The organism is Arcicella lustrica (assembly GCF_034930985.1).
Classification (GTDB): domain Bacteria; phylum Bacteroidota; class Bacteroidia; order Cytophagales; family Spirosomataceae; genus Arcicella; species Arcicella lustrica.
Window position 1 is genome coordinate 1 of sequence record NZ_JAYGIM010000018.1, and the last position, 57,671, is coordinate 57,671.

Annotated in this window: 36 protein-coding genes (1 of these 36 running past the window's edge); 26 read left to right on the top strand and 10 right to left on the bottom strand. The window is 35.1% G+C overall.

Annotation, left to right across the window (positions count from 1 at the left end; genetic code table 11):
* Positions 1 to 252: 252 nt before the first annotated feature.
* From VB798_RS21210 to VB798_RS21240, 7 genes are all read right to left on the bottom strand, one after another.
* A complete protein-coding gene (locus VB798_RS21210; RefSeq protein WP_323689243.1) occupies positions 253 to 3,018 on the bottom strand; it encodes a hypothetical protein in 2,766 nt (921 codons plus the stop codon).
* Positions 3,019 to 3,556: 538 nt separating this feature from the next.
* A complete protein-coding gene (locus VB798_RS21215) occupies positions 3,557 to 5,791 on the bottom strand; it encodes a hypothetical protein (RefSeq protein WP_323689244.1) in 2,235 nt (744 codons plus the stop codon).
* A gap of 740 nt (positions 5,792 to 6,531) precedes the next feature.
* A complete protein-coding gene (locus VB798_RS21220) occupies positions 6,532 to 8,718 on the bottom strand; it encodes a hypothetical protein (protein WP_323689245.1) in 2,187 nt (728 codons plus the stop codon).
* 305 nt (positions 8,719 to 9,023) lie between these two features.
* On the bottom strand, positions 9,024 to 11,543 hold the full coding sequence (locus VB798_RS21225) for a SpvB/TcaC N-terminal domain-containing protein (RefSeq protein ID WP_323689246.1): 2,520 nt from the start codon (positions 11,541 to 11,543) through the stop codon (positions 9,024 to 9,026).
* An 807-nt stretch (positions 11,544 to 12,350) separates the two neighbouring features.
* On the bottom strand, positions 12,351 to 12,797 hold the full coding sequence (locus VB798_RS21230; RefSeq protein WP_323689247.1) for a hypothetical protein: 447 nt from the start codon (positions 12,795 to 12,797) through the stop codon (positions 12,351 to 12,353).
* 97 nt (positions 12,798 to 12,894) lie between these two features.
* Positions 12,895 to 16,200, bottom strand: a complete 3,306-nt coding sequence (locus tag VB798_RS21235; protein WP_323689248.1) for a DUF6443 domain-containing protein — start codon at positions 16,198 to 16,200, stop codon at positions 12,895 to 12,897.
* A gap of 137 nt (positions 16,201 to 16,337) precedes the next feature.
* Positions 16,338 to 20,525 carry a BACON domain-containing protein gene (locus VB798_RS21240; protein ID WP_323689249.1) on the bottom strand — a complete coding sequence of 1,396 codons (4,188 nt, stop codon included), beginning with the start codon at positions 20,523 to 20,525 and terminating at the stop codon, positions 16,338 to 16,340.
* A 371-nt stretch (positions 20,526 to 20,896) separates the two neighbouring features.
* Between VB798_RS21240 and VB798_RS21245 the strand changes: the two genes are divergently transcribed.
* The gene (locus VB798_RS21245) at positions 20,897 to 21,037 is read left to right on the top strand and encodes a hypothetical protein (protein WP_323689250.1); all 141 of its coding nucleotides are present in this window, start codon (positions 20,897 to 20,899) and stop codon (positions 21,035 to 21,037) included.
* Positions 21,038 to 21,205: 168 nt separating this feature from the next.
* Positions 21,206 to 21,499 carry a hypothetical protein gene (locus tag VB798_RS21250; RefSeq protein WP_323689251.1) on the top strand — a complete coding sequence of 98 codons (294 nt, stop codon included), beginning with the start codon at positions 21,206 to 21,208 and terminating at the stop codon, positions 21,497 to 21,499.
* On the opposite strand, the gene VB798_RS21255 is transcribed toward VB798_RS21250, so the two are convergent.
* Entirely contained in the window at positions 21,496 to 22,167 is a 672-nt protein-coding gene (locus VB798_RS21255; RefSeq protein ID WP_323689252.1) for a response regulator transcription factor, read from the bottom strand. The genes VB798_RS21250 and VB798_RS21255 overlap by 4 nt on opposite strands.
* Positions 22,168 to 22,356: 189 nt before the next feature.
* Between VB798_RS21255 and VB798_RS21260 the strand changes: the two genes are divergently transcribed.
* Positions 22,357 to 22,623, top strand: a complete 267-nt coding sequence (locus VB798_RS21260) for a glycoside hydrolase family 2 TIM barrel-domain containing protein (RefSeq protein WP_323689253.1) — start codon at positions 22,357 to 22,359, stop codon at positions 22,621 to 22,623.
* A gap of 198 nt (positions 22,624 to 22,821) precedes the next feature.
* On the top strand, positions 22,822 to 24,114 hold the full coding sequence (locus VB798_RS21265) for a DUF4861 family protein (RefSeq protein ID WP_323689254.1): 1,293 nt from the start codon (positions 22,822 to 22,824) through the stop codon (positions 24,112 to 24,114).
* Between the two features lie 188 nt (positions 24,115 to 24,302).
* Here VB798_RS21265 and VB798_RS21270 read toward each other — a convergent pair whose 3' ends face one another.
* Entirely contained in the window at positions 24,303 to 24,641 is a 339-nt protein-coding gene (locus tag VB798_RS21270; protein ID WP_323689255.1) for a zinc ribbon domain-containing protein YjdM, read from the bottom strand.
* A gap of 411 nt (positions 24,642 to 25,052) precedes the next feature.
* On the opposite strand from VB798_RS21270, the gene VB798_RS21275 reads away from it, so the two are divergent.
* The 8 genes from VB798_RS21275 (at position 25,053) to VB798_RS21305 (ending at position 34,241) form a co-directional block, all read left to right on the top strand.
* The gene (locus VB798_RS21275) at positions 25,053 to 26,711 is read left to right on the top strand and encodes a carboxylesterase/lipase family protein (protein ID WP_323689256.1); all 1,659 of its coding nucleotides are present in this window, start codon (positions 25,053 to 25,055) and stop codon (positions 26,709 to 26,711) included.
* Between the two features lie 239 nt (positions 26,712 to 26,950).
* The gene (locus VB798_RS21280; RefSeq protein ID WP_323689257.1) at positions 26,951 to 27,121 is read left to right on the top strand and encodes a PrpF domain-containing protein; all 171 of its coding nucleotides are present in this window, start codon (positions 26,951 to 26,953) and stop codon (positions 27,119 to 27,121) included.
* 53 nt (positions 27,122 to 27,174) lie between these two features.
* Positions 27,175 to 27,354, top strand: coding sequence for a hypothetical protein (locus VB798_RS24390; protein WP_407654181.1), 180 nt, complete (start codon positions 27,175 to 27,177; stop codon positions 27,352 to 27,354).
* Positions 27,355 to 27,459: 105 nt separating this feature from the next.
* The gene (locus VB798_RS21285) at positions 27,460 to 29,055 is read left to right on the top strand and encodes a Na+/H+ antiporter (protein ID WP_323689258.1); all 1,596 of its coding nucleotides are present in this window, start codon (positions 27,460 to 27,462) and stop codon (positions 29,053 to 29,055) included.
* 226 nt (positions 29,056 to 29,281) lie between these two features.
* The gene (locus tag VB798_RS21290; protein WP_323689259.1) at positions 29,282 to 30,100 is read left to right on the top strand and encodes an oxidoreductase; all 819 of its coding nucleotides are present in this window, start codon (positions 29,282 to 29,284) and stop codon (positions 30,098 to 30,100) included.
* Between the two features lie 85 nt (positions 30,101 to 30,185).
* On the top strand, positions 30,186 to 31,199 hold the full coding sequence (locus VB798_RS21295; protein WP_323689260.1) for a zinc-binding alcohol dehydrogenase family protein: 1,014 nt from the start codon (positions 30,186 to 30,188) through the stop codon (positions 31,197 to 31,199).
* A 12-nt stretch (positions 31,200 to 31,211) separates the two neighbouring features.
* Positions 31,212 to 32,108 carry a helix-turn-helix domain-containing protein gene (locus VB798_RS21300; RefSeq protein WP_323689261.1) on the top strand — a complete coding sequence of 299 codons (897 nt, stop codon included), beginning with the start codon at positions 31,212 to 31,214 and terminating at the stop codon, positions 32,106 to 32,108.
* A gap of 219 nt (positions 32,109 to 32,327) precedes the next feature.
* Positions 32,328 to 34,241 (top strand): YgiQ family radical SAM protein, encoded by a 1,914-nt coding sequence (locus VB798_RS21305; RefSeq protein WP_323689262.1) that lies wholly within the window; start codon positions 32,328 to 32,330, stop codon positions 34,239 to 34,241.
* Positions 34,242 to 34,540: 299 nt separating this feature from the next.
* On the opposite strand, the gene VB798_RS21310 is transcribed toward VB798_RS21305, so the two are convergent.
* Entirely contained in the window at positions 34,541 to 35,716 is a 1,176-nt protein-coding gene (locus tag VB798_RS21310) for an ATP-binding protein (protein WP_323689263.1), read from the bottom strand.
* A 284-nt stretch (positions 35,717 to 36,000) separates the two neighbouring features.
* Here VB798_RS21310 and VB798_RS21315 point away from each other — a divergent pair, with 284 nt between their 5' ends.
* The 14 genes from VB798_RS21315 to VB798_RS21380 all read left to right on the top strand — a co-directional run.
* Positions 36,001 to 36,144, top strand: coding sequence for a hypothetical protein (locus tag VB798_RS21315; RefSeq protein ID WP_323689264.1), 144 nt, complete (start codon positions 36,001 to 36,003; stop codon positions 36,142 to 36,144).
* Positions 36,145 to 36,388: 244 nt separating this feature from the next.
* Positions 36,389 to 36,760 (top strand): hypothetical protein, encoded by a 372-nt coding sequence (locus VB798_RS21320; protein ID WP_323689265.1) that lies wholly within the window; start codon positions 36,389 to 36,391, stop codon positions 36,758 to 36,760.
* A gap of 160 nt (positions 36,761 to 36,920) precedes the next feature.
* Positions 36,921 to 38,006: an efflux RND transporter periplasmic adaptor subunit gene (locus VB798_RS21325; protein WP_323689266.1), complete on the top strand. Its 1,086-nt coding sequence runs from the start codon at positions 36,921 to 36,923 to the stop codon at positions 38,004 to 38,006.
* Between the two features lie 26 nt (positions 38,007 to 38,032).
* Positions 38,033 to 41,224 (top strand): efflux RND transporter permease subunit, encoded by a 3,192-nt coding sequence (locus VB798_RS21330; RefSeq protein WP_323689267.1) that lies wholly within the window; start codon positions 38,033 to 38,035, stop codon positions 41,222 to 41,224.
* A complete protein-coding gene (locus tag VB798_RS21335) occupies positions 41,224 to 42,669 on the top strand; it encodes a TolC family protein (protein WP_323689268.1) in 1,446 nt (481 codons plus the stop codon). Before VB798_RS21330 ends, VB798_RS21335 begins: the two co-directional genes overlap by 1 nt.
* A gap of 651 nt (positions 42,670 to 43,320) precedes the next feature.
* The gene (locus VB798_RS21340; protein ID WP_323689269.1) at positions 43,321 to 44,268 is read left to right on the top strand and encodes a ParA family protein; all 948 of its coding nucleotides are present in this window, start codon (positions 43,321 to 43,323) and stop codon (positions 44,266 to 44,268) included.
* A gap of 4 nt (positions 44,269 to 44,272) precedes the next feature.
* Positions 44,273 to 45,163, top strand: coding sequence for a hypothetical protein (locus VB798_RS21345; protein WP_323689270.1), 891 nt, complete (start codon positions 44,273 to 44,275; stop codon positions 45,161 to 45,163).
* A 735-nt stretch (positions 45,164 to 45,898) separates the two neighbouring features.
* Positions 45,899 to 47,284: a replication initiation protein gene (locus tag VB798_RS21350; protein ID WP_323689271.1), complete on the top strand. Its 1,386-nt coding sequence runs from the start codon at positions 45,899 to 45,901 to the stop codon at positions 47,282 to 47,284.
* 220 nt (positions 47,285 to 47,504) lie between these two features.
* A complete protein-coding gene (locus tag VB798_RS21355) occupies positions 47,505 to 49,130 on the top strand; it encodes a sulfatase family protein (RefSeq protein WP_323689272.1) in 1,626 nt (541 codons plus the stop codon).
* Positions 49,131 to 49,355: 225 nt separating this feature from the next.
* Positions 49,356 to 49,925, top strand: coding sequence for an RNA polymerase sigma factor (locus VB798_RS21360; RefSeq protein ID WP_323689273.1), 570 nt, complete (start codon positions 49,356 to 49,358; stop codon positions 49,923 to 49,925).
* Between the two features lie 80 nt (positions 49,926 to 50,005).
* Positions 50,006 to 51,085, top strand: coding sequence for a FecR family protein (locus VB798_RS21365; RefSeq protein WP_323689274.1), 1,080 nt, complete (start codon positions 50,006 to 50,008; stop codon positions 51,083 to 51,085).
* A gap of 333 nt (positions 51,086 to 51,418) precedes the next feature.
* Entirely contained in the window at positions 51,419 to 54,634 is a 3,216-nt protein-coding gene (locus VB798_RS21370; RefSeq protein WP_323689275.1) for a TonB-dependent receptor domain-containing protein, read from the top strand.
* An 82-nt stretch (positions 54,635 to 54,716) separates the two neighbouring features.
* A complete protein-coding gene (locus tag VB798_RS21375) occupies positions 54,717 to 55,007 on the top strand; it encodes a Dabb family protein (RefSeq protein WP_323689276.1) in 291 nt (96 codons plus the stop codon).
* A 299-nt stretch (positions 55,008 to 55,306) separates the two neighbouring features.
* Positions 55,307 to 57,671, top strand: the 5' portion of a protein-coding gene (locus VB798_RS21380) for a glycosyl hydrolase (protein ID WP_323689333.1). It continues 878 nt past the right edge of the window; the window shows 2,365 of its 3,243 coding nt (coding positions 1–2,365); it begins with the start codon at positions 55,307 to 55,309; the stop codon falls past the right edge of the window.

A 57,671-nucleotide genomic window follows, 5' to 3' on the forward strand; every position in this document is an offset into this window, starting at 1 on the left:
GTTATAAGAGACTTCTACTACTTGGTTATTATCTTCTTGATAATGTTTTATACTTGTGAAATCTGCTTGCCCCCTCACTAAAACAGGTCCATTATTGAATGATAATTTTGCACTGTTATTTTTATTAAATGAACAAAATATAAATTTAAGAGGAAATGTTATAATATTTAAAATAGAGAAATAGTGTCAATTAAAATAAGTGAAAATCTATTCAATAATTAGAGATTTTGAATCACTCGTTTATAGTTGGTATCAATATACCAATTCATTAGTATTACTTAAATAATTTACAGTCTGTATCAATGCTGGATAAAAAAACCTTGTTTTGTACTCATAGTTTATTCCAATACAACCTGACATACCTTGTAAAAAAATTGGCGTTGGACGAGCATCTGCTCCATATAATACATCTAAAGAATAAGAAAGATAGGTATTTTTAACTTCATGGACTTTTATATATGTTCCATCTACTAATTTAAAATCCTGTTGATTTAGTAAATTTCCATTTCCAAAATATGGGATACTCGAAATGGTAGGAGGTCTATAAAAACCATAGTTCATTACCTCATCACTTTGGTTGTCATAAGTATAGACTGTTTTCCCAGATTCTCCATTTTCTCCGTAAGTTACAGTAACTTTATCGTATCCTACAATACTTCCGCTGGCAGAAGCATTAAGAGGTATAATAGGACTTGATGCTCTGTAAATATCAAAGGCATTACTACATGTTCCATTGACTTCACACGAGCTTGGCTCACAATATGTATATTGAGGCATTGTCATCAATCTTCCTGTTGATTTTTCTACACTGCTTCCATTTATTTGTTCTGTTGTACGGTACGAAAACTTTTTTACTATATTTTGCTTTCCGTCATAATCAGTAAGTTTTGAAATTCTCAACCCACCAGCATAACTCTTTGCTCCTGGCTGTGCTTCTTCAGACTCATACCACGATAATCTTATATCTAAATTATTTAATGTGTGGTAGGTACCATCTGAAGCGGTAGCTTTTACAGTGTATAGTCCAACAGGAAATGAAATACTTCCACTCTTATATATAATAGTTGGTACGGCAAATTGAGAGGAACAATTTCTATCTGTACAAGGTGTTGTATTGTTTGTTTGGCTACATGGTGGGGTATTAAGTACATAAACGGTTAAATATTTTTGATTAGTAGTTTTATTTACTAACTCTAAATATATCTCTTGTCCACTTATATTACTACAAGGCATTGTTGCATTTTTTAATAAAAGGCCGACAGTAGCAGTTATTGAAATTGAACTATTCCCATTTGCATTATTATTAGTAATAGCTTTGCTCAAATCTATATCATATAGCTGCTGAATTCCTTTCTGTTGAACATTATAACTAAAAGTCCTGTTCTTTTCAATGCTTTTGGGTTGAGTTGACGCAAATGAATGATCCTTTAATTTTGAATTTGCTACATCATAATCATGTGCCTCATAGTCAAATTGTGTATAACCACCTGTTGAATAATTTATTTTTTGTAAAGAAAAAAGATTTACAAAATAGGGGTCAGTATCTCTTTCAGTACCTGTTAAATTACCATAAAAATCCTTTACCACCTTTTCAAAATTATTACTTCCAGACGTGGAAATCGAGCTGTGAGTTGGGATTAATGTCATATTACTAAATTTCCCATTAAAATAGCCCCAATGATCAATTGCATAGGATGTTTTGACTGGAGTATCATTTGCGGCACTCTCAAAATATGTAAAAGAATAAGGTCTTAAAACAACTCCTTGAACCGGCTTCTCATCAACAGATAATAGTTTTAGCCTTTTTAAATTTGAAGAAGTACATCCACCTGCACTAATTGCATCACCACGACTACCTGTAAAATAATCATAGTTAAAAAGGTAAGTCTTCAACAAAGATGATGAGCTACTATTATTGTTATATATTTCTAAACTTTCAAGCTTTTTATCATCCACAATGTCGTCTCTATTACCAAAATTGAATTTTAAATACCCATTTGAAAATGTAATTTTATCAAGAGATACTACTTGTGTATATCTTATTGACATTTCAGAACTATTATTACCACCAGTACAAGGTAAAACAAAGCCACTTGTGGGTGATATACTTGTAACAAGTTTCTTTTCATAGAATGAGGCTTGCGAGCAGCTATTGCCGTTGGTCATATAGTTGTAAGAGAAACTTATTAATTGCCCCGTAACAGATGTAATAGATTTTAGATACCAAGATGACACATGTTTACCATAATTACCATTACTCCCATCGTCAGCAGGCCAATATGTTTCTTTTTCGTCAAAAAGATATTTTGTACCATCGGGAGTTGTAATTTCCCAAGCAACACTTCCTCCAAGCGCATAAAGAATGTTACTACTATTCAGCTTTTTGATTCGTAAGCTACTTTTTTCTCCCAAAATAACTTCCCCAGCATTAGTCAAGATAAATTTACCGCTCCCACCAGGAAAATTAAATGAATAAGAATCAGGTTGATAATCTCTACTTGGACGATCAGCATCATTACAATCCAAAGCAACAGACGTTGCACCATAATTAAAATAATAATTTGACCCAGACGGTAAATTAGCTGTTTTATAACCTATTTGTATTAGTGGAGAGGGCGTACTATTAAGTGGTAAAGAATTATTAGACCATTTGCTAAGGTAACCATTTGACAAAAAGTCATCTTCGCCATTGATTGTTCTCGCAATAACTCCTCCTGCATTTAATGCCCACCCTAAACCTATCTGACTAGCCTCTTGTGCTACTCTGATACCAGAAGGGTGATACTTCAGAGAAATAGGAACTTGCAAAGAACCATCTTTAATGGTATATAATGGTAAATCAATATTTGCAGTACCTGTATAATAGCTTACAGGTATATCTCCAAATTTAGTAATACTGGAAGCATTAGGAGATGGAGGAATAATGTCTGGTTTATAAGAAGGTTTACTTTGTGAATAGCCACTTACACAACAGCTAATTAACAATAACTTGAAGCTATATTTTATTATTCTATTCATAAATCTCTATCATTTTGAAGAATTATTTTATCGATATCAACTTTTATTTTAAAACGTATTTACTCCAACCACTTTTATTTTATACCCTACAATTTGTGACGTTAATGGACATCCTCAATTTCAAATGACATTTCGAGTTTTCTCTTCTGACGCTCCATCTTACTACTTACACAACAGATTTGTAAATTTTGAAACGCATACGAAGTTTCCTCTATCCAACGCTTTATAAAATACCATCGCATTTGCCAATCATAATATTTACGAACCCACGACTTTGCAAAACTTTTGTTCAGTTAAAAACTGAACCTATTTTAGTTACAAGTGACGCTTCGCTTAACACTTGAACCAGCAGGGGTGTATATAAGTTTTGTTATGCAAAACAATTCAGCTCAGCTACAATAAATAACCATAGTAAAAATATTTTCTTTATTTTTTTACTTATTTTTATTTGTTCTTATTATGCATACGTTAAGATTAATAGACAAGAGGATAGATGTATAATTAAGAGCTTCCATATTTTATTAAAAAGATTTGTTAACTACTGGTCATATATTACTTTTTTTTCACTTACTTTTTTTAAAAATCCGGAATACACATTTAAACCTTTTGCTCTTACGTAAGTTTCACCTGAACTACGTGTAAATACAGGTTCTATATTCATTACTGGAGTTTTATATTTATCATCTAAAATATATTGATTAGTTGTTTCAGATATTAATTTAGTGCCAGAATAGTACTTTATATTTTTGGGTAAACTGCGTGCAAATTCCCGAGTAGAATAGGCTCCAACCGAATTATTGCTTAAACCATAGGATACCCCTAAGAAATCTGGAAAATCAAGATGTGAAGTGAATGTATAATATGTTTTACTGTCATTACTCAATGACTCTATTACATTTTTATAATACACTGGTGTTGATGCCATTGAATAAAAAGGTTCTGATTTATAAATACTGTAATAAACTGTATTATTAGGAGGGCAATTTGCTTGAGCTATCCCAAATGTCAAAATTTTAGTTACTATCGATTCAAAAAAGCTTGTCCCCGCACCCGTAAAATTGGAGCAAGATACTTGTACTGGTATTTTATAGGCGTAAGGAATCATTACTTCACTCACAACTCCACTTGACAACGATGAGTTGTCAAAATCTCTATACGTATAAGATTTAGTAACTATACTACCCGTAGTTTCGTCTGTTATTGACTTAATACGTAAACCACCTATTGTTCTGAGGTGTGTATTAACATTGTCACTAGCTGTATAGAGGTTCTCACGTACATAGCTAAAATCGTTAAGTTCATAAACAAACGTAGAACTTCCACCCGTTGGATAGATTATTTTCTTTAATGCTCCTATTTTTGTAGGCTCTAAACTGGGTTCTCTATTAGCTGTATTTGGATTAAATGATGTATTACTTGAGGCATTATAGTAATTCCAAAAATCAGTTTTTCTAGTCAAACCATTTATATCTGGGATAGTCCCATAATATTCAAATGTGTGTGCTTTCTCTAAAATATTAGCACTATTAACTTCTTTTAGAGTATCTAAAAAAGCTTTTCTGTTTTCTTGGTTTTGTATCAGTTTGAAACTCTTTACAAGTTCAGGGGATAACGTTTTAGTATATAAATCAACACTTTTTAATAGCTTATAAGTAGTTTTTCCTCCATATATTAAGTAATTTGATATAATCTCTTCCTTTTCTATATAGTTGAATTTTACCTTAAAATTTGTTCCATTAATTTCTGTGATTACATTTTCTGTACTCCTGCTACCGGGGAAATAACTTGAGAACGGAGTCGAATTTGAATTCTCATCCATGTACATTATATCTGTAAAGTTATTACCTCCTTGCCCAGCCATATACGATTCCCAACAACTCAAGGTTAAACGGACTTTAGTAATATTCTTTAGAGCAGGCTCTATAAAATCATTGGCATAACTAAAAGTTACTTTTTCTTTTTTAGGACTTTCTATTTCATATAAGTACCAAGAATTTATTATTTCCTCTTCATAACCCGCTTTTCTCGTCAGCGAATATTCTACATTTAAAGCTTTTCCATCATTATTATTAATAAAACCAAACTTATATTTAGTACCATCTTCACTGGTGATTTGCCAATGTGTAATAACTTTAGTTTTACCATTATAAGTGTAGTAACCATAAAAATAACTTGTGCTTAAGTATTCTATTTTCAGTTTTCGCTCAGATACTATATGAATTTGCCCGTCTGCTCCAAAAAAGAATTTCCCACTAATATCACCAAATGAAAAATGAAAAATGTCAGGTTCTCCATCCCATTTTTCACCAATATCTCCAAAGGCTATACATTGACTATTTGTATTGGCATTACAGTTCCAAATACCTGTTTCTGCACTCATTGCATAAGCTAATTTAGATCCAGAGACTAAGTACCCTCCCCCTGGACTGCCCACCCATTCATCTTCAATACCACCTTTAATAACTCTCGTAATGACTCCTCCTGTTTGTAAAGACCAGCCTCTTCCTACTGGCGAAATTTCTTCTGATGGTCTAAAGCCAGAGTAATTATAGGTTAAACTAACAGGTACACTTATGCCACCTTCTAAAAGTGAATATAAAGGAATATTTATTGTGGGTAAACCAGAACTAAAGTTTAGAGGGATGTTGCCAAATTTTCCTATACTTGCCGCATTAGGTGAAGGAGGGATAAGATTGGGAATATAATTTCTTTCTTGGGCTAATATATTAATACAGCTTATTAAAAATGTAAATGCAAAAACTATCTTTTTCATATAGAATAAAATTTTGTTGCTAAATAAAAACTCCTCCAATGAAATACATTAATGGATAATGTTATACGGATTTAAAAATTTATATATCTACTTTTTAGACTATTGCACAAAAGGAGATGTTGCAAACCTTTTGTTCAGTTAAAAATTGAAGCTATTTTAGGTACAAGTGACAAAATGACCGAGAATGTCATAGAATAGCATCCAATAATTTTAGGCTAAAAATCAAACCTGATTGGGTTGTACAGTCAAGAAAGGACTTAAATCCATCAAAACAAGAAATTTGTAGTTTTACAAGACTTTCGTCCTTGATATATACAACAAACTCTCCTTAATTCTTTGCAGATGTATGAGAGCTATTTAAAGCAAGACATAATAAATCAATATATTGACTGTTTTCTTTAAGAGAATAAAAAATCATCGTACCCCTATTTAACTTCGTATGGAAGACTCCGCAGTTATAATGGTAATAAATAGATTCCACACTAAAATAGAGTTCTTTAACAAGAACCATTTTGTTGGAAATTGCTTATATAACAGCAAACTTGATGTTGTTTACGTAACCCCACTTTGTTCATTATCACTTCTTAAAACTCCTTAGATAATCATTAATTATACCTTTATTATCCAGAAATTTTCCCTTAAAAGGAACAACCTAACTCTTCCTTATATCCAAATTCAAATGACCAATTCTCTTATTTTTTCGTTAAAATGCACACAATACTAGATAGTAGCACTATTTTTTAGTATAAAATAACCTTTTTCTCTTTAAGATTAGACCATAATGAAAGATATTCATACTCTGATTTATCTATCTCACTCTGAGTTTCTATAGAGCTATCATTAACTATCATTGCTTTAAAACCTCTGAGAAATGATAGTTGCTTTAATTCATATTCATATAACTCTTCTTTTACTTTATTGGAATTTTTATCAAAGTAAATGGACTGTTTAAGCTTCCCTCTAAACTTTTCTTTACTCGTTAACAAAACAAATGGTGGAGATTGAAAGCTACCCAGTCCATTGTCTCCATAATCTCTTAAACTTGTAAAAGTATGTTGAATCCGACCAATATTTTCACCATTGTCTATAATTTCAGTAACATATTTATATCCAATAACTGGTCCTTGTGTAGAACCTAATACATCCATACTATTTGAATTACCAACTAATATCGAATAATCATAAGCTCCCCAAATACCATTACATCCTTTTGATACCTTCATAGTATAGTAATTAGCGAAAAAGGTCGATATTGTACCACTAGACCTATCTGATTCTGTTGGATTACTATATTCAAATTTACGTTTAGAAGCAACTGTTACATCATCCAACATATCTGTTATTGATTTAATCCTAACACCACCACCATTAAGATTTTTCACAGGACTATTTACGTTCCCTCTTGTATATCCATATTGATTTATTTCATATTCAAATTTGGTAGAACCTCCTGTAGGATAGCTCATTAGGGTTAGTAGTCCGTATTTTACTTTTTCTGCATCAGGGTTTCGATTAGCCCATTCATACCGTTCTGGATTAGCTATTGGTAATTGTGGCATTAAAAAGTCGGAGGTATTACCATTTGCATACCCCCAATAATCTTGTTGTACACTATTTCGTGCAGGTAAAGAATGTGGTAAATAATACTCAAAGCCATAAAATAATTCATCTCCCGAATCAACAACTCCCTCTTTAATTGAACTTAGGAAAAACCTATCTTCCATTACACTATTAGTATAATGAAAAACAAATGATTTAATAGTTTGATTTATACTATTAGTAACATTAACCGTTGATAATCTATTTCCACCGGTGTCAGGTCTTAATTCGTAAATAAATTGCACATTACCATTTGTAAAATTTATACTTGAGATATATGGAACAGTAGTTGTAATACTCGTTTTACAAACTGAACGACTAGCACCACTCGTTGCTGTACAATTTGGGACAACATCATAGATATAGTTAAAAGACTCATATACACCTTGAAAATATGTATAGGCTTTTTTTACATAATTAAATGTTATTTGGTTTCCTTCGTGGCTTTGAATTTTAGTAATATACCATGCACTCACACTAGCATCAAGTGTGGCTGGCATACCATTATTGCAAAGTTTATTGGGTTTAATAGTTTCTTTTTCTTCAAAATAATATTTAGTCCCATTCTCATCTGTTAACAAAAAATTCTTATCACTTGTTGAACTACCATTAACCATTTCTACTTTTAGATTACTATGTTCAGTCAGAAAAGCTGTACCATCTTGACGAAAAAGTAGAAGACCACTATTCCCTAAAAAGTTATAGTAAAATTCATCTGGTTGCATATCGTATATACCATTTGAAATTCCTATCTCAAAGCTAGCCTTTTCGGCACTAGTCATTTGGTTGTTTTTATATTTAGTCCACAATGTCTGCATTTGTGTACTTCTGAAACCATACGGTTTTTCATCAGGAATTCCTTTTGTTGATCGAGTGATTACTCCACCAGCATTTAATACCCAACTCATCCCTACGCTGGAAGCAATCTCATCTACTTTTACACCAGAAGCGTGATAGGACAAATTAACATCTACTGTGAGTGCTTTATCTTTTATCGTGTACAAGGGTACACCAATAGAAGGCAATCCTGAGTAATAATTTACAGGTACATTCCCATACTTACCTAATGAAGCAGATTCTGGTGAGGGGGGTAAAATAGAAGAGATGGCAGAAATTTGTCCTGTTGTTGCTGGGTTACTAGGAGATACTACTTCTACGCTATTTGTTTTAATTTGTCCATTAGATAATTTAAAACATAGCATAAAAACGATGAGTAATAATAATTCATAGGACTTCCTATTTACAATCATTCTAGCATTTAAACTATTCTCCTTTCCCAAGAAATAATTTTCTTGGTTTTCTTCAACAAACTTGTATAGAGCTTTCATCTTTTTTATTTTATCGTTATATTTTACAAGTACAGATTATACTATTAAATTGCTTTACAACTCCTATAGGTTGACACTCTTTTCCCAAACGTTAGATGCTAGAAAATAATGTATCCTTTTCTCTTTTATCCACAATTTCTAACGAAACACTACGACGTTGCAAAGCTTTTGTTCAGTTAAAAACTGAATCTATTTTAGGTACAAGTGACGCTTTGCTTAGCACTTGAACCAGCAGGGGACGTTCTTCTATATTTGAGGTCGTAGGAACGATACTCTACGACCAGACGGAAAAAGTATGGATAATATTACTTATCGTATATTGTAGTCTTTTGTTGATCTAAATGTAACCAGCCTGCTTTCACAGTATATATTTGAGATTGTAACTCATAGCATGCGGGATTTGCCATATTTTCTTCTCCAAGTAATGGTTTACTAACTTGTAAACCTCTATTCGTCCTATCATAGGAAGCATCTCCAAAAGTATATATATATTCAGTCTTTTTTACAATTTTGAAAACATTACTTTCATAAGCATAGTCTTCTGACTTAGTCAGAACTCCTCTTTTCCAATCCATACTTGTCATTGGAGCAAAGGGATAAGCATTTACACCTAGATCTGCATACGGATTAGCTGTCGTGTAATGGTTGATAGTCTTACCTAAACTATTAGTCCCAGAACTTTTGGTTACTACAATTCTACCATATCCAATGTGACTACCTTGTGTTATACCCATTGGCACTTGACTAAATGAAGTTCTAGCAAGATTTTTACACCCTGCTACACCATTACTAGCTTGTCCTGTTTGCCCAACTATATAATCATATTTAGGAACCGTTACTAAAACTCCTGTAGAATTACCACTATCATCATTATAGTTATAATTTGTAACTTCGCTTACACAATTATCGCAACTTTTACTTGTAACACTTTTAATTCTAAGACCACCAATAGCTTTATTATAATTATTTGATTGTAGAGCTGTTTGTTCTGGTCCTAATACCAAACAACTAAATCCACTAACTATGCTATTTGTAGCCGTAGGTCTGAAACTTAATGTAAGCGTGTAAGTCCCAGGAGGCAATGCTTGATCTGCAAGCGTAAAACTTCCTTGACTATTAGTAGTAAAACCTTCAAGAGGAATATTAACTGGCCCTGATAAATATAATTCTACTCCACAACTTCCATCTCTTACAGTATTATCACACTGAATCCCTCCAGTACTTATCTTTATATCACAAATACTTTGAGATTTTGTCAATGTAAAAGTCCTAGTTACTTCAATTCTGCCATTATCAATATAATTTTTCCCTGTTATTGAGCCAAGAATAACTTTATCACCAAAACTTTCCCAAGGCCAATCAGCAGTATAAGAAGTATTTGTTTCGTACTCAAATGAAGATGTTCCACCAGTAGGATATTTTATTTTATTGAGTACAGTTAACTTTTGAAACTCTCCACTCTTGTCAGGAGATCGATAACTTCCTGATAAATTTAAAGATGCTCCTCCTGGAGGAGTGAAAAGAAACTTGGGTATTAATGTTGTATTCGTATTTTGACCATTGTAATAACCCCAATAATCTTGTGCATAAGAGAATCTATCTGGATAAATTCCTTCATAATAACTAAACTCATGTGGTGTTAAACAATTATTATCTTTATCACATTCCGTGATACTTACTAATTTTAATCTCTTACCAGTCTGGCTACCATCACCACACTGTGACAGTGAAGTCTCACTTGACTCAAAATATGATTGAACTAATTTAAATGTTTTTACAGGTGTACTTGTATTATTTTTTTCATAGATTTTTATATTATCAAGAGGATAATCACCCTTAAAATCCTTTCTTTCTACTGTTGAATAATTAAAACTGATTGAACCATTCAAAAACGTAATACCTTTTAGTCGGGAACCTATGGTCTCGGTTTCACTAAAGTTAAGTGAACTAGTTAATGGCGAGCATCCACTTCCTGAGGTATAATATCGATAATAGCTAGTTTCCCCACTTCTTTGACAACTAGTATTTTCATAAGTCTCATAATTAAACTTAATAACCTCACCATTAGCAGATACAATTTCAAGTAGATACCAAGCAGAAACATAAGAAGATATCGCAGTTCTCCCATTAGTAGGCATAGAAGCTGTTTTGTCGGTTGCTTTAGTTAAACCATCAACAGAAGTTCCAAAATAATATTTATTACCTATAGCATCGGTTATTTTCCAACTGTTTTCAGATAACCATTCTATTTTCAAGCCTCCTTCATTATTTAAGGTATAACCAAGAATATTTCCTGAAGCATTTTTTTGTACAAGAAATTTACCTGATAGTCCACCAGCATTAAAAACATAAGTATCTGGATGTAAATCAATCGTTCCTTGTCTTTGTTTAACAAAATAATCACAAATTTCAGTATCACCTCCCCCTGGATTTACATTATTATTCAAATAGCCAGCAGTTGGCAAATTATCAGGCAATCCTTTTATTGTTCGAGTGATTACTCCTCCAGCGTTAAGGCTCCAACCCAAACCCACATTCGAGGATACTTCTTCTACTTTTAAACCATTTGAATGATAAGATAAGGAAACAGCATGACTTACCTGCCCACTAATATTGTAAATAGGAAGACTGATATTAGGAAGACCAGTATATAGCCCAACAGGAATATCTCCATATTTACCCAGTGAAGCAGCATTGGGAGAAGGAGGGATAATGTTAGGCAAATATGGCATACCAGAATCATCTCTTTGTCCCAATCCATTATGAATTACTAAAAAAAACATAAATAGTCCTTTTAAGATGTAGTTCAATTTTCTTTTTTTCATTATTTTACCTTTATTGGATATTACTATTTTTTAACCGAGATTAGTTGATACCTAAAATAAACAAACGTGTAAACTCCTTCCTCATCCCCAATTTCAAATGACAGCCCCTTTACATTTTCGAGGTTTTTCTTTCAGATACTCCATGCTAACTACTACTTACACCACAGATTTGTAAATTTTGAAACGCATACGCAATTTCCTCTATCCAACGCTTTATAAAATACCATCGAATTTTGACAATCATAATATTTACGAACGCACGACGTTACAAAACTTTTGTTCAGTTAAAAACTGATTCTATTTTAGGTACAAGTGACGCTTTGCTCAATACTTGCACCAGCAGGGGTCTTAGGAACGCTTTGCTTAATCTACGACCAGGCTGAGACTGAGCTAGTCTATCTAACCTATTTTATTCATTTTTTTAAATTTACGTTTTATTATATTAACTTAACAGTTCACTATAATGTACAACTCCTTTCAATCTACTTTCAACAAGGATAAGAGGCGGTACATTTAAACTTTACTTATCTAAAGTTTAAATACATAAAATGTAAACTGATTTATCGAACTATATCATAAACAAGTATCCAAATGATTATTTACTTTCTTATCGGATTAATTTCTTATTACACATCTCTTAATTGCTTTATCTCCTTATTTAAAAATGGAAGTCAAAAATATTGGACATCTCCGAGTAATGATATTCTAATGCGTTTGTTACTTGGAGAAAAGCATGTTTCTAAAATTAATAATTTACAAGGAGGAATTATGAGTCTTATAAGTGCAATTATATGTACTATTCTGTTTTTAAGGGGTTTGGGATAATAATTTATTCATTCTTGGTTGTATAAACCAAATACCAATTGGAAAAAGCCAAAGTAAAAACACATACCCTACATAATCTGTGAAATGTGAAGAGTTCTTGCTATCTATTGCCAATAACTTTGCACAGTAAGTCAGAATTTGGAAAAATGAAAAAAGAAAATAACAGCTCAAACCTAAAATAATTAGAATATTATTTTGTATTAATTCCTTTTTTGTAAGTAGAGCAATACTAATTAACATCATAAAAAGAAAAGAAAAAATTGAGTTAAATGTAAACAATTTAACACCATTTACTATATGTTTTCTTTGCAAGAAACCCCCTATTGCACTATACCATCCTAGTAAAATAAAACTAAGAAATAATGTAGCCCATACGCCAAATCCAACTTTACCATTTTCAATTTCGTTGTCAAAAGATGGTATTATCATAAGAAATAATGTTACGCTGAACAGAATAGAAGTTGGTGTCTTTAAAAAAAATTTCATTAGCATTTTATTAGTGAATTTTAAATATTTTATCTGAAAGTTAAAGTCCTGCTAAACTTTTTATTTTATTGAAGTTAATTTGAACATCAAATTTAACCAAAACAGCAATACTAAAAACTTTTGTTAAAGATTTTTCAATAGGTGCCCCACCCTTGTTGTATGAAGTCAAAGGAGATGTTTTTCGTTCTGTTGAAACAGAACCTATTTGATTACCAGCAATTCCATTAGTAACAGAACGAACTGTAGAATTTTCAATAACTTTTATCCCCATAAAAGATACAGTCCCTGAATGCTCTAATTTAGTAGTAGTTGTTTGTGTTTTTAACGTCATATTTCCAACTTTTACATCTGTGGTTCCATTAGTTGTCTCAAGCTTTTTGCTTACTTCTCCAGTTACAAAACCCGCTTCTATACTTGCCCCTTTTGATATTGCATTTGACCCTTCCTTAAGCTCCCCGTTTGTATTAAGGCTTCCCAATTCTTTAGAATAAGCATTTACTTCAACACCATACTTCCCAACTTTTACTCCAGCTTGTGCACCATAAGTGACATTTATAGAAGCTATTGGCTCACCAGTGGTAGCTTCTCTTGCGAAATTTGAAACACTTCCCACAAGTCCATTCCAAGCACTTTGAGCTTGCTCAAGCACAGCATAAGCTGGATTTCCCCCACAACAAGGTTGTCTACCATCTGGGTCAGTTAGTTTTATTGGGTTATTAAATACATATCCATAAGGAGTTGTTGATTCTTGACCACCATCTTCATGTGCTGGGTCAACTCCCATCCATCTTCCTAATTCAGGTTGATACATTCTCGCCCCATAATCTAACCAGTTGGTGCCATCTTGTAGCTCTTTACCATTGTAAAGATATTTATTCTTACTAAAGTCTGTACTTACCGCTACGCCAAAGGCTGTGTAATCACTTATCTGTACCTGTGTAGCATCCTTGTCATCTACTACTACCGCTCTTACATTCCCTAAATGGTCTTTTAAACTGTAAAAGTAATTATACTTGCCTACACTACTACCCGGTACATAATTAGGGTTTTCCATAATATAACCCTCTGAGGTTGCCATTCGGTATAATTTACCGCCTACATATTCACCTGCTCCTAAGTATGCCTTCCAAGTCGTTCCGTTATGCTGGGCTAATTTCGCTCCACTACCATCATATAAATAACTTTGGTTGGTATTTCCCGTCACTTGTCTTACTAAGTTAAGTACATTGTAGTTAATCCCAATACCCTTGTCAGCATCATTGGTTAAATTACCATTGTTATCATACACAAAATCATTCCCCCCATTAGGACTCTTATACCCCAATGTACCCGATTTACTATCACTAACCGATAAGAGTTGGTTACTGTAATTGTTATAACTATAAGTTAATCCATCGGCTTCTACACCTGATAAATTACGGTTTAAGGTATTGATATTACCATTTTCATCATAAGTCAGTACTTCACTGTGTTGTCCTGTCGAGCTTTTTAAACGGTTTAATCCATCATAAGTAAAGCTACTCGCTACTCCATTCCACGTCAGCTTACCGATATTACCATTGTATTGGCTAGCATCCGTATAATTCAAACTAAAATCAAAATTCTTGGTTCCTGTAGCATTATTAGTCTTATCAGGTTTCTGATAACCCACTATACTTGTTGCCCAACTTCTAATATTGTAACCATAGGTCAGGACCTCTGCAAACTCTTTGGTGCTTTGGTTCGTCAATGAAGCTGCAGGAAGTCTGCCTAGCTTTTTAGTCGTCAATCTCCCAATGGCATCATAAGACTGACACTGTAATAATCGTGGGGCTTCTGTATAAGTTACCACGCCACTTCCATTAAGCTCACTTAGTGTTTGACAAGTACTGATTAAACGCCCTACATGATCATAGCTATAAGCTTCTAATGTTTTAAGCGTTAGTGATGAGGATACTTTCTGTTCGGTTATACTCTCTTCTACTCTCCCTGTATAATGTAACTTCAAATAACTTGTTGCAGAAACTACACTACTACCATCAAAAGATTCTTTATAAGTCCTTACTGCTCTGGAACGACTATCAAAATAAACAGCCATTTTTAAAATAGTTGTCGAGATAGTTCCATCCGCATTTAAGATACGAGTCTCCGTGCCAGTTAATTGTCCTTTTTCAATATCTGTTGCAATATTATTGTAAGGGTTTGCTAAGGATGGTAAGGATGCAGGACGAGTTCCATCATAATAGTTTTTAACTAACCATTGGTTATTAACACCTGTCTCATTTACTCGGTTAAGATTGTCATAGAGAAAATAAGAGACGGTTCCTTTAGCATCGGTTTGAGTTGCTAATAAATCTGTTGCGGTATAAGTCATACTCACCCAACCAGCATCAGGTACTTTTTTCTTCACCAATCTGCCTTGATCATCATAGCAATAGATAAATCCTAACTGATTGAATGCTATTGCTAAATTATTCGCTGAGGTACCATTACTAAAGAGTTTGCTTAACTTGGGTGGAATAACTCCTCTGAGTTGTCCAAAATCATCATATACATAATAAGTGTCTAAGGCATTGCTACCATCATAGTTACGCTTCAATACCACTTTCCCTGAACGGTCTTTATACTCTCTGCTTCTACCGCCATTAGTACCATTGGTATTATTTTCATCCAATGTCTCGGTAACCAGTAAAGTACTTGCTGCATAAAAGCTATTTTGTGCAAAGCCTCCAGCACTAACAGGTGTACTACTTGCTCCAAAGCTATTCCCTGCTCCATCTATGTTGCTTACCGTAAAAAGCATTACATCATTAGCAACATTGGCAAAGGTCTTTACTTTAACAGTTCCATCATCAAAGGCGGTTGGGGATGAATTAAAACCCCAACCACTGCCTGCTCCAGCTTGTTTGACAACTCTATTCAGAGGAGAGTTCTCATAAACACTCTCTGAAAAAGAACGAATATCTCCTCCATAAAATGAGGTAGCATTATTACTAAAGCTTGCATCTAAATCTCCTGTACCAGATGATTTGGGATAAGGTAAATAACTTTTGGAAGGTCTCCCATAAGCATCATATTCAATCGCTGTAATAATATCCTGACCTGCTGCTCCTTGGGCAGGTAAAACAGTTTGGATGGGACGACCAAGACCATCAAAATAAGTAATCTTATGTTGGACTTTACTAGGATTATTATATTCTGTTGAAACTACAGCACCAGATTGCTGAAAACTACTTTCTCGTACAAAGTTTCTGTCCTTGGCATTTGCTGTCGATTGCGATTCTGCTTGAAAGAAAAATCCTAAAAAACTAATAATAAACAGCGTTAAACGCTTGAATGTAAGATAAAAATATTGTTGATAGAACATGAGCTTGGATGCTTTTAGAGTATTTATCAGAGAATTTGTAGCGACCATCAAGTATTTATTTCAATTAACAGATTTGCCAAATGACTAACAGAAATAAATACTTGACGATTGGGCTTAAATGAATAGTTGAGCCTTGTTTATTGCTTGATGACTTTTGTCACTAACTGTTTATTATTCAGTTGCAATTGAATAATATAAGTCCCAGAAGCCTGTTGTTCTAAATCAAGATCGATGTTGTTAGCTCCTGCATCTGCATCTTTATCATAAATGCGAACAATACGACCCTGTGTATCTATCACTGATAAGCGTACCGATTGGGCTTCTCGTACATAAAAACTTGCCTTTACTTTCCCATCCGTTGGGTTTGGAGAAACTACCAATACATCATCTTTTACCTCTTCTTGCTTTTCAAAAACATCGTTGCTAACTGCTACTCTTGCAGTCGCATTTTCTGTCACTTCAAAATATACTCTATCCCCACTTACTACGGTACTAAAATCCGGATAAAACTGACAGTAATCTTGACAGGTTGTTGTCTGACTCCACTTCTGTACGCCATTCACATAAAGTTTCAAGACTTTTGAGTTGGCACTTGGCCACCAAAGGTCTATTCGATAACCTGAGCTAACTACTGGTAAATTAATATCATTCTGATTCGTTGGATAAATAATGCTTCCTGAAACGCCATTATAACCTTGTATCCAACCTGCATTACCATAGAAGGGAGGAGAGCCTCCATCAAGGCTGTTCTTAGGACCAGCTACGTTTGTGTAAGCATTATTAGATAAATATCTAAACTGATTCGCAGGAATAGTACCGGTCAAACAATAATTCTGTGGGGTATTTCCACAACTTGAGCCTGCTGCCTGAGTGACCGTAACAGTTTGACTAAGTCCACCACCACTTACTGTTATCGTTCCGGTTCTACTACCACCACTGTTAGCTGTTGCTGTTAAGGTAAGTGTTCCATTGTTACTACCAGAAGCAGGACTTACCGTTAACCAACCTGTTGCATTACTACTCGCTGTCCAAGATACATTGGAACTTACACTCACTGTGGTACTTGTACTACTAGCACTAGCACTCCAAGTACTCTGTGATAAACTTAAAGTGTTAGTCGTATTTTTATAAAAGTAAAATACAGGATTACCATCAGCATCATTAAACGTACTACTTGACCAACCTGTTGGTACATAACCACTAGGTAGAGGGTTCGCTAAACCAGACCAATCTGAGTCGTTAACATTGATACAAGCATAATACTGATCTACATTACTATTCTTGGTAAAACCACTCCATGTCCAATAATTCTTCCCTCTAGGCACGTATCTTGTCACTGAACCACTTACTGATTTTGTACATAATATATAATAGTTATCAAAATGCTTAATAACTACTTCACCACCTCCTTGGTTGCCAACTACTACTTCATCGGCAGGACAAGTACTTGCTGTCGTTCCAGCTTGGCTTACCGATACTGTTTGACTTATTCCACCTCCTGTTACCGTTATTGTTCCTGTTCTTGCACTTGTTGCTGTATTAGCTGTTGCTGTTAAAGTAAGTGTTCCATTGTTACTACCAGAAGTAGGACTTACACTTAACCAGGTCGTTGCATTGCTACTCGCTATCCAAGATACATTGGAACTTACACTCACTGTGGTACTTGTACTACTAGCACTAGCACTCCAAGTACTAGGAGAAACTGTTAAGTTTGGTGGAACAGTTGTACTACAGGTAGCTTGGGTAAATACCCACAACCTATGATTTGCAAAATCTTCACTAGTAGATCCATAAAGTTGTAAATATTGACCTGTCCCATAACCTTGTAAATCCCATGTTATATTTGTTGGCGTAGATATTCTATAGGAATCACTACTAGATACTAAATTCCAAAGATTATTACCACTAGTACCAGACGTTACCAGTGTCCCTTCATTGTAATTATCAACTTTTAAATACTGCTGATTAGACTGTGATACAAACTGATATGAACTACCTGAGGATACTGCTTTCCATATCTGGGTATTCTGATTATTGGCTACTTGTTGTTGGATTGTCCCATCTCCCATCAACTGCATGTAATTATTGGTCTGTTTACTCTTAATCGTATAACAATTACCATTACTTACTACATTTGATCCTCCAGAAACACCTGCTTGCGTGACCGCTATTGTTTGAGTAATTCCACTACCTGTTACTGTTATCGTCCCTGTTCTAGCACTCGTTCCTGTATTAGCCTGTGCTGAAATCGTTAATGTGCTATTGTTACTGCCTGAACCTGGACTAACTGTTAACCACCCTGTTGCATTACTACTCGCCGTCCAAGATACATTGGAACTTACATTAACTGTAGTACTGCCACTAGCAGCAACTACACTCCAAGTAGATAATGATAAATTTAAATTGTTAGTTGGGTTTTTATAAAAGTAAAATACAGGATTACCATCAGCATCATTAAAAGTACTACTCAGCCAACCCGTTGGTACATAACCACTAGGTAATGGGTTCGCTAAACCCCACCAATCTGAGTCGTTAACATTAATACAAGAATAATACTGATCTACATTGCTATTCTTGGTAAAACCACTCCATGTCCAATAATTCTTCCCTCTAGGTACATATCTTGTCACCGAACCACTTACTGATTTTGTACATAATATATAATAATTGTCAAAATGCTTAATAACTACCTCGCCACCTCCTTGGTTGCCAACTACTACTTCATCGGCAGGGCAACCTCCTGTGGTTGCTCCAGCCTGAGTAACCGATACCGTTTGTGAACTACCACCAACCGTTACAGTCACAATACCTGTTCTAGCGGTAGTTCCAGTATTCTGACTTGCTGTAATTGTAAAAGAGCCATTCCCGGTTCCTGATGCAGGGCTTATTGTTAACCAACTTGTTGCATTACTACTCGCTGTCCAACTTGAATTACTAGTAACACTTATTCCAGTATTACCTCCATTAGAAATAGCAGACCAAGTAGTTGATGAAATACTAAAGGTTGCAGGAGCTCCATTCTGTGTAACATTTATCTCTCTAGTGATACCACCACCAGTTATTACTACTTTACCTGTTCTATTACTTGTCGCTGTATTAGCACTTGCCTTTAACGTGACAGTTCCATTGTTTGTCCCATTGGATGTAGTATTGTCGTTGACTGATAACCATGAACTTTGACTAGTCGCTGTCCAATTTATATTTGAGCTAACAGTAACTGTTGTACTATTGGCATTAGAGTTAGGAGCCCAGGTTTCTGGACTAATTGTAAGATTAGATGAACTACTCGCTTGGCTAACAATAATATTAGAGATGATTCCTGTGTTACTTTGAACCTTTATCGTACCTGTTCTAGTTGTTGTTCCAGTATTAGATAAGGCATTTATTATAAAGCTACCATTGCCAGTCGTACCTGTTACATTACTTGTACTCAACCATGAAGAGGCATCACTACTTATACTTACAATCCAGACTCCATCGTTAGAACTCACTGCTACTCCTAAAGACGATGCTGAAGAATTTGGACTCCATGTAGATTTATCCAAATTTAAATATTTATCAGTCCCGCAACTTTGACACGCTGGAACAGTTACCGAATATGAAGAAGAAATAGGGTTTTCTACTGTCTGACCAGTATAATGGTAAGAATATTCTTTTAATTGACCTACGTGATCACTAACCTTTTTTAATCGATTAAAATTATCATAATCATAGGCACTTGATTTAAGGTTTATATCTGTAACCGTACTAAGACCAACCAAAGGTTTATAATCATAATTTGTTGTTTGATTAGCATTGTTAGTGTGAGAAGCTACTAAATTAGCTTTCCCGCTATTTGTGTAATAAGTAAATGTATTCGTTAAGCCATCTTTAGCTTTATATTTTTTTAAGTTCCCAAAAGCATCATATTCCAAAAAATCTACTAATGTTTGAACGGTACCAGTCCCTATCTTTTTCTCAATTTTAGATGGAAGGTACAAGCCTCCAAAATTATTGTAGGTCGTTGTCGTTGTAAATAACTCTTTGGTAGTATTTAATGTACTATTACTATAATAGTCAAGACTAACTTTTTCTTCTACTACTTTAGAAACCATATTGAGTCCTGTCATAGTAACATAAATACCATTAGAAGGATAATCAAAGACATACTTATAGCTCGTTGATGTCCAACTACCATCACTATTCTGTGTGCGTGTCTTCCTTACCTGAAAATACTGATTCTCATATTCCGTAATTGTTGTTTGCTCAAACTGAGCATAAAGTTGCTGTTTAGAAAGGAGTGTTAAGAAAAAACTTAACATCAAGTAGAAATACTTCAATTTCATGGAGATTATAATTTTGTAGCGTTTGTAGCAAGAAAATTTTCACTACAAAGCTAGCTTTATAAACCAAGGAAGTAAATAACTAAAATGTATTATTTATATACTACATTTATAGTATAACCCTAACACATATACGTAAAAATTAGTAATATAATGATTCATCTTGGACAAAGGAAATCTGTATAAGCTTATTGTTAATCCCTAATTACTCTTGTCAAACTATCATAATTTTTTCCCTTTTACTTATAATATTAAACTTTCCTTCATATTAAAATGGTCATTTCAAATGCAGATTTATTTGATATAGATTACTATTATTGCTAAACATTTTATTTCAAAAAATATTAATACCTATTCATCGAATAGATTAAGTGATGGCAAGAAATACCGCATATTTAAGGGTTTCAACCATTGACCAAGACCTTGAAAAGAGCAAAGCTCAAATTTTACTTTTAGCCAATGATAAAAATTTAGGCAAAGTTGAATTCGTTGATGAGAAGATGTCGGAAGAGTAAATTGGAGGAAAAGAAATATAGGAGAAATTATTACGTGAGTTTTCTCGTTTGGGAAGAACTATACTTGATTATATAGAAATTATTGCCATCGCACTCAAAAAGGAATTAAAATGTACTCTGTTAAAGGTGGATGGCAATTCAATTGGATTATAAATCCAAAGCAAAATAATGGCGATGGTTTTTGCTTTGGTAACAGAAATTGAAAGAGACTTAATTTCCAAAATAACAAAGGAAACTCTCCAAACGAAAAAGCTAGTGGAGTTAAACTTAGAAGCCCCCAAGTACTGGAAAAGTAAACTTGATAAGTATAAAGTTGAAATAGAAGCTTTGCTCAAAAATGGTTCAACTAAAAAGCTCATAGCTAAACGCTATAATACGTCTGAATCTAATTTATTTAATTGGTTGGAAAAATCTATTAAACAAATTAGATTCAGACATAAGTATCCTACTAGTAAAACCTAAACATTCCTAAATCGTATATAATCATGCGCAAAGGATGTAAGTCTTCTCTTATTCTTTATCCCCAACTTTAATGATATATTACTCTTATGCTTTCGGACTGTGAAAACACTAATATGAAGTTTATTTGCTATTTCATTTTCTGACTTAGCTTCTAACAATAAAGTCCAAATATCTATCTCTCTATCTGAAAGTAAATTTATTTCTTCATCATTGACTGACATATTGCCCAAAAAAGAATCTGTGAGATGATCGTTGGAGCGATTTGACAATATTAATCCTTTTCTCATAAATATAAGTTGCAAATACAGTAAGAACTCTTTTTTACTTACACCATGATAAATTATATTAATAATTGATAACAATGATTTACCAAGACAATTACGAACAACTTGAGAGTCTTTAGCATAAAGTATTACTCTTGTAGATAAATCATTCTTTTGCAAAAAATCTATTAGATTTTTTGCAATGCTAGCTAAAGTAATAGGGTCTGTAAGTAAAAAATCTGGCTTGTATTTTAATAAATCACTTAAAAGGTCTTGCCCATTACTTGAAAAATGAGATACTTCAAAAAATACATTTGATTCATATTTAAAAGATGCTATAAACTCTGCCGTGAGTTTATCTTCAAGGGCTATTATTAAAGTAGGAGAAGAATTAACATTATTCATAATTTAAATAGAAATATAAGGCTTTAGCGAGAAATATAATATACATAAGACAAATATATAGAAATATCGTTTTGTGCATGCTGAAACAAATAAAAATATTTTACTAAATACTACTATACAAAGAAAAACAGTAAAATCAGAAGCATTTGTTCTACTAGCATCTCCCTCTGATCAATACCTTTCTCTCCAATGAGCGATTTGACCGATGCCAAATTAATCAAAGAAATGAATATGAATGCCGTGAGATGTTTGCATTATCTGCCTGATGCGAACTTTCTTCGCCTCTGCGGTTCACTGGGACTTTATATTATCGACGAGCTGACAGGCTGGCAAAAAGCCTATAAGGCCAAAGCAGGTGGGCCATTAGTCAAAGAAATGGTGATGCGTGATACCAATCATCCATCCATCATTTTTTGGAGTAACGGCAACGAAGGTGGGCATACTTGGTCAGTTTAGCGACATGACATTTTCAGTTTTCACAGTTAATATTTAAGTGAATTTTAAACAATCAATATCCAATAAACCGGAAAAAAATATTGGATAATACTATCTTCCTAGAATTCTATTTAAAAGCAATTACGTCAATTATATTGAAAATGAAAGGAATGGATTTATTTTTACGAATTCAACTCTTAAAATTTAAATTTATTCAATATGAACAAACTCTTTGTATTAACATTTGCCTCTATTATTAGCTTAAATGCTTTGGCTCAGAAAAGTCTGTCTGGCAATAGCATTACTTTAATCAATCAAAGTAATACTGATTTAGTAGAAAAGCCTGTAAGTATTTCAACAAAACGCTTTCAATCGAAAATTGACAAACATCTTTTTCCTCAGATTATTGATAAAAAAGGGAAAGAAATTCCTTCACAATTAAATGATTTAGATGGAGATGGTCAGTTTGATGAGCTATTTTTTGTAGCAGATATTCCTCAAAAATCAAGCGTGCGATTAGCCCTAAAATGGACAAGAAATCAGCCTAATTATCCTATCAAAACAAGTGTACGTTTTGGAAAAAGGAGTTCAAAAAATACGCCTGTTGAACCAAAAACTAGCGATACATTTTATGCCAATCAATTACCAAAAATTATTGGTTATCAGCCTTACCAAACCGATGGGCCATCTTGGGAAAACGATAAAGTAGCTTTCCGTCATTATTTTGATGGTAGAAATGCGAAGGATTTATTCGGAAAAAGAACCTCTGCTATTTCTCCAGAAAATGTTGGAATTTCTGAAACAGGTGCTGTTCAGGATAATTATCATGTTTTGAAAGATTGGGGGCGTGATATTTTGCCAGCAGGTAATGCCGAAGGACTTTCAGTTGGTCTTGGGGGTGTGGGTTTATTAATCAATAATCAACTTTACAGAGTTGGTGTAACGGCAAATGATACTGTTCATAATGTAGAAGCTACTGATTTTAAAATTGTTAGCGAAGGTGCTGTAAAGTCGCAGATTAGTTTAGATTATCATCATTGGAAACCAACAACTGATAGGACTTACCAATTATCTGAAAAACCAACCATTTGGCCAGGCATGTATGCTTATCAGAATACTGTAAAATTTTCAGGATTGAAAGGAGACGAAACGCTGGTAATTGGACTGTCGAAAGTAGCGACGAATCATCCAGTAACAGAAATTAAACAAGGAAAATTTGTTGCCCTTTATACGCATGATGCGCAAAGTTATAACAAAGAATTTATCATTGGTTTAGCCATTATTGTCCCTGCCGAAGTTTATCAAGGTTATGGAGAATCACCTAAAACTGGCTCATTTGCGTTGAGTTATTATACCAAATTAGCCTTAAAAAATAACAGCGATTTACGTTATTATGCCGTGGGTGCTTGGGAATTGGCCGATGAGTGTTTCAAAACTGAAAAGTGTTTTGAAGATTATCTAAAAAAACTGATGGCTCAATTGAATACTGAAGTTTCCATTAAAGTACAGTAAGCGTTATGAATTGAATCAGAAAAATGATTTACTCATTAGATTCTCTTATCAGTTTATACTTCAAAACGTGTTTTTGGTCACGCTATTAAAAACAAGCCATCCCGAATTTTCCTTTTAAAACTTACGATTTAAAGAGAAAATTCGGGATGGCTTGTGTCTTAGTAATTTTGCAAACAGCTAAAAGCTAACTACGCTTTTCTAACAAATTCTGATTTTAGTGCCATTGCTCCAAAACCGTCAATTTTGCAATCAATATTATGATCGCCGTCTGTTAGGCGAATATTTTTTACTTTCGTTCCTGCTTTAATGGCTTTCGGAGCGCCTTTTACGGGTAAATCTTTAATGACAACCACCGTATCGCCATCTTTCAATTCATTTCCATTTGAATCTAATATTTTAGACCCTGCTTCTACAGCTTCTACTTCATCAGGATTCCATTCATAGAAACATTCAGGACAGACTAAGAGCGAATCACTTGGATAGGTGTACTCACATTTACATTTGGGACAAGGAGCAAATTCAGACATGGTATTAATTAAGAATTAGGATTTTGATGTGCTAGGATAATCTAACAATCGCCAAAATTAAACATATTTCATGAATAAACCCGAAACTAAACCCATAACTCATCATTAGTATTGCATGAAGGATTGTAAAATTATTGATTTCGGATGTTGGCTTTATAAAACGAATTTTTAGAAGTATTTTATCTAATTTCTGAAATCAGAAATCCCAAATCCGCAATAGCTTTAAAACTTTCACACACTATTTAGTTCTCAATTCATACTTGAAATATGCTGTGGGTTTTTACACCAGATAAAAATATTAATATTTTTTCTTTAATTGAGAAAAAATAGCCTTATTTATCAGTGAGTCAAACGTCAAAATTTGGCAAAATATTTTTCTAAATTTTTAACCTTTCAAATATTAAAAAAACTATGAAACCAACAAGACGTAATTTTATTCAATCGTTGGGTGTCGGAGTAGCAGGCCTAGGAATTTCGCAACAAGCTGTGGCGAATACTGCTAATGTACCGAAGTCTGCAAAACCTGTGGCTGATGAACAAATTTTATTCGTAGGCGACAACATCGCTATTGCTAATACTGAGCATGGAAAAGTACGAGGTTTTATTCTTCGTGGCATTCATCAGTTTTTAGGCATTCCTTATGGAGCTGATACTTCGGGTAAAAATCGTTTTATGCCCCCACAAAAACCAACGCCTTGGGCAGATGTTCGTCCAGCACTTTGGTGGGGAAATACTGCTCCGCAGATTATGGAAAAACGATATGCCAATACTTATGCTTCTTTTGTTGACCATTGGAATTATGACGATGTTTCTGAAGATTGTTTAAAATTAAACGTTTGGACTACTGCTTTAGACACGCAGAAACGTCCAGTGATTGTTTGGTTGCATGGGGGAGGATTTACGAATGGTAATGCGATTGAACAAGATGGTTATCATGGTGAAAATATCGCTCGACTAGGCAATGTGGTTTTTTGTTCTATCAATCACCGACTTGGACCATTCGGCTATAGCCATTTGAAAGCCGCAGGCGGACATCCCGCTTCAGGAAATGTTGGAAGTTTAGACATGGTTGCTGCTTTAGAATGGGTAAAAAATAACATCGCTAATTTCGGTGGTGACCCAAGTAATGTTACCATTATTGGTCAGTCGGGCGGTGGAGCAAAAGTTACTTGTCTGATGAATATGCCATCAGCAAAAGGTTTATTTCATAAAGCCGTGGCTTTGAGCGGGAGTTCTTTGATTGGTGCAAATAAAGAATATGCCGAAAAGTTAGGCCTGAAAATCATGGAAGAAGCTGGCTTAAAACAGGGCGAGATTGAAAAATTACAACAAATTCCGTGGAGAGAATACATTGACATTACGACCAGAGCAGTCGATAAAATGGCAGATGAAGCCAAACGACTTAACATACAAAGAGGTGGATATTCGCCCGTTTCCGACGGAGAATACTTAAATGATCAAGCATTTTTCAGTGATTCAAATCATTTTTCAAGTAATATTCCATTAATGATTTGCTCAACTTTCAACGAGCAGAGCCCAAGTAGAACAGAAGCCTCTTTAGAAAACATCACATTGGCAGAGGTAAAAACAAAAATAGCACCTCGCTTTGGAGCAAAATCAGGTGAAATTGTTGATGCTTTTGCAAAAAACTTTCCGAAGGCTCGTCCAATCGAAATTTGGTCATTAATTCTTTCAAACCGAAAAAATGCTGTAGCCACAGCCGATGCAAAAGTATCGCAACAAAAAGCGCCTGTTTATTTGGCTTGGTTTGGCTGGCAACCACCACTTTTCGATGGCAGAATGCGTGCATTCCACTGCGACGATATTTGCTTTTGGTTTTATAATACAGACTTGATGCTTACCCATACAGGTGGCGGAAAACGTCCGAGAGCATTGTCGGAAAAAATGGCAAAATCCTTTCTCAATTTTGTCAAAACAGGAAATCCAAATGGTGGCGGATTACCCCCTTGGAAAGCTTATAGCACACAAAATGGCGAAACCATGATTTTGGATGATACTCCTGCACTGGTAAACAACCCCGACGGAGAAGCAAGAAAAGCTTTAGCGTAGGCTACGCATTAAATTTAAAATTGAAGATTAACCCTGTAAGGTTTTAAAAACCTTACAGGATTGCGATTAGGGATGGAACTCATACAAGAACTTTCAACATTTTCTGCCGCAACAATTTGCGAAGCAATGGGCAATAAAGGCTATTTACCTTCAAGCATCAACTTCGGGCATCAAGCCCATCGCTTCCAACATGAAAATCTGTGGTCCAGCTTACACCATTCAAACCATGCCTCGTGATAATGTTTTGTTACATCGAGGGTGATGCTCGCCAAATTGATGGTTTGGGAGGAGCTACTTCGCTAAGCAGTAAAGTCGCCATTGTGAGTATTTCTGAAAATCCACTGGCTGATTTAGATTACTTTTTTGTACAAGTTGTGGTTGGGAAAGGTAAAACTTCTATCACACAATAGCGGCTGTTTCGGTTGCTACCGCTTGTATTATTCCGAATACAGTAACAGATGGAATTGCTCAATTCGCACCAACAAATATTACTCCTCAAAACTTATCCATTGAGCATCCTTCAGGAGAATTTACTGTGAGTTTAGATTTTGAGCGACATGAAGATGAAGTAACAATTAAAAAATCAGGGATTATCCGAACGGCAAGGTTGTTGAGTAAAGGAGAAGTATTTATTCAAGAATAATCATTAAATTAGGTAAGTAAGGGCTATTTTTGATAAATATTTATATCTTCGGAATTACGTTCCTATCAAAACTCTTAGACTTATACGTTTTTAAAACCTTCTTTCATGCAAAGTTTATTCATTGAATATGTAACGCTTATTTTAATCATTTTGGCTTTGGTCATGATTGCCAACAAGTTAAAAATTGCCTATCCTATCGTTTTAGTATTGGGAGGTTTGGCACTTAGCTTGTTTCCAATCTTTTCTAGCATTACGATTGAGCCCGATTTAGTCTTTTTTATTTTCCTGCCTCCATTACTTTATGAAGCCGCTTGGCAAACTTCATGGAAGGAGTTTTGGAAATGGCGAAGAGCAATCACAAGTTTTGCTTTTCCTGTTGTGATTATTACTTCTTGCGTCATTGCATTCGTTTCTCAGGCACTGATTCCCGGTTTTACTTTAGCCCTTGGCTTTTTGTTAGGAGGAATTATTTCTCCACCAGATGCTATTTCAGCCACCACCATCATGCGTCAGTTGAAAGTACCCAAGGCACTTTTGAGCATTGGCGAAGGCGAAAGTTTATTGAATGATGCATCTTCTCTTATTGTATTTCGCTTTGCCTTAGCAGCAGTGATTACTGGTCAATTTCATTGGCAAGATGCCACCAGTAATTTCTTTTTGGTTATTATAATGGGTACATTGATAGGACTAGCAGTCGGATATATTTTCTACGCCATTCATAAATGGTTGCCCACTACACCAAGTATAGAAGTTGTTTTGACTTTCCTCACGCCTTATTTCATGTATTATGCCGCTGAACATTTTCATTTTTCGGGCGTACTGGCAGTAGTAAGTGGGGGGCTTTTATTATCTAGTAAACGCCAAAGTATGCTTACTTACCTAAGTAGGCTTCAAAGTACTAATGTTTGGGTAAGTTTAGTGTTTGTCATGAATGGTTTGGTTTTTATGCTGATTGGGCTTCAATTGCCTTCGGTGGTGGCACAGCTTGGCGAAACCAGTTTAGAAACAGCCATTGGCTATGGTTTAATCATTTCATTGGTACTCATTATTAGTAGAATTGCTTGTTCGATGGGAGCATCGGTCTTTACCCGTTTTATCAGCCGATACATTACAGTAGCCGACGCTAACCCCGGATGGAAATTACCCCTAATACATGGTTGGGCAGGTATGCGTGGTGTGGTATCCTTGGCTTCTGCCCTTTCGGTTCCATTGCTCATTCAAGAAGGGCAGCCTTTCCCGAATCGTAACCTCATTCTTTTTATCACTTTTATCGTCATTTTGGTTACGTTAGTTTTTCAAGGACTTACGCTACCTTGGCTTATTAAAAAGGTGAAATTAGTGGATAATGCCATTCCTGAAAAAGAACAGGAAGTAAGTATCCAACATAAAATGGCAAAAAACTCGCTACAATATTTAGAAGAAAAATATGGTATGAATTGCCTTCAAAATGACCATATTAATAATTTGTACCAACGACTAACTATTGAACTAAGTTTTTTAAGCCAAGCCATTGAAACAAAGGATACTTTTGAAGGATTTAATGTAAAAAAGAATCAGGTTATTTACCTTGAATTGTTGGAAGAACAAAGAACGCTATTGAATGAAATAAATCATCTGGATGAATTTGATGAAGAATTAATCAGAAAATACCATACCCTGATTGATATTGAGGAGTATAAGATTAGAGAGCGGAAAATATAGCAATACATTTATTCTTTGAATATATCACTGAGGCTGTCCAGAAAAGTCAGCCTCTTATTCGTGTTTAGGCCCCTTGAGGGCTTGGGGTGTGTTCTGGAAGGAGTGTTTTCAAACAATTTTAGGGTTAAAACCACTCAACGTCATTATGTATCATAAGTACCGATTTTTGTATAAGCCTGAGCGGAAAGGCGTCACTTAACTTTGTCACATCAAAAAAAACAAAAATATGACAAAGACGATTTTAATTACAGGCGCTTCTCGTGGATTCGGGAAAATATGGGCAAAAGCCTTTTTACAAAATGGTGATAAAGTAATTGCTACAGCCAGAAATCTACAAGATTTAACAGATTTATCTGAAGATTTTGGGAATCAAATTCTTCCTTTACAATTAGATGTTACCAATCGTGAGCAGGTTTTTGAAGTAGTAGCAAAAGCTCATGCGCATTTCGGACAAATTGATGTATTGATTAATAATGCAGGTTATGGTTTATTCGGAGCGGTAGAAGAGGCTTCAGAACAAGAAGCCAGACAACAAATGGAAGTAAATTTCTTTGGTTTACTTTGGGTAACGCAAGCTGTTTTACCTTATATGCGAGCGCAAAAAAGTGGGCATATCATCCAAGTAAGTAGCGTTTTGGGCATCTTTACACTTCCAACTTTAGGACTTTACAATGCTTCAAAATTTGCTGTTGAAGGTTTAACAGAAACTTTAGCCAGTGAAGTAAGTGCATTTGGCATCAAGGTTACTTTGATTGAACCTAATGGTTATGAAACCGATTGGGCAGGTGCTTCATCAGCACAATCTGAACGAATAGAGGCTTATGATGAGATGAAAACTGCTTTCCAAAGTACTTATAATCCTGATAACTATGGCGTTCCGAGTGCTACTGTTGATGCTGTTTTGGCATTAGTTAATAGTCCTGAACCTCCATTACGTCTTTTCTTGGGTAAAATTGGTTATCCTGTTGCCAAAGCAGTTTATGAGCAACGTTTAGCGACTTGGGATGCTTGGAAAGAAATAAGTAGCAAAGCTCATGGCAAGTAGCTGAACATATCTTTGTGAAAATTCGTTTGAAATCTAAAACGCTGATAGCTATTAAAAGCTATCAGCGTACAAAAAACAGATAACCATGAAAGCAGTTGGATTTAAAAGCTCCCTTCCTATCGTAGAAGAAAATAGTTTTATTGACTTTGAAACAGATAAACCTGTTCCTGTTCAACATCAATTATTGGTGAAAATCAGAGCAATATCGGTGAATCCAGTAGATTTTAAAATCAGACAGAGTGCAGCCAAAGACAGCGTTTTGGAGCATCCAAAAATCATTGGTTGGGATGCCGTGGGTACAGTGGAAGCCATAGGTGAAAATGTTTCTTTATTTAAAGTAGGTGACGAAGTTTACTATGCTGGCGACCTCACCAAACAAGGCTCGAATGCTGAATATCAAGTAATCGACGAAAGAATTGTAGGCAAAAAACCAACTACTTTGAGCGACGAAGCTTCGGCTGTGATTCCATTGACAGCCTTAACTGCATGGGAAATATTATTTGATAGAATGCGATTGAGTCTTGAAAAAGATAAAGGCAAAAGCATTTTAATCATTGGTGGTGCTGGTGGCGTGGGTTCTATTGCCATTCAATTAGCCAAAAAACTGCTTGGCTTAACAGTGATTGCAACGGCTTCTCGTCCTGAAAGTATTGCTTGGTGTAAAGAAATGGGTGCAGACGTAGTCGTCAATCATCAAGATTTAGTCAATGAAGTACGCAATGAAGGTTTTCAATTTGTTGATTTTATCCTTGATTTTGTAGATACCAATTTTTATTGGGATAGCATGGCGGAACTCATCAAACCGCAAGGACATATTGCTTCCATTACAGGCAGTACAGTACCCCTTTTATTGAATAAATTAAAGACAAAAAGTGTTAGTTTTTCTTGGGAATTGATGTACACTCGTTCGATGTTCCAAACAGAAGACATGATTCAGCAACATCATATTTTGAATCAAGTAGCTGATTTATTGGATGAAGGCGTATTAGTCGGTACTTTAAAAGAAACACTTCATGGATTATCAGCAGATGTCTTGAAAAAAGCCCATACGCAATTAGAGTCAGGAAAAACGATTGGTAAATTGGCCATCAAATTTTAACCATCAAAAGGCATGAACCATTATAAAACAATTTCGGAATTACATCAAACAAGTGGCTATCCTTTACCAGAACACCCAATGATGAGCCTGTTGACTTGTCAGGAACTCACGACTTGCTCTTGGGGAGGAAATAAATTTACTGGTGATTTTTATATGATTTCATTCAAGAAAATCAAATCTGGTACTTTTAGCTATGGTAAAACCAAGTATGACCACGATAATGGTTCAATGTCTTTTGTAAAACCACGACAAGTGGTTGAAATCAATAATGTCGCATTGTCGGAGAAATCTTTTGTGATTTTTATTCATGAAGATTATCTGTTGGGTCATCGCCTACACAACGAAATCAAGGAGTACCATTATTTTGATTATGAAGCCAATGAAGCTTTGCATTTATCCCCTTCGGAAGAACAAACAATATGGGAACTGTATCATAAAATAGATGCTGAATATAAAAACAATCAAGATGAATTTAGCAAAGAAATCATTCTGACACATTTTGATTCTATCTTAAAATATGCGCAACGCTTTTATAAAAGACAGTTTATCACCCGCACGACATTATCGGGAACGATGGTTTCTAAATTTAATAAAGTATTGAATCATTATTTTGAAAGTGGGCAATTACAAGTAGAAGGGCTACCCACCGTTACTTCAATGGCGGCACAGCTTAATACTTCTGCTCGCTATTTAAGCGATTTATTAAAACAAGAAACTGGAAAAACAGCTTTAGACCATATCCATATTTACTTGATTGATGAAGCTAAAAACCTACTTTTGAGTAGCGATAATACCATTGCAGAAACAGCCTTTCAATTAGGTTTTGAAAACCCACCTTACTTTACACGACTATTTAAAAAAGTGGTGGGCATTACACCCGTTCAGTTTAAAGATTTGAGTATGAATTGATTTTCAGGTATGGCTCATTACTCTGGTAAATGTCCCCCAAACAAATCTCTTTCCAAAACAGTTATTGGCATAACAAGAACAAAGTAATTGCTGTCATAATCAGAAATTTAAATCTAATGAGCTGAAAATAAATTCAATAGCCATTAATTAAGAACAGTATTTGCTTAATTATTGTAGAAAAATGATTTTTATCATTCCTTTCTTGTGTAATTTTACATCATGATTGAAAGACCAATAACTGACTGGTTGCCTCTGACCAAAAAAGAGGTAGAAAAACGTGGGTGGGACGAATTGGATGTAATTCTGATTTCGGGAGATGCCTACGTAGATCATCCTGCCTTCGGAACGGCTGTAATTGGGCGTATCATCGAAAGTGAGGGTTTCAAAATTGCGATTGTGGCTCAACCTAACTGGAAAGATGATTTACGTGACTTTAAAAAATTAGGAAAACCAAAATATTTCTTTGGCGTAACGGCTGGTTGTATGGATTCGATGGTGAATCATTATACAGCCAACAAACGTTTGCGTTCAAATGATTCATATACGCCAGGTGGCGAAGCGGGCTATCGTCCTGACTATGCCACTACAGTTTATACCAAAATCTTAAAAGAGCTATATCCTGATGTTCCAGTATTGATTGGAGGTATTGAGGCTTCGCTTCGTCGTGTTACTCATTACGATTACTGGCAAGATAAATTGTTGCCTTCTATCCTATTCGATTCGGGTGCGGATATGTTGGTTTATGGCATGGGCGAACAACCGCTTCGTGAGATTTTGCGTTTGGTAAAACAAGGTGTTCCTTTAGATACCATTCGTAATGTCAACCAGATTTCTTACTTACAGCCTGCATCTGAGCCTCTTGGAGAGTTCAACAACTGGGATACGGTAGAAATTTCAAGCCATGAAATTTGTTTGAAAGATAAACTCAAATACGCTGCCAATTTCAAAGTGGTAGAAGTAGAATCGAACAAATGGCAAGCGAATCGTATTATTCAGAAAGTAGCTGATAAAACGCTGGTAATTAATCCTCCTTTCAAAACGATGGAGGAAAAAGAAATGGATATTTCTTTCGATTTGCCATATACTCGTATGCCACATCCGAAGTATAAAAAAAGAGGACCGATTCCATCTTACGAGATGATTAAGTTCTCGATTAATATGCACCGTGGTTGTTTTGGCGGATGTAGTTTCTGTACGATTTCGGCACATCAGGGCAAATTTATTGCTTCTCGTAGTGAAAAGTCGATTATGAAAGAGGTTGATCAAATCGTGAATCATCCTGAGTTCAAAGGTTATATTTCAGATTTGGGTGGTCCTTCGGCGAATATGTACCAAATGAAAGGGAAAGATGAATCCATTTGTAATCGTTGCCAAAGTCCAAGTTGTATTCACCCTGTAATTTGCTCGAACTTAGATACTTCTCATACGCCTTTGACAGAGATTTATAAAAAAGTAGATGCTCATCCAAGTGTCAAAAAAGCATTTGTGGGTTCGGGAGTACGTTATGATTTATTGGTGGATGATTTCAATAAAAATAACCAAGATGGCAACCATGATATTTACATGGAACAATTGGTTACTCGCCACGTTTCTGGTCGCTTGAAAGTTGCTCCAGAGCATACTTCAGACGCTACTTTGCGAGTAATGCGTAAGCCATCGTTTAAGTATTTCAGAAAGTTCAAGGAAAAATACGATAACATTCAGGCAAAACATAACTTGAAACAGCCTTTGATTCCTTACTTTATTTCTTCGCACCCCGGCTGTGAAGAAGCTGATATGGCAAATCTTGCTGCTGAAACGAAGGATTTAGGTTTTCAATTGGAACAAGTACAAGACTTCACTCCTACACCGATGACGGTTGCCGAAGTAATTTATTATTCTGGTGTACATCCATATACTTTATTGCCTATTAAAACGGCAAAAACGAAAGAGGAAAAGCAAAATCAGAACAATTACTTCTTCTGGTACAAACCAGAATTTAAAGATTGGATCCGTAAGCGTTTACACAAACTCAATCGCCCAGATTTAGCTGACCGACTTTTAAAAAGTCAAAAGCAAGCGGCTATCGACAAAATCATCGGTGAAAGCGAATCAGCAAAAGCGAAAAAGAGAAAGAATTATTTTAAACGATAAAATTGAGATATGAATTATTAGTTATGAATTATAAAATTTCATTACCTAAGTGGTAGTGCATGATTATTTTTGATTAAAAATTAAGTTACTGAAAACGAAAACCATAACTCATAATTTATAATTCATAATTTTATATTGATACTTATAATCTGTGTCTTATCAATCAAAAAGCGGTCGAAAATTCAGTTTTCGACCGCTTTTTGATTTTAAAAGTTTGAGATGATTTATGTTTCAAATATTCGCACAAAACTATTTTAGGAGTTTAAAGTCGTTAGCCAATTGATATTCACAATTTAAACTTAACCTTGTAATTCTTTCATCAAATCTACCAAAGAAATAGTTTTGACTCCTTCAGCAGAAGGATAGCTTTCTTTTCCAGGATAAACTACGTAGCGTTTTGTGGCTTTTATGTCTTCACAGCCCAAATAAAAACCTTTAGAAACCGTAGGTGATAAAGAACGTTTTATCTCAATGGCATATCTTTCTTGATTGTTGATTTCAATGACTAAATCTATTTCTGCTCCTGCTGAAGTTCTGTAAAACCAAAATGTTAGCCCTTGAGGTAAACAAGCAATGATATTTTCGATAACGAAACCTTCCCAACTTGCTCCAACAATTGGATGCCCCAACAAATCGTCTTGAGTAGTAAGGTTCAGCAAAGCGTGAGTCAATCCACTATCACGAATATAAACTTTGGGAGTTTTGACTAATCTTTTCCCAACATTTCCAGACCACGGCAGAATAGTTCTGACAAGAAATAAATCTTCTAATAATTCAATATATCGCTTTACAGTTGGAATAGTTATTCCCAAACTTGCTCCTAATTGTGCTGTATTTAATTGTCCTCCTTGATGATGTGCCAACATTGTCCATAACCTGCGTAATGTTACCGCAGGTATTCTTGCCCCCAATTGTGGAATATCTCTTTCCAAATAAGTACTGATAAAGTTTTGTCGCCATCTAAAACTGGCTGATTCTGTTTTAGCAAGAAAACTATCTGGAAAGCCCCCTTTCAGCCAAAGCATATCAATACTGTTTTGGCTTAGAGAATTGACTTCTAAAGCTGTCAAACCTGTCAATTCTTTGTAAGCAATCCTTCCAGCCAAAGATTCCGACGACTGTTTCAAAAGGTCAAGTGATGCTGAACCTAAAATCAGGAATTGAGCAGTTCTGAAACCTTGCCTTCTTCTGCGGTCAATTACTCCTCTTAATATTGCAAATAATTCAGGTACACGCTGGATTTCGTCCAAAATAATAAGTTTTCCTTTGTGTAATTCAAAATAGGCTTCTGGGTCATTTAACTTTGCTTGGTCAATAGGGCTTTCCAAGTCAAGATATATCGGTTCAGGGCTTAGAGATAATGCTATCTCTTCCGCAAGCGTTGTCTTCCCAACCTGTCTCGGGCCTAAAATACTTACTGCTGGAAATTCTTCGAGCAATTCAATGATTTCAACTTGGCTATTTCTCGCAATCATCCTTGTAATTATAATATTGTAATTTATATTTGCAAGGACAAATATATAGAAATAATTATAATCAGTAGCCGAATGAACGAAAAACTAACAAAAAATCAACCAAATATTAAAAGATACAAAGTTTTCCCTAAGTGTTTTTGAAGATGCTGAAATTCAAATAATTGAACACAAAATTTTTGAATCTACAGATAAAAAAGGGAATACTTTTTATGCTATTTGGTACGGACACCTCTAAACGTGCCGACATTGTAGTGATGGAAAAGAGTAACTAAAATCATATTGTAATGGCACAGGCTCGCCAATGGGCGTTTGGACAAATGGCGGAAATATTGAGTATTACCACAGAAAAGACCACAACAGCAACCATTGATAAGATTATCGGTGAAAGCCCTGTATCGAAATCAAAGAAGAAGAAAATTACTTCGTAAGAGAAAAAAAGCGATAAACAAATGGCTCAATTTTGAAGCAAATTTGCTTTAAAGATTGAGCCAATGTTTTTATCAAGTCGATAATTTATTTAAACGTTGTAAGATAATATATGAATAATAAAAGAACTTTTGTCATTTATTGAAAATTTAAGATTAAAAATTTTGTAGGAATAATCAACGTAGATTACTTTAGCCGTTGATGACAAAGGCAATATTCAAATATCTCCTCTCAATTAGCATTCTCTTGTTGGGTCTTAGCAATCAGCTAAGTGCTCGAACAAACAGAGAAGTTGCTTTTTTTGCCCCAGTCAAAAATATCAGTGTTAATAATCATCAACCTGATTTAGTAAACATCTTCACTACTATTTCACATGATAATCGTGAAAATTTATTTTACGATTCTGAGGAAGAGCATAAAGAAGATGACGATGAAGAAAGCTATATCTCTCACAAAAAGAATGTAGCAAACACTTACATTACTTCCGCTCCTTTTTATAACTGGTACGCAAAACTTTTTTTAGTACTCAATACTTCTCAAGTCTTACATTTCGGTAAGCATTTTTCACATTATCCTCTTTATAAATTATTCATCGTATTCAGTGTATTCAGAATATGATACCAATGCTTTTAGTGACAATCTGATATTGCACTAATCATCTCCCCATTCAATTTTCATTCTTATTGTCAACATTAATAGGCTATCATTAGCGCTGTGCGTCTTTTTATACCCTATACAATCTAAAATTTCCGGAACTATATATTTAAAGAAAATGATCATGAAAAAAAATCTCATCATCATGAGCTTGGGTGCTTTGTTGTGCCATACTAGCTGTGAATCTAAAAAAGATGAAGAAAAGAAAGAAGAATCCAAGCTATTGGTTACCAGTCCTATCCAAAAAGATACTACTGTTACGAATGATTATGTTTGTCAGATTCATGCCATTCAGCATATCGAACTAAGAGCATTGGAAAGAGGCTATTTAAAACAAATTTTTGTGGACGAAGGTAAGTTTGTTAAAAAAGGACAACTTTTATTTCAAATTCTACCTGTACAATACCAAGCAGAAGTACAAAAAGCAGAAGCAGAAGCCAATTTTGTAGAAGTAGAATACAAAAACACCAAACTATTAGCAGACAGTAATATCGTGTCTCGCAATGAGTTAGCCTTAGCAAAAGCCAAATTAGATAAAGCAAAGGCTGAGTTAGCCGTCGCTAAAGTACATCTTGGTTTCACTGAAATCAGAGCTCCTTTTGATGGTATCATCGACCATTTCCAAGTTAGATTAGGAAGTCTTTTAGAAGAAGGCGATTTATTGACTACGCTTTCGGACAATAGCAAAATGTGGGTTTACTACAACGTTCAGGAAGCTGAATATTTGAATTATAAAGCTACTACGCAAAGCAATAAATTGATGACGGTAAACCTGTCGATGGCAAATCATCAGCTATTCGACCATCAAGGTGTAGTGGAAACCATTGAAGCCGATTTCAATAATGAAACGGGTAATATTGCCTTCAGAGCGACCTTCCCGAATCCAAAAGGGCTTTTGCGTCATGGAGAAACTGGTAATATCCAAATGGTTGTGCCATTCAAAAATGCTTTGATTATTCCTCAGAAAGCTACTTTTGAAGTACTGGAAAAAAAGTATGTTTTTGTGGTAGGAAAAGACAATATCGTGCATTCAAAAGAAATCACTATCAGCGCTGAAATGCCCGATTTATATGTTGTAGAAAGTGGTATTTCAGCAAATGACAGAATACTACTTGAGGGAATTCGTAAGGTAAAAGACAATTCCAAAATAACCTACGACTATGAAGAACCTCAAAAAGTTCTTGCCAATTTAAGAGTGTATGCTGAGTAGTAATAACGATTCAAAAAACTAATAATATGTTTAATAAATTCATCAAGAGGCCAGTATTAGCCATCATATTATCGCTCGTTATTATTTTCATGGGCGTACTGGCGATTAAGACACTGCCTACTTCGCAGTTTCCTTCAATTGCTCCTCCGATGGTTATGGTTTCTGCATCTTATCCGGGTGCAAGTGCTAAATCACTGGCAGAGTCGGTGATTATTCCTTTGGAACAATCCATTAACGGTGCTTGGGGCATGAAATACATGACCTCAGATGCTACCAGTGCGGGCGAAGCAAACATTCAAATTGTATTTAATTTGGGTACAGACCCCGACGAAGCCTTAGTGCAGGTTTCAAACCGTGTACAACAAGTCACAAACAAACTTCCAGCATTAGTACAAAGAGAAGGGGTAGTAATTACTCCTATCATGCCAAGTATGTTGATGTACGTTAACTTGTTCAGTAAGGACAAAAACGCCAACATGAAATTCCTTTTCAATTATGCAGGGATTAACATGATTCCTGAATTACAAAGGATTAATGGTGTAGGACAAGCAAAAATTTTGGGTAGCCGTCAATATGCTATGCGTGTTTGGTTAAACCCAGACCGTATGAGAGCTTATAATATTTCGCCAGATGAAGTAATGGAAGCCCTTAATGACCAAAGTGTTATTGGTAAGGCTGGTCGTATCGGTAGAGGCGATGGTAGTCGTTCGGAAGCTTTAGAGTACGTTTTAGCCTATTCTGATAGATTTAGTAAGCCAGAAGAGTACGAAAATGTGATTGTCAGAGCCAACCCAAATGGAGAAATTCTTCGTTTGAAAGATGTGGCAGAAGTTAAATTAGGTAGTGAATATTACGATATTTATTCCAACCTAAACGGAAATCCATCAGCGGCGATTGTACTTAAACAAACTTATGGAAGTAATGCCAGCGAAGTAATTGGAAAAGTAAAAGAACAATTGGAGCAACTCAAGAAATCCTTCCCTCCGGGCATGGATTATGAAATCAGTTATGACGTTTCTAACTTCCTTGATGCTTCCACCGAAAACGTAATTCATACTTTACGTGACGCCTTTATTTTGGTAGCATTGGTAGTATTCGTCTTTTTGGGCGATTGGCGTTCAACGTTGATTCCGACGATTGCTGTTCCAGTATCCTTGATTGGTGCATTTATGTTTATGCAACTTTTCGGACTGACTATCAACATGATTACGCTTTTTGCCCTTGTGTTAGCGATTGGTATTGTCGTCGATGATGCGATTGTCGTCGTCGAGGCCGTCCATGCCAAGATGGAAGAAGAACATCTCTCCCCTTACAATGCCGTAAGAAAAGTAATTGGAGAAATCAGTGGTGCGGTAATTGCCATTACTTTATTGATGACCGCCGTATTCGTTCCAGTAGCTTTTATGACGGGTCCAGTAGGGATTTTCTATCGACAATTTGCGATTACGATGGCAACATCTATCGTTATTTCAGGTTTCGTTGCCTTGACCCTTACACCAGTACTTTGTGCTATGATTTTGAAAAATAATCATGGACAACCAAGAAAGAAAACATGGCTCAATAGGGCTTTGGATAGTTTCAACAGCGGTTTTGAAAAACTGACAGGTAAATATGTAGGTTTACTAAGATTAATCGTAAACCGAAGAGTCCTTACTTTCGGAATATTATTGGCCTTCAGTTTTGGTATTTTTGGTATTACTACGATTCTTCCTTCAGGTTTTATTCCATCTGAAGACCAAGGGATGATTTATGCCATTATTCAAACGCCTCCGGGTTCAACTTTGGAAAGAACCAATGATATTTCTGGTAAACTACAAGAAATCATTCAGAAAGTAGAAGGTGTACAGTCGGTTTCATCAATCGCTGGTTATGAGGTACTTACCGAAGGTAGAGGTTCAAACGCTGGTACTTGTTTGATTAACTTAAAACCTTGGTCTGAACGCAAGCATTCGGTGAATGAAATCATTTATGAACTGGAAGAAAGAGCCAAAGAGATACCGGGAGCAACGATTGAATTCTTCGATCCACCAGCGGTTCCGGGTTATGGTGCAGCGGGCGGTTTTGCCTTACAATTGTTAGATAAAACCAACTCTGGTGACTACAAACAACTGGAAAATGTGAAAAATGATTTCATGAAAGAATTGGGAAAACGTAAAGAGCTAACAGGCTTATTTACTTTCTTTAGTGCGAATTATCCACAATATGAAATCGAAATTGATAACCAATTGGCGATGCAAAAAGGCGTTTCTATTGGTAATGCCATGAATACTTTGTCGATTTTTATCGGTAGTACTTACGAACTCGGTTTTATCAAATTCCAACGTTTCTTTAAAGTATTCGTGCAGTCAGCACCAGAATACAGAAGACTTCCGACGGATATTTTGAAACTGTATGTAAAAAATAATCGTGATGAAATGGTGCCGTTTTCTGCCTTTATGAGAATCAAAAAAGTACAAGGCGCAAACGAAATTAACCACTATAACATGTATAATACAGCCGCCATCAGAGGAGCTCCTGCAAAAGGATACAGTAGTGGTGAAGCCATTAAGGTGATTCAAGAAGTAGCAAAAGAAACCTTACCACAAGGATTTGATATTGACTGGGCGGCACTTTCAAAAGATGAAACAATGCGTGGAAATGAAGCCATCTACATTTTCTTGATTGTAGTCGTGTTTGTGTATTTTGTATTGGCAGCACAGTATGAAAGTTTCTTGATTCCATTGTCAGTAATTTTCTCATTGCCTGCGGGTATTTTTGGTTCGTTTTTGTTGCTCAAATTAATGGGATTAGCGAATGATATTTATGCACAAGTAGGGCTTGTAATGTTGGTTGGTTTACTGGGGAAAAATGCGGTTTTGATTGTAGAATTTGCCATGATGAAGCATAAGGAAGGTTTTACTGTAAGAGAAGCGGCTATCGAAGGAGCAAAAGTACGTTTCCGTCCAATTTTGATGACATCCTTCGCCTTCATCGCAGGTTTGATTCCACTAATTCTTGCACATGGTGCTGGGGCAATTGGTAATCATACCATCGGAGCGTCAGCCCTTGGCGGTATGCTTTTCGGAACAATTTTCGGAGTAATCATTGTACCGGGCTTATATTACATTTTCGGAAGTTTAGCCGAAGGTAGAAAGCTGATTAAAAACGAAGATGAAGATTCATTAACCGAAGATTTTGTCCATTCAATCGACAATTTCCCTCAACCCGAAGAAGAATAATGAAAACAATAAGCAATAAAATCGCCCGTCAATGCTTGGGATTCTTTGTCTTAGCATTATCGGTTTCGGCTTGTGTCGTACCCGTTAACATCGTTGAAAAAAAGGAAAGTAAATATGTCCCTGAGCGTTTTAATAACGCTCAGGACTCTACCAACACAGCAAAAACTGTTTGGAAAAGTTATTTTACTGACCCTTATTTGTCTGCCCTAATTGATACTGCTTTGCACAACAATCAGGAGTTAAACATTACTTTACAAGAAATTGAAATTTCTCAGAACGAAATAAGCGCCCGAAAAGGAGAATACTTACCTTTCGTTAATCTTGGCGGTGGTGCTGGTGTTGAAAAAACATCAAGATACACCAGTCAAGGAGCAAGTGATGAGATTTCTGAAATAAAACCAGGTAAAGCAACGCCATCAATCTTACCCAATACTTATTTAGGCGCTTTCGCCAGTTGGGAAGTAGATATTTGGCACAAACTTCGTAATGCTAGAAAAGTGGCTGTTTCCAATTACTTAGCTTCGGTCGAAGGGAAAAATTTCTTGGTTACTAATCTTGTTTCTGAAATTGCCAATTCTTATTATGAATTGATGGCATTGGATAATCAATTGGACATCATCCAAAAAAACATTGATATTCTTAACAATGCTTTAACGATTATCAAATTAGAAAAAGAAGCCGCAAAAGTAAGCGAATTGGCTGTACGTAGGTTTGAAGCAGAGGTTTTTAAAACAAAAAGCCTTCAGTACAAAATTCAACAACATATTGTTGAGACTGAAAACCGCATCAATTTCCTTGTAGGTAGGTTTCCGCAACACGTTCAAAGGAATTCAGAACATTTTAGTGAATTAATTCCTTCAAAAATGTATGCGGGTGTTCCCTCTCAATTGTTGGAAAATCGCCCTGATATCAGACAAGCTGAATTCAAATTAGGAGCGGCAAAATTAGATATAAGCGTTGCAAAAGCTAATTTTTATCCTTCTTTAGGACTTTCGGCTTCTTTGGGTTTGAGGTCATTTAACCCTATTTATTTGGCAAGTATCCCTCAGACCTTGATGTCTTCTTTGGCAGGAGATTTAGCGGGTCCATTAATCAATAAGAATGCCATCACGGCAACTTATAAAAATGCCAATGCCAAACAGATACAAGCTGTTTATAATTTTGAGCGTACCATTCTGAATGCTTATATCGAAGTAGCTAACCAATTATCTAATATTGATAATTTGGAGAAAAACTACACGATGAAAAACAATCAAGTACAGGCACTTACGCAATCTACAGCCATATCGCTCAAGTTGTTTAAATCTGCCAGAGCTGATTATATGGAAGTATTATTGACTCAGCGTGATGTATTAGAATCAAGAATGGAATTGATTGAAACCAGAATGCAACAAATGAATGCCCTTGTGAATACCTATCGGGCACTTGGTGGTGGATGGAATTAATGAGTTGATTTCTCAAAATAAAGATTAATTGTCTCTATATTAATCAAAAAGCGGTCAAAAAGAATTTTGACCGCTTTTTGATTAATAAAAATCAGATTCTTGTTTTAAGTACTTCATACAAGTTATCCGTTATCTGAAAACTGTTAATAGTTTGTCTTTCAATAAATTGACAAAAATAAGATGCCTAAATATTTTTGAAAAAACACTTAAAAGCTTCAATTTGCTTGGCTATTTTCATGCTTTGCATGTTTCAAAAATTGTACTTATCTCATATTCATCAAAAAATAAACCATCTATTTTACTAGCTAATATGCTTTTTAATACTCTTTTTATCCTGTATTAAAATGAATTAATGACCATGAAATCTATTTAAATTTTGAACAAAACCACGATTTCATTTATGAGAATGCTGGTTCTAAATCACGCACATCCCTCCTACTCACTCCGTTAATTATCATAATATTTGATTAACAAACATTCATTCAAAGTGCGAATAAGTACTATGGTTAAAATCAAAAATAGACTTATTGCTTCAAAACATATAATAATTTCACTTTTAAAATATACACTTTTATATTTTACTTTTATTTATATATAAAATATTATATATTTGATTATTATTTAAAAGTTAAAATCGAAACATTAAATCGAATGATTACGACTGAAACTGTCCGTAAATTTCTCTTTTCACGCCCTTCTATCAATAGAACTCAACTTGAAAAAGAAGCTCAAATACCTGCAACTACTATTTATAAAGCTTTAGAAGGCATTCAGGCATTCTCGAATAAACATTTAGAGAAACTAGAAGTTGCCATGAGAAACTATGGTTATACTGACTCTACTTTCTCTAAAGCAAGAAGTATTGCTATTATCAATCACAAAGGTGGTGTTGGGAAAACTACTTCAACTATAAACTTAGGTAAAGCGCTTGCTTTGTTAAAATACCGAGTTTTATTGGTTGATATGGATTCTCAGGGAAATTTATCTCAATGCTTTGGGGTTCATTCTCCTGAAAAGCAAGTAATTACTTCTTTGATTTCACGAGACCCTCTCCCACTCATTGAAATTGAACCCAATTTATTTTTATCGCCATCAGATATTGAAATGGCTACTTATGAAGTAAAACTGATTACGGAAGTAGGTTCTGAAATGCGTTTAGCTAAAAAAATTCAGGCTTTGAACGACCAATTCGATTTTATTCTTTTCGACTGCCCTCCTTCTTTAAGTTTAATGACGATTTCAGCCTTGAATGCTTCTACTGAATGTATTATTCCTATTCAGCCAGAATCTTCTGCTTTTAATGGCGTTAAAAATTTACTAGAAAAAATTTCGGCTGTTAGAGAATATACGAATGTTTCTTTGAAGGTACGTGGTTTTTTATTCACGATGGTTCATCCAAATCAAACTATTCATCAAGTAATGATGGAAAGTGTTCAAGAAACATATCCTTCTATCCCTGTTTTTAAGAGCGTTATCGAAAATACAACGGTTTTAAAACAAAGCCAGTACATGAATCAGGATATTTTCCAATACGATTCTAAATCAAAAGCAGCAACAGCCTATATGGAACTTGCTCACGAAGTAATTTCAAACGAATAAGCAGATGGGATCGAAAAAAGAGATATTTAAAAAACGTGCAGTAGAAGTAGCCACGATACACAACATTCCAAAGCCCGCTCCTATTGGTGGCTTTAATGACGTTGAGCGCATTAAAAATTCAATCGTCATTCTTGATGAATTAAGAGATTTAATCCGCCCGCTTAGTCAAGAGCAATTTACTCAGCTTGAGCAAAATTTAATTACGCATGGTTGCCAAGATGCGCTAATTCTTTGGGAAACGACGTCAACGGAACTTCAACAAGATGACCTTGATAGAACGTTGTATGTGTTAGTTGATGGGCATAATCGCTATGCGATTTGCCAGAAAAATAAAATTGAGTTTAAAATCAATCTTAAAATCTTTGAATCTATCGAGAAAGTCAAAGAATTTATGATTGATTTACAATTAGGACGACGAAATATTACTCCTGAAGAAGAATCTTATTTGCGAGGTTTGAAATATAATACTCAAAAAGGCAGTAGAGGAGTAGCCTTGCAAGTACAAGGCGAAGACAATAAGCCTGTAAATGTTGCCGAAAAATTAGCGGATGAATTTAATGTAAGTGTTCGAACCATTAAAAATGATGGCAAATTTGCGGAAGGTTTATCGAAATTAAGCAAAGTACTTCAAGAACAAGTATTGAGTGGGACTTCTACTTTAAGTAAAAAACAAATTCAACTTTTAGCGGATCGTAAAGATATAGGAGTGGAGTCAATTGCTGATTTAAACGAAATCTACGGCAAAACTGAAAAATCTAGTCCAGCAATTATTGCCAGTACTATTCCTAAAGAAACATTAAGAAGTCAGATTATTGAATTAGCCAATAACATTACTAAAGAATCCGATTGCGATTTACTTATCAAAAAAATATATCAATTAAAATCTGTACTATAACAAAATTCCTAAAAGTGCAAGCGTTGCACTTTTAGGAATGCACAGGAAACAAGGAAATTTATAATTCAAATTCGAAGTATAACAAAAATACCAAAAGTGTAAGTGTTGCACTTTTCATTCAAAGTACAAAAGGCTTCACTTGTTGTAAGTATAACAAAATTCCTAAAAGTGCAAGCGTTGCACTTTTAAAGAGTGCTAAAAATGAAAAAAAATCATCAACTATAACAAAAATACCAGAATTTGTAGCCTACATTTTATCTATTATTACAGACCTTAACCACATCATCTATAAAGCTTTTAGAATTGTTGAAAAATACATTTTTATCTTAAAATATCACGAAAGAATAAATAGTATTCAGAAGAATTTAGGTAAAATTGTTATAGTTGATTATAGATGTCAACAATTTCGGAGTAAATAATAGCTACAATTTATAATAAAAGCCTTCTAAACAAAGAGAAAAAAATAAAATGGACAACATTCAAAAATAAAAATTTCCTCTTTGTTTGTTTTAATTCTTTTATATGTCTTTTAATGTATTTTCGGGGCTCGTAACCAATTGATAAATAGATACTTATGAGCTTAAATATAACAAATTTACCGGTTAGTATAACAAATTTACCGAGAAGTATAACAGAATTACCTAGTTACTATAACAGAATTACCTAAAAAAAGGCTATAATTGTTAGATAATATAACAGATTTACCAAAATCGTCATGTAATATTTCGGTAGAGAATGAAAAAGCACAAAAACGATAAAAATAATAGCAATACAGAGAAAGAAACCAATGTTGTCAGGCTTATTCGTAAGGCAAATCGTTTGGTGGAAGGTAAATATAGATTTGACATTTGGGAAATGCGAGTTTTCACTAAAATGTTAATGAAAATTCATCGAGACGATGAAGATTTTAAAGTATATCGAATTTACCTACACGAAGTAATTCAAGATTTTGAATTGCAAGAAGATGGACATTCCTACAAATACCTCAAACAAGGAGCAGAGCGTTTAGGAAGACGAGAAATAAGAGTGTTGATGGACACGCCAGACGGAAAGATGGAACTCTTCACACATATAGCCACAGGCGTTAAAAGCTTTGTAGAAGAAAAATCAGCCAAGTATTTAGATATTTCCTTTCATCCAGACATGAAACCGTTCTTGCTTCAATTGCAAAGCCAGTTTTTGATGTATGATGTAAGAAATATTTTGAAGCTACAAAGCTCGTTTTCCATCCGAATCTACGAATTGCTAAAACAGTACGAAACGATAGGCAAGAGGCAAATTAAAATTCAGGAATTGAAAGAAATGTTGGATGTAGTTGATAAATATCCACTTTACGGCAATTTTAAGCAAAGAGTCATTGTAAAAGCGCAAGAAGACCTTGAGGAATTTACGGACATTAAATTTACTTTCGATGAAGTAAAGACAGGAAGAGCTGTTACAGCCTTAACTTTTTGGATTACGCCTAATAAAAATAAGCAAGACGTGGGAAAAATGTTATACTTCCCAGAAATAGCCGAAGAGATAAGTACAGATGGTGAATTAGATGATTTGCTGAATGTGACTAAAAATTGGGAAGGAATGACCAAATCTTTATTGGAACAATGGATTAATATTTATGGGATAGAAGCTGTAGGACAGGAAATCAGTAAAACCAATAAATTAATTCTTGAAGGCAAGAATATTCATAACCCGATTGGTTTTGTTACTTGGGCTTTGCAAAATCCGAATGTGTTGAAAGGGACAAGTACTGTTCAGGTTGCGCCAATTGTTCCAAATACTGAATTGAAATTGAAGAGTAAAGAAATTGAAAAATATTGGAAAGGAGAGTTTAATCAATGGTTTTTGGATTATTTACAACAACTGGCCATTGCGTCTAAACATGAAATATTTCATGGAATCGTGGAAGAATTAAGAAGTTTATATTCTGAAAAATTATTTTCAAGTCTATTTCTTCACAAAGACGGTTCAGTCAATGAAGAAGCATTAAACAGTTCGGTAGGAGTGAAGCTTTTGGAAAAAGAGAACAGAACGAAAGAAACCGTTTTTGCAGATTGGTTTTTTGAAAGATTTCAGCAAAAAATCACATTACAAAGAAATGGAGCTTGGGAGGTTTTAACCTGAAACTACAAATTTGATGCTAAAAGGGGCTTTTAAGTCCCTTTTTAATTGGATTATTACCGATTCCTTGATGGGATTATTGATTTAATTATAATAATTCATGTTTTATTTTTATATGAAGCTGTTTTATAGTATTTTCAAATTTTATTGTATCATTTTGATTCTTTGTAAAAATTAGTCAATTGCGTTGCTCGGTTTCAAAATATCCATTAACAATTTCTCTATGAAAAAAATAATTATCACACTGCTACTCATCAGCTCGGTAGCTGTTGCGTTTTTTGCTTTCAAGTCTAAAAAGCAAAAGAAACCAAACATTGTGTTTATTATGTCCGACGACCACGCTTATCAAGCCATCTCAGCTTATGATAAACGCCTTACTCAGACTCCCAATATTGATAGAATTGCCAATGAAGGCATGCTTTTTACCAATGCTTGTGTGACTAATTCTATTTGTGCGCCTTCTCGTGCAGTAATTTTAACCGGAAAACACAGTCATATAAATGGTAAAATAGATAATTATTTTCCTTTCGATAGCACCAATATTACTTTCCCGCAAATTCTTCAAGCAAATGGATACCAAACAGCCATGTTTGGAAAATTACATTTTGGTAATAATCCAAAAGGTTTTGATGAATTTCAGATTTTACCAGACCAAGGCAATTATTACAACCCAGACATTATTACCAAAAAAGAAGGTAAAAAGAAACTATTGGGCTATGTGACCGACATTATTACAGATTTAACAATCAATTGGCTAAAAAATGAAAGAGATGAAGATAAACCATTCTTTCTTGCTTATCTACATAAAGCGCCGCACAGAGAATGGTTACCAGCCGAACGCCATTTTAAAGAGTATTTGAATAAAACTTTTCCTGAACCTGCTACTCTTTTTGATAATTATGAGGGTAGGGGTAGAGCTTCCAAAGAAGCAGAGATGAATTTGCTTACGCACATGAATTGGGCTGGAGATTCGAAAGTATTTCCAGAAAATATGCAAAAACTGGGCATTAAAGAATCGCATCCTTATGATATTCGCTTTTACGAAAACACTGTAGGGCGAATGAATCCAACACAGCGAAAAGCTTGGGATGAAGCCTACGGAAAAATGAATGAGGAATTTGTTAAAAAATTTCCTTCTATGACCGAAAAAGAGAAAATGCAATGGCGTTATCAAAGATACATGCAAGATTATTTGGGATGTATCGCTTCGGTAGATGAAGGAGTGGGGCAGGTGTTAGACTTTTTAAAGCAAAATAATTTAGAAGAGAATACGATTGTGGTTTACACTTCAGACCAAGGGTTTTATTTGGGGGAACATGGTTGGTTTGATAAGCGATTTATCTTCGATGAGTCGTTCAAAACGCCACTTTTGGTAAAATGGCCAACAGTTATCAAACCAGGCTCTAAAAATACACAAATGGTACAGAACCTCGATTTTGCCCAAACGTTCCTTGAGGCGGCAGGAATTAAAGCCCCAAGCGATATGCAAGGCGAAAGCTTGATCCCAATTTTTAAAGGAAATGACAAAAACTTCAGAGATGCTGCTTATTATCATTATTATGAATATCCGAGTATTCACATGGTGAAGCGACATTACGGCATCGTAACCGAAAAATATAAGCTAATACACTTTTATTATGACATTGATGAATGGGAATTGTATGACCGCACGAACGATAAAAACGAAATGAAAAACGTTTATAACGACCCCAAGTATGCGGCTGTAAAGAAAGAATTACATCAAAAATTGGCTCAATTACGGATAAAGTACAAAGATTCGGAAACACTTGATAAAAAGTTTATTGAGAAGTACAAAGAGCTTGAAGGTACTGGAAAGATAATTAGATGATTTACTTATCGAAGGATAAAACAGATAATCAACTCAGAAATGTGTTGATTATCTGTTAAACTATAATATTAGTTCAAAAGCAAGGATTGATGCGCTCAATTTTTTGTAAGTATTGTATAATTACTTATCCATGACAGTACATGAATGTTAAGAGCTTTAGTTTGTATTTTTTTGTTTAAAAATGATATTATTTTAACATTGTAATGTCGCTTATCTAACGAAAGCATGGATTCCGAACAGATAGAAACCAATATATGGGAAGCCTTTAAGAAAGGAGATGAGAAAGCGTACTCATTGATTTATAAGCAAAATGTGGGTGCGATGTATCGATACGGAATGAGTCTTTCTTCACTTTCGTCATACTTTGTGTTTGATTGTATCCATGATGTTTTTACGGAAATTTGGGATAAAAGAAACAACATTGTTACGCCTAATAATATTCGTGCTTATTTACTGAGGGCTTTAAAAAACCGAATGCAAAACCAAATTCTTCGAAAAGAAAGTAAATACATGGCTTTGAACGAAGGTGATTTTGATGAATTGTGGGACGAAGCCATTTCTGAAGAAACCACTCTGCTTAACAATGTTGATGGTTTTTCGAAAGAAGAATTAGTGAATAAATTAATTAGCGAATTGCCGCCACGCCAACAAGAAGCACTTCGATTGAGATTTGTGGAAGATTTAGAATACAACGAAGTAGCTAATGTGATGAGTATCAACCGACAATCAGCACAAAACTTAGTTGTTCGTGCTGTTGAGAAGTTAAGAAAATCATTACCGATTTTAAAATTATAATTTTTTTAATTTTTTTTTAGATTATAGTGAGTATATAACAATAAGGGCTGTGTCTATTTTGTAAAATAGTAACAGAACAGATGGCTAATAATTATATACTATATTCGGTTTCAGATTTTTTAATTGATGATGTTTTCGTGACCCATCAATTAAATCCAAATCATGAAAGTAAGCTATTTTGGCAAACTTGGTTGGCGAGTAATCCCACAAATAAAAGAGAGTACATAGAGGCAGCAAAAATTATTGGAACAATTCAGATGGGGCTTAAAACCTATGAATCGAATAATATTTCTGTTGAAGCTAAAAACTATATATTTTCGAGAATTCAGGAAACGAATAAGAAAAAAACTTCTTTAGCCAAGATTCTGAAATTATCGTCTTCTGTTGTTTGGTCTGGAGCAGCCATCATCATCTTGCTCATTGGCTTGGTTTATTTTTCTTTGCAAAACACAGCTTATCATAAAAATTTAGCGACTTTACACAAAGCTCATATCGAGAAAGTCAATAAACTTGATAAACCTATCTTAATTCATCTGCCCGACGGTTCGGCCGTTTTATTGGCGCCCAAAAGTAAAATTACGTATCCAGAAAATTTTGAAAATGATAGAAGATTAGTCATTCTATCAGGCGAAGCAACGTTCGATATTTCAAAAGACCCAACTAAACCTTTTTTAGTGATGGCAAATGAAGTAACGACCAAAGTATTGGGCACGAGATTTAATGTAAAGGCTTTTGAAGAGATGAAAGACGTTGTGGTTTCTGTTCAAGAAGGAAAAGTAAGTGTTTTTAAAAACCTAAATGAACGTAAAAAAGAAAATACTTTAAAAGGCGTGGTATTGCTACCCAATCAGCAAGCCATTTTTGATAGAAATACGGATCAGTATGATAAAAAATTAATCACTACACCCATTATTGTCAATGCCAATGGCATTTCTTTTGAATTTAACGAAGCGCCGCTAAGCGAAGTTTTCAAAAGAATCGAATTGGCTTATGGTATTGAGATTGTCTATAATGAAGCTCTTCTAGCAGAATGCCAAGTAACGGGAGCTTTTGAAAATGAGAGTCTTTTCCAAAAATTAGACATCATCACCAATATTGTCGCAGGTTCTTATGAAGTTTTGGAAGGAAAAATTTTAATTAATGCAAAAGGATGTAAGTAATTATGAGTTTTGAATTGTGGTGAAGTATGGGTTTTGAGAGTACCAATTGCAAATAAGAATGAGTGCTGAATTGTTAGTTTTAAATTCATAACTCACAATTCACAACTTGTGCTTAAACCGCTGATTATCAATGTGAAGATTTATAATTAGCCGATTATTAAAGTACAATTCAAGTAAAAATTAAGAATTAAATGTCAGTAAAAAAGTAAGAGCCAGAAGGTGTGCAGACCTACTGGCTCAGAAAAGTCCCCATTTTGGTACAACATCCTGAAAAGGGTTGAAGGGGATTGTTGTGTTCAAAGTTTAGCAAAATCAAACAAAACAGTCAAAAGTATGAAAAAAAATCATGATTTATTAATCCAATGTATGAAAATTTCGTTGGTTCAACTTTTTATTACACTATCTTTTATCGGCATTAGCATGGCAAAAGATGTAGAAGCGCAAGAAATACTGAATAAAAAAGTAAGTGTTCAATCCAGCGAAGAAAAATTAAAGCACGTACTTGTCCAGATAGAAAAGTCTGCAAATGTAAGATTCTTCTATAGTCCCCAAGCGATTAAATCAGAGCAAAGAGTATCTTTCAAAAGCCAAAATGAAACACTTTCGTCGGCACTTGATAGGTTATTCAAATCTTTAAACATTGAATATCAGTTAAATGGCAACCAGATTATTCTAAAACAAAAAGAGAATAATGTGATGCCTATGGAATACAGAAAAATAGCGGACGATATTGACCAGAACAATACTTTACCCGTTAAACAAACTGTATCAGGAACAATTATTAACGAAAAAAACGAGCCACTAACAGGCGTAACCGTCCTGTTAAAAGGAACACAACAAGGTACCGTTACTGATGCAAAAGGTCAATACAGAATTGATGTACCCAATGGAAATGCTGTACTTGTTTTTTCGTTCATAGGTTTTTATACGCAAGAAATAAAAGTAGCGTCTCAATCAAGTATTAATTTAACCTTGAAAGAAAACGTTGCTGCTTTGGAAGAAGTAATCGTAACGGGGGTTTTTGATAAAAGAACGAGAATGGAATCGTCGGTAGCGATTTCTACTTTGAGCGCAAAACAATTTGATAAACTTGCCATCAGCAGTGCCGCAGATTTATTGAAAAATATTCCTGGTGTTTTTGTTAACACATCTTTGGGAGAAATCCGTAATACTGTTTATTCTCGTGGGGTTTCAGTTGGGTCAAATGATGGTGCATCTGGTTATTACTATGTTTCAATGCAGGAAGACGGTTTACCAGTAACTAACGCAACTTTCGGAAACTACGGTCCAGATTATTTTCTTCGTACAGATGCTACTTTAGGAAAATTAGAAGCTGTGCGTGGTGGAACTGCTTCTATTTTAGGAAACAATGCTCCGGGAGGTATTTTTAACTATGTATCAAAAACTGGCGGAAAAGAATTTGCTGGCGAAATCCGTGCGAAGTATGGTTTAGAAGGCAATGGACAAAATCCATTTTATCGTACAGATGTAAATTTTGGTGGCCCATTAAGTAAAGATAAATCTTTGACGTACAATATTGGAGGTTTTTATCGTCAAGCAGATGGGGCAAGGTATCCGGGTTATCCAATGAATAATGGCGGTCAAGTAAAAGCGAACTTAGTGAAAAATTACAAAAGCGGTTCGCTAAAATTTTATGCTAAATACCTAAACGACCACAATGCTTGGTTTGAGTTTTTACCAACAATTGGTTTCACTAATCCTACTTTACCAGCAGGTGTAACGCAAACGAATACAGTGTTGATTCCGTCTGTACAAGCTGATTTTACGATTAATGATACAGGGAAAAAAGTACATTTCGATTCAAGAGATAAAATTCACTCAATCGACAAATCTATCGGTTTGAACTGGGAGCAAAGTATTGGCGAAGGTTTAACCATTGAAAACAAAGCAAGATATTCTGATAAAAGTTCCGTTTGGAATACCACTGCCGTAGCTTATCCATTTGCGGCTGATGGTTTGGTTTTCTATGCTATTCCGGGTCTTTTGGGTCAGTTTGGTACTTATTCTTATAAAGACCTTGCTTCTGGAACACAATTTGGCTCTATTACACAAGCACCCAATATTGTCAATGGTAATTTTGCAGGCTTCAATTTTATAGATAACGGTAGTAATTTTCCGGGAGCTTCTATCCAGAAAAACTCGTTGTATTTCAATCCATTGTTTTATTCAGACAATAGAATGAAAGAATTTATCGACCAGTTTACGATTACGAAAAAAGTAAAAGATATGAGTTTTACTGGAGGTTTATTTTATGCTAATTCAAATTTGGATAGATTGTCTTCGACGGATGCTGGTCTTGCATTTTCACAAATGACTTCGCCACGACCAACACTTACAGCCATTACTTTGGCGGGTTTTGATGGCAATACCTATCAAATTACTAATCCTAATGGAGTAATTGGCGGTTCAGGAAAAAGTGTTGCCGTAAACGTTATCACAGCAAGCCAGCAACAAACAGCTTTGTTTTTTGGACATAACTGGACGGTTAGCTCTGCTTTAAATTTTGACTGGGGCGTTCGTTATGAAAAAGTTGCTTACTCTGGAACAAACCAAATTGCTACGTCAACGCCTTCAAGTACTGGTGGAACAGACGGAAACCCTTTAACTTTTTATGATAATTCGAGCGGAAAAATTACAGCAAAATATAATTACGATAATCTAAGTGTGAATACTTTCTCTTTCTCTGGAGGTTTGAACTATAAATTTGCTGATGAGCAAGCGGTCTATGGTCGCTTTTCACAAGGCAGTAAAGCACCAGATTTAGATATGTTTGTTACGGTTAATACTGCTTTTGGAGCAGCCAATTTAAACCCAATTGCCCAAAAAATTCAGCAATTCGAAATTGGCTATAAAGTAAAATCTGGCAATACTAATTTGTTTGTGACGCCATTTTACAGTATCCTAAGCAATGTTCCGCAACAAGTACAAGGTCAAGAAACAGTAGATTTATCGTCAACCTACAACACGCCAGTATTGTACAATAAATTTACGACGATGGGAGTAGAGATTGAGGCGAATCACAGTTTTACTAAAAACCTAAGTCTTCGTGCAGTGGCTACTTTCCAATCTTCAAAAGCAACCGAATATAAAACTTGGATTTTGGGTGCGAATGGAAAAGCAGATGATAAAATACAGGATTTTTCTGGTAACGAAACCGATAATAATGCCAGCGTGATTATCAGAATTTCGCCAACTTATACCAAAGGAAATTTCTATTCATCACTTGATTTTTCTTATATGGGCAAACGTGCCGCTAACGTAGCCAATACTTTTTCTTTGCCAGCATTTAGCCAATCGAATTTAAATTTGGGCTATAACCTAAATGCAAAATGGCAATTACAAGCTAATATCAATAATATCTTCAACCAAAATGGCGTAATGGGCTGGTCGGCACCGGGTGGATTCCCTGCTGCTTTAGACAGACAAGGCTTTACGAAAGCTCAGTTAGAGGCAAATCCAAATGTTGTTTACTCAACTTTAAGTTTACCTCCAAGAGCATATTTCTTGACCGCCACGTTTAAGTTTTAGTTCAGCTTTTACCTGTTATTGAAGTAAAAACGATAACAGGTAAAAGACCAAAGATGTATCACATTTTTAAAATATATAATCAATGATACGACATTCAGTAATTCTCAAACTTAAAGACGGCATAAGTACTGCTGAAAAACAAGCATTTTTTGAAGCAGTGGACAGTTTAGTCAATATCGAAGGCGTTCAAAAGTTTGAAGTACTCAAGCAAATCAGCCCCAAAAACCATTTTGAATATGGTATTTCAATGGAATTCGATGATGCAACTGGCTATGATTACTATTCAAATCATCCAAGCCATGTACACTTTGTTGAGAATTACTGGATGAAATCAGTCGCTGATTTTTTAGAAATAGATTATGAGTTGATGTAGTGAGTTGTGATTTAGTGAATGAGTGATTGATGATTTGTAAATCAATAGTTAACCCTTAAAGTCCTTTAACTGATTACTTGACATTTTTTTAGAATTTGCTGTTCATGTAGTGGCAACCCTTGCGGTTGCCTCGCATGAAACGGCAACCGCAAGGGTTGCCACTACAACATAGTATTGAGATAGGGAAAAATCAAGTAATCAGGTTTTATAAAAATACTTTAGATAGAAATTTTAAACTGTTTATCCAGAAAACAATGAAGAAAAAATATCAATTCCTCCAGACAGCTGTTGCTGTACTAATGGTAGGAGTAATGAATGGTAAAGCACAGCAAGTCAATTCTTTACAAAAATATTTTCAGGCACCGCCCAATTCGGCTAAACCCAGAGTTTGGTGGCACTGGATGAATGGAAACATTACAAAAGACGGTATCCAAAAAGATTTGGAATGGATGAGTCGTGTGGGAATTGGCGGTTTCCAAAACTTTGATGCCAATTTATTTACACCTGTTGTCGTGCCTAAAAAATTGGTGTTTATGACACCAGAATGGAAAGATGCTTTCAAATTCACGACGGAATTAGCCGACAAAAAAGGACTTGAAATGGCAATTGCTGGTTCGCCGGGTTGGAGTGTTACGGGTGGCCCTTGGGTTGAGCCTAAAGATGCGATGAAAAAGTATATTTGGACAGAAGCAATTGTTGAAGGCGGAAAAAAACAAAATGTTCAGTTACCCAAATTGCCCGAAGCAGTGGGTAAATTTCAAGAAATTGGTACAGAATCAGGCGGTTTAATGGGTGGTTTTATTGGTAAAATGCCACAATTTGCTGCAGATGCTCTTGTAATTGCTTATAAATTACCATCTAACGAAAAGCATCTGATGGATTTAAACCCCAAAATGACAAAAAGTGGGGGCGATTTTGATACCAAATTGATGTTAGACCATGACTTGAGCAAAGTTTATGAGCTACCAGCGATGGAAGTAGGAAAAGATATGTGGATACAGTATGAATTTGATACGCCACAAACCTTCAAAGCTTTTGCTATTGGCGTTGGTGCAGCAGGAGAATTGGCAGAATTTAACGGAGGTCCAACCAACCGTAGCTTAAAAGTAAGTGATGATGGTGTGAATTTCAGAACGATTACTAAAGTTCCTAACAGTACTTTGCCATTTATTACGGTTGGGATTCCAGCCACGACGGCAAAATATTGGCGAATTTGTTTCGAGACACTTCCCGGGGCAATAAGTCCTTTTGCCGCTATGATTGGTATGCCTGCAGGCGAACCTAAGCCAGAAGGTACAAAGGTGTCAGAATTTGTACTTTTCAATACTTCTCGCATTGACCAAACGGAAGAGAAAGCAGGTTTTTCTCCTTGGAAAGAAGATTCAAAAACTTATTCGCCAGAAAATGCTGACGTTATTTCTTCTGAAAATGTGATTGATTTAACGAGTAAATTAAAAGCTGATGGTAGTTTGGAATGGGATGTTCCTGCTGGAAATTGGATGGTTGTACGTTTGGGGTATTCATTGACGGGTCGTCAAAATCATCCAGCATCGCCAGAAGCTACGGGTTTAGAAGTAGATAAATTAGACAAAGAAGCCGTAAGAAAGTACATCAATACATATCTGGATATGTACAAAGATGCCACTGGAGGCATGATGGGAGCGAAGGGACTTGAGTACATGATTTTGGATAGCTACGAAGCTGGTCACATGAACTGGACGAAAGATATGCCAGCTGAATTTAAGAAAAGACGTGGCTATGACCTCATTACTTGGATTCCTGTGTTGACGGGCAGAGTTGTGAAAAGTGTTGAAGCCAGTGAAAAATTCTTGTGGGATTTCAGAAAAACGATTGGTGAAATGATTGCCGAAAACCATTACGATGTAATTGGCGAAGAATTGCACAAAAGAGGGATGAAACGCTATACTGAGTCGCACGAAGGCGGTCGTATTTACTTAGCGGATGGGATGGACGTAAAACGTAATGCAGATATTCCGATGTCTGCCATGTGGACGCCTGGAAGTTTGGCAGGTGGAAATAACGAAGAAGTACGCAGCGAAGCAGATATTCGTGAAGCAGCGTCGGTAGCCAATATTTACGGACAAAATATTGTAGCGGCAGAGTCTATGACTTCTATTCAAAATGCTTTTAGTTGGAATCCAGAAAAATTAAAACGTACTGCTGACTTAGAATTGGCTTCGGGCTTGAACCGTTTTGTGATTCATACTTCGGTTCACCAACCTTTAGACGATAAAAAACCGGGCTTCTCACTTGGGCCATTTGGTCAGTATTTTACTCGTCACGAAACTTGGTCTGAAACTGGCGGAAAAGCTTGGATGGAGTATTTAGGAAGAAGTAGCTATATGCTTCAACAAGGTAAAAACGTGGCTGATATTTTGTACTATTATGGTGAAAACACCAATATTACATGGGTTTGCCGTGAAAAATTACCAAATATTCCAGCAGGGTTTGAATTTGATTTTGTGAATGCAAGCGCACTTCAAAATGTGATTGAAGCGAAAGATGGCAAATTAGTGGCAAAGAGTGGCAATACTTATCGAGTATTGATGTTAGACGAATCTGCTAATATGATGACTTTATCAGTTTTGAAAAAAATCAAAACTTTAGTCGATGCAGGCATTAAAGTAATTGGTAACAAACCCG

What these genes read in the sequence shown, in the direction of transcription:
- VB798_RS21260 (WP_323689253.1), top strand. Translation starts at nt 22,357, where the DNA reads ATGAGCGATTTGACCGATGCCAAATTAATCAAAGAAATGAATATGAAT.
- VB798_RS21330 (WP_323689267.1), top strand. Translation starts at nt 38,033, where the DNA reads ATGTTTAATAAATTCATCAAGAGGCCAGTATTAGCCATCATATTATCG.
- VB798_RS21335 (WP_323689268.1), top strand. Translation starts at nt 41,224, where the DNA reads ATGAAAACAATAAGCAATAAAATCGCCCGTCAATGCTTGGGATTCTTT.
- VB798_RS21360 (WP_323689273.1), top strand. Translation starts at nt 49,356, where the DNA reads ATGGATTCCGAACAGATAGAAACCAATATATGGGAAGCCTTTAAGAAA.
- VB798_RS21375 (WP_323689276.1), top strand. Translation starts at nt 54,717, where the DNA reads ATGATACGACATTCAGTAATTCTCAAACTTAAAGACGGCATAAGTACT.
- VB798_RS21220 (WP_323689245.1), bottom strand. Translation starts at nt 8,718, where the DNA reads ATGAAAGCTCTATACAAGTTTGTTGAAGAAAACCAAGAAAATTATTTC.
- VB798_RS21270 (WP_323689255.1), bottom strand. Translation starts at nt 24,641, where the DNA reads ATGTCTGAATTTGCTCCTTGTCCCAAATGTAAATGTGAGTACACCTAT.
- VB798_RS21245 (WP_323689250.1), top strand. Translation starts at nt 20,897, where the DNA reads ATGGCAAGAAATACCGCATATTTAAGGGTTTCAACCATTGACCAAGAC.
- VB798_RS21315 (WP_323689264.1), top strand. Translation starts at nt 36,001, where the DNA reads ATGGCACAGGCTCGCCAATGGGCGTTTGGACAAATGGCGGAAATATTG.
- VB798_RS21340 (WP_323689269.1), top strand. Translation starts at nt 43,321, where the DNA reads ATGATTACGACTGAAACTGTCCGTAAATTTCTCTTTTCACGCCCTTCT.
- VB798_RS21210 (WP_323689243.1), bottom strand. Translation starts at nt 3,018, where the DNA reads ATGAATAGAATAATAAAATATAGCTTCAAGTTATTGTTAATTAGCTGT.
- VB798_RS21275 (WP_323689256.1), top strand. Translation starts at nt 25,053, where the DNA reads ATGAAACCAACAAGACGTAATTTTATTCAATCGTTGGGTGTCGGAGTA.
- VB798_RS21345 (WP_323689270.1), top strand. Translation starts at nt 44,273, where the DNA reads ATGGGATCGAAAAAAGAGATATTTAAAAAACGTGCAGTAGAAGTAGCC.
- VB798_RS21255 (WP_323689252.1), bottom strand. Translation starts at nt 22,167, where the DNA reads ATGAATAATGTTAATTCTTCTCCTACTTTAATAATAGCCCTTGAAGAT.
- VB798_RS21310 (WP_323689263.1), bottom strand. Translation starts at nt 35,716, where the DNA reads ATGATTGCGAGAAATAGCCAAGTTGAAATCATTGAATTGCTCGAAGAA.
- VB798_RS21215 (WP_323689244.1), bottom strand. Translation starts at nt 5,791, where the DNA reads ATGAAAAAGATAGTTTTTGCATTTACATTTTTAATAAGCTGTATTAAT.
- VB798_RS21225 (WP_323689246.1), bottom strand. Translation starts at nt 11,543, where the DNA reads ATGAAAAAAAGAAAATTGAACTACATCTTAAAAGGACTATTTATGTTT.
- VB798_RS21355 (WP_323689272.1), top strand. Translation starts at nt 47,505, where the DNA reads ATGAAAAAAATAATTATCACACTGCTACTCATCAGCTCGGTAGCTGTT.
- VB798_RS21280 (WP_323689257.1), top strand. Translation starts at nt 26,951, where the DNA reads ATGTTTTGTTACATCGAGGGTGATGCTCGCCAAATTGATGGTTTGGGA.
- VB798_RS21325 (WP_323689266.1), top strand. Translation starts at nt 36,921, where the DNA reads ATGAAAAAAAATCTCATCATCATGAGCTTGGGTGCTTTGTTGTGCCAT.
- VB798_RS21265 (WP_323689254.1), top strand. Translation starts at nt 22,822, where the DNA reads ATGAACAAACTCTTTGTATTAACATTTGCCTCTATTATTAGCTTAAAT.
- VB798_RS21230 (WP_323689247.1), bottom strand. Translation starts at nt 12,797, where the DNA reads ATGATAATACCATCTTTTGACAACGAAATTGAAAATGGTAAAGTTGGA.
- VB798_RS21295 (WP_323689260.1), top strand. Translation starts at nt 30,186, where the DNA reads ATGAAAGCAGTTGGATTTAAAAGCTCCCTTCCTATCGTAGAAGAAAAT.
- VB798_RS21290 (WP_323689259.1), top strand. Translation starts at nt 29,282, where the DNA reads ATGACAAAGACGATTTTAATTACAGGCGCTTCTCGTGGATTCGGGAAA.
- VB798_RS21240 (WP_323689249.1), bottom strand. Translation starts at nt 20,525, where the DNA reads ATGAAATTGAAGTATTTCTACTTGATGTTAAGTTTTTTCTTAACACTC.
- VB798_RS21305 (WP_323689262.1), top strand. Translation starts at nt 32,328, where the DNA reads ATGATTGAAAGACCAATAACTGACTGGTTGCCTCTGACCAAAAAAGAG.
- VB798_RS21365 (WP_323689274.1), top strand. Translation starts at nt 50,006, where the DNA reads ATGGCTAATAATTATATACTATATTCGGTTTCAGATTTTTTAATTGAT.
- VB798_RS21370 (WP_323689275.1), top strand. Translation starts at nt 51,419, where the DNA reads ATGAAAAAAAATCATGATTTATTAATCCAATGTATGAAAATTTCGTTG.
- VB798_RS21350 (WP_323689271.1), top strand. Translation starts at nt 45,899, where the DNA reads ATGAAAAAGCACAAAAACGATAAAAATAATAGCAATACAGAGAAAGAA.
- VB798_RS21250 (WP_323689251.1), top strand. Translation starts at nt 21,206, where the DNA reads ATGGCGATGGTTTTTGCTTTGGTAACAGAAATTGAAAGAGACTTAATT.
- VB798_RS21300 (WP_323689261.1), top strand. Translation starts at nt 31,212, where the DNA reads ATGAACCATTATAAAACAATTTCGGAATTACATCAAACAAGTGGCTAT.
- VB798_RS21285 (WP_323689258.1), top strand. Translation starts at nt 27,460, where the DNA reads ATGCAAAGTTTATTCATTGAATATGTAACGCTTATTTTAATCATTTTG.
- VB798_RS21235 (WP_323689248.1), bottom strand. Translation starts at nt 16,200, where the DNA reads ATGTTCTATCAACAATATTTTTATCTTACATTCAAGCGTTTAACGCTG.